This window comes from Cobetia sp. 3AK, from assembly GCF_029846335.1.
GTDB lineage: Bacteria > Pseudomonadota > Gammaproteobacteria > Pseudomonadales > Halomonadaceae > Cobetia > Cobetia marina.
This window is the reverse complement of sequence record NZ_JARWKR010000009.1, coordinates 115,344-165,805: the sequence shown is the minus strand read 5'-3', so window position 1 is coordinate 165,805 and position 50,462 is coordinate 115,344. Positions and strand designations below refer to the sequence as shown.

General features: G+C 56.9%; 31 protein-coding genes and 1 pseudogene (1 of these 32 only partly in view). 16 read left to right on the top strand and 16 right to left on the bottom strand.

The features are described from left to right. Window positions 1-56: 56 nt before the first annotated feature. The gene (locus QD228_RS13705) at window positions 57-1,220 is read right to left on the bottom strand and encodes an NADH:flavin oxidoreductase (RefSeq protein WP_279875888.1); all 1,164 of its coding nucleotides are present in this window, start codon (window positions 1,218-1,220) and stop codon (window positions 57-59) included. A gap of 431 nt (window positions 1,221-1,651) precedes the next feature. Continuing rightward, window positions 1,652-2,092 carry a hypothetical protein gene (locus QD228_RS13700; protein ID WP_084208978.1) on the bottom strand — a complete coding sequence of 147 codons (441 nt, stop codon included), beginning with the start codon at window positions 2,090-2,092 and terminating at the stop codon, window positions 1,652-1,654. A 318-nt stretch (window positions 2,093-2,410) separates the two neighbouring features. Here QD228_RS13700 and QD228_RS13695 point away from each other — a divergent pair, with 318 nt between their 5' ends. Beyond that, on the top strand, window positions 2,411-2,842 hold the full coding sequence (locus tag QD228_RS13695) for an OsmC family protein (RefSeq protein ID WP_077372838.1): 432 nt from the start codon (window positions 2,411-2,413) through the stop codon (window positions 2,840-2,842). 215 nt (window positions 2,843-3,057) lie between these two features. Here the strand turns inward: QD228_RS13695 and QD228_RS13690 are convergent, their stop codons facing one another. The 3 genes from QD228_RS13690 to QD228_RS13680 are packed head-to-tail and all read right to left on the bottom strand — an operon-like array spanning window position 3,058 to window position 5,448. After that, the gene (locus QD228_RS13690; RefSeq protein WP_279875887.1) at window positions 3,058-4,080 is read right to left on the bottom strand and encodes a YihY/virulence factor BrkB family protein; all 1,023 of its coding nucleotides are present in this window, start codon (window positions 4,078-4,080) and stop codon (window positions 3,058-3,060) included. A 37-nt stretch (window positions 4,081-4,117) separates the two neighbouring features. Next, a complete protein-coding gene (rarD, locus tag QD228_RS13685) occupies window positions 4,118-5,098 on the bottom strand; it encodes an EamA family transporter RarD (RefSeq protein WP_279875886.1) in 981 nt (326 codons plus the stop codon). Beyond that, window positions 5,095-5,448 carry a DUF1904 family protein gene (locus tag QD228_RS13680; protein ID WP_169477152.1) on the bottom strand — a complete coding sequence of 118 codons (354 nt, stop codon included), beginning with the start codon at window positions 5,446-5,448 and terminating at the stop codon, window positions 5,095-5,097. Before QD228_RS13680 ends, rarD begins: the two co-directional genes overlap by 4 nt. Before the next feature lie 404 nt (window positions 5,449-5,852). Between QD228_RS13680 and QD228_RS13675 the strand changes: the two genes are divergently transcribed. The 6 genes from QD228_RS13675 (at window position 5,853) to QD228_RS13650 (ending at window position 13,213) form a co-directional block, all read left to right on the top strand. Continuing rightward, window positions 5,853-6,746 (top strand): nitrilase family protein, encoded by an 894-nt coding sequence (locus QD228_RS13675; protein ID WP_279875885.1) that lies wholly within the window; start codon window positions 5,853-5,855, stop codon window positions 6,744-6,746. Further along, window positions 6,746-7,447, top strand: coding sequence for a pseudouridine synthase (locus tag QD228_RS13670; protein ID WP_077372850.1), 702 nt, complete (start codon window positions 6,746-6,748; stop codon window positions 7,445-7,447). The genes QD228_RS13675 and QD228_RS13670 overlap by 1 nt, the downstream gene beginning before the upstream one ends. A gap of 279 nt (window positions 7,448-7,726) precedes the next feature. Continuing rightward, on the top strand, window positions 7,727-8,716 hold the full coding sequence (locus QD228_RS13665; protein WP_279875884.1) for an ABC transporter substrate-binding protein: 990 nt from the start codon (window positions 7,727-7,729) through the stop codon (window positions 8,714-8,716). A 332-nt stretch (window positions 8,717-9,048) separates the two neighbouring features. Further along, window positions 9,049-10,371, top strand: coding sequence for a dicarboxylate/amino acid:cation symporter (locus QD228_RS13660; RefSeq protein WP_279875883.1), 1,323 nt, complete (start codon window positions 9,049-9,051; stop codon window positions 10,369-10,371). Window positions 10,372-10,507: 136 nt separating this feature from the next. Then, window positions 10,508-12,058, top strand: coding sequence for an amino acid racemase (locus tag QD228_RS13655; RefSeq protein ID WP_279875882.1), 1,551 nt, complete (start codon window positions 10,508-10,510; stop codon window positions 12,056-12,058). Window positions 12,059-12,289: 231 nt separating this feature from the next. Next, window positions 12,290-13,213: a LysR substrate-binding domain-containing protein gene (locus QD228_RS13650; protein WP_279875891.1), complete on the top strand. Its 924-nt coding sequence runs from the start codon at window positions 12,290-12,292 to the stop codon at window positions 13,211-13,213. Window positions 13,214-13,317: 104 nt separating this feature from the next. Here the strand turns inward: QD228_RS13650 and QD228_RS13645 are convergent, their stop codons facing one another. After that, window positions 13,318-13,671, bottom strand: a complete 354-nt coding sequence (locus tag QD228_RS13645; protein WP_240499551.1) for a hypothetical protein — start codon at window positions 13,669-13,671, stop codon at window positions 13,318-13,320. Between the two features lie 1,052 nt (window positions 13,672-14,723). On the opposite strand from QD228_RS13645, the gene QD228_RS13640 reads away from it, so the two are divergent. Beyond that, window positions 14,724-17,423, top strand: coding sequence for an ATP-binding domain-containing protein (locus tag QD228_RS13640; protein ID WP_279875881.1), 2,700 nt, complete (start codon window positions 14,724-14,726; stop codon window positions 17,421-17,423). 1,105 nt (window positions 17,424-18,528) lie between these two features. Here QD228_RS13640 and QD228_RS13635 read toward each other — a convergent pair. Continuing rightward, window positions 18,529-19,152, bottom strand: a pseudogene (locus QD228_RS13635) (DDE-type integrase/transposase/recombinase); the annotation flags it as partial. 134 nt (window positions 19,153-19,286) lie between these two features. On the opposite strand from QD228_RS13635, the gene QD228_RS13630 reads away from it, so the two are divergent. After that, window positions 19,287-20,159 (top strand): hypothetical protein, encoded by an 873-nt coding sequence (locus QD228_RS13630; protein ID WP_279875880.1) that lies wholly within the window; start codon window positions 19,287-19,289, stop codon window positions 20,157-20,159. Between the two features lie 287 nt (window positions 20,160-20,446). After that, window positions 20,447-20,842, top strand: coding sequence for a hypothetical protein (locus tag QD228_RS13625; RefSeq protein ID WP_279875879.1), 396 nt, complete (start codon window positions 20,447-20,449; stop codon window positions 20,840-20,842). Window positions 20,843-21,015: 173 nt separating this feature from the next. Here QD228_RS13625 and QD228_RS13620 read toward each other — a convergent pair whose 3' ends face one another. The 9 genes from QD228_RS13620 to QD228_RS13580 all read right to left on the bottom strand — a co-directional run bounded on the left by QD228_RS13620 (window position 21,016) and on the right by QD228_RS13580 (window position 44,417). Beyond that, on the bottom strand, window positions 21,016-22,125 hold the full coding sequence (locus QD228_RS13620; protein WP_279875878.1) for a hypothetical protein: 1,110 nt from the start codon (window positions 22,123-22,125) through the stop codon (window positions 21,016-21,018). 138 nt (window positions 22,126-22,263) lie between these two features. Continuing rightward, entirely contained in the window at window positions 22,264-23,235 is a 972-nt protein-coding gene (locus tag QD228_RS13615; RefSeq protein WP_279875877.1) for an Abi family protein, read from the bottom strand. Window positions 23,236-23,250: 15 nt separating this feature from the next. Next, a complete protein-coding gene (locus QD228_RS13610) occupies window positions 23,251-25,536 on the bottom strand; it encodes a UvrD-helicase domain-containing protein (RefSeq protein WP_279875876.1) in 2,286 nt (761 codons plus the stop codon). Beyond that, window positions 25,493-32,215: a DEAD/DEAH box helicase gene (locus QD228_RS13605; RefSeq protein ID WP_279875875.1), complete on the bottom strand. Its 6,723-nt coding sequence runs from the start codon at window positions 32,213-32,215 to the stop codon at window positions 25,493-25,495. The genes QD228_RS13610 and QD228_RS13605 overlap by 44 nt, the downstream gene beginning before the upstream one ends. Window positions 32,216-32,268: 53 nt before the next feature. Next, window positions 32,269-33,495, bottom strand: a complete 1,227-nt coding sequence (locus QD228_RS13600; protein ID WP_279875874.1) for an HNH endonuclease — start codon at window positions 33,493-33,495, stop codon at window positions 32,269-32,271. Continuing rightward, window positions 33,492-34,217: an OmpA family protein gene (locus tag QD228_RS13595; protein ID WP_279875873.1), complete on the bottom strand. Its 726-nt coding sequence runs from the start codon at window positions 34,215-34,217 to the stop codon at window positions 33,492-33,494. Before QD228_RS13595 ends, QD228_RS13600 begins: the two co-directional genes overlap by 4 nt. After that, window positions 34,217-36,076, bottom strand: a complete 1,860-nt coding sequence (locus tag QD228_RS13590; RefSeq protein WP_279875872.1) for a hypothetical protein — start codon at window positions 36,074-36,076, stop codon at window positions 34,217-34,219. Before QD228_RS13590 ends, QD228_RS13595 begins: the two co-directional genes overlap by 1 nt. 142 nt (window positions 36,077-36,218) lie before the next feature. Next, the gene (locus QD228_RS13585; RefSeq protein WP_279875871.1) at window positions 36,219-41,378 is read right to left on the bottom strand and encodes a hypothetical protein; all 5,160 of its coding nucleotides are present in this window, start codon (window positions 41,376-41,378) and stop codon (window positions 36,219-36,221) included. A gap of 135 nt (window positions 41,379-41,513) precedes the next feature. After that, window positions 41,514-44,417: a DEAD/DEAH box helicase gene (locus QD228_RS13580; protein WP_279875870.1), complete on the bottom strand. Its 2,904-nt coding sequence runs from the start codon at window positions 44,415-44,417 to the stop codon at window positions 41,514-41,516. A 485-nt stretch (window positions 44,418-44,902) separates the two neighbouring features. Here QD228_RS13580 and QD228_RS13575 point away from each other — a divergent pair, with 485 nt between their 5' ends. The 6 genes from QD228_RS13575 to QD228_RS13550 form a co-directional block, all read left to right on the top strand. Further along, window positions 44,903-45,508, top strand: coding sequence for a hypothetical protein (locus tag QD228_RS13575; RefSeq protein WP_279875869.1), 606 nt, complete (start codon window positions 44,903-44,905; stop codon window positions 45,506-45,508). Between the two features lie 30 nt (window positions 45,509-45,538). After that, entirely contained in the window at window positions 45,539-47,749 is a 2,211-nt protein-coding gene (locus tag QD228_RS13570) for an ankyrin repeat domain-containing protein (RefSeq protein ID WP_279875868.1), read from the top strand. Window positions 47,750-47,844: 95 nt separating this feature from the next. Then, window positions 47,845-48,084: a hypothetical protein gene (locus QD228_RS13565; RefSeq protein WP_279875867.1), complete on the top strand. Its 240-nt coding sequence runs from the start codon at window positions 47,845-47,847 to the stop codon at window positions 48,082-48,084. Further along, window positions 48,081-49,307 carry a radical SAM protein gene (locus QD228_RS13560; RefSeq protein ID WP_279875866.1) on the top strand — a complete coding sequence of 409 codons (1,227 nt, stop codon included), beginning with the start codon at window positions 48,081-48,083 and terminating at the stop codon, window positions 49,305-49,307. The genes QD228_RS13565 and QD228_RS13560 overlap by 4 nt, the downstream gene beginning before the upstream one ends. Window position 49,308: 1 nt before the next feature. Beyond that, window positions 49,309-49,899, top strand: a complete 591-nt coding sequence (locus tag QD228_RS13555) for an AAA family ATPase (protein WP_279875865.1) — start codon at window positions 49,309-49,311, stop codon at window positions 49,897-49,899. A 237-nt stretch (window positions 49,900-50,136) separates the two neighbouring features. Beyond that, window positions 50,137-50,462, top strand: partial view of a hypothetical protein gene (locus tag QD228_RS13550; protein WP_279875864.1) — the 5' portion only. The gene runs 772 nt beyond the window's last position; only the first 326 of its 1,098 coding nucleotides appear in the window; the start codon lies at window positions 50,137-50,139; its stop codon lies off the right edge, out of view.

Here is a 50,462-nt window from a genome sequence, read left to right as displayed (position 1 = left end):
GCGGCCCCCGCCACTGAGTGGCGGGGCCCGCTGCGTCCTGCTTCAGTCTGCCGACATCAGCAGCGACCTTCGCAGTTGGCCGGCTTGTCGTTGGCGATGCGCCAGTCTTCCTCGTTGGCCAGGGTGGCCAATGGAGACAGCATCGCGAAGTCGAAGGGCGTCAGGCAGGTGTCGCGTTTCACGCGCTTGGGCCAGTCGTGATTGGCCAGTGCCGAACGCCCGATCGCGACCAGGTCGGCGTGCTCAAGCGCCGCCACTGCCTTCTCAGAGCTGTCCACGCCGCCATTGGTGATCAGCGTGATATCTGACTCCAGTGCCTTGCGCGATTGGTCGGCCAGCGCCGTCAGGCTCAGCGAGCGCTCGTCAGCATTCGCTGCCTCGGGGAAGGCGGGCGCGGCGACATCGCCACCCGTCAGGTGCAGGAAGTCCAGGCCAGCCTCGATCAGGTGCGAGAAGCGCGCACGAGCCGCGTCAGGTCCACCGGCCCAGCTGAGGTCCGGCTCGGTCACGGTGCCCTGCGACAGCCGCATGCCGAGTGGGAAGTCGTCGCCGACGGCCTCACGCACACTGCGGATCACCGCGAGCGGGAAGGCCAGCCGGGCAGTGGCATCGCCGCCCCAGGCATCGTCGCGCTGATTGAAGCGCTCACTGATGAACTGGTGGATCAGGTAGCCGTTGGCACCGTGCAGCTCGACCCCGTCAAAGCCAGCTTCCTTGGCCAGGCGAGCACTGGTGGCAAAGCCGGCGATGACCTCGTGAATCTCCGATTCGCTGATCTCGCGAGCCAGCGGGAAGGGGCCGGAGCCGCCGTAGAAGCTGAGCATCTCGCCACTGGCCCGGCTCTCTGAGGGTGCGACCACCTCATCCTTGAAGCGGTTGTGCTGAGTCTGGGCACCGGCATGCATCAACTGGGCGATGAGTCGGCCGCCTTGTTGATGCACGGCCTCGACCACCGGGCGCCAGCTGTCCTGCTGGGCCTGAGTGGCCAGTCCCGGCTGATTGGCGTAGCCCTGGCTGAAGGCCTCATCGGTGTACAGGCCCTCGGTGACCAACAACGAGAAATCGCCGCGCGCGAAATCGCGGTAGTAATCGACCATGTCGAAGTGGACCAGGCCATCCTCCTGGGCGCTGGTACGGGTCATCGGCGCGAGCACCAGGCGATTGCGAAGCTCAAGCTCGCCAAGCGTGTGGGCGGTGAACAGTGTCTTGGTGTCTGTCATGCGTAACTCTCCTGCGGAGATGACTCCGCTGTCGTATCCGGTCGTGGGACCTGCACTGACTGCGTACTGAACAAGACGGAAATCGATGCAGTGCTGGCGTCATGCAGACGCCGTGCAGTGGCCTTGAGGGATGATCGACGGATCATCTGTATGCGATATATCGTGCCTGCCGAGGTGGGGTGTCACAAGCGGGATCACTGGAAGGAGAGTGTTGTCGTTTCGACAACTTGATTGCGTAATTTCCTGAATATCAAGGGATTTTCGTAATCACTTCACGGTTGCTGCATATTGTGGCAACGGTGTACTGCTTTCCATGCACATGCCCTGCACCCACGCATGTGCATGCAACGAAACAGGCCCCGCAACCCAGGGTTGCGGGGCCTGTTTCATCCGCGGGAATCGTGTCTAGCGCGAGGGCTCAGTCCGGGCGATCACTTGCCGTCACATTGGGCAGTCTGCTTGCCGCCGGAAGGTGGGCAGCCGAACCAGTTCTCGGTCGGCTTGGCCTGGCCAGTATTGGCATGTCGCCCCCCCTGGCTTCCGATATCTCCGCCGTCGAGGCTCTTCTGTACCTGACGCTTGGCCTCATCCTTGGATTGCTGGCTGGCCTCGGGCTGCTGGTGCTGCTGGTAGTTCGCCCCATTGTCGCGGGAATCCTCAGCGGTACGCGTGGAGTGGCTGGTGGTCGGCTCGCCGTTCGAGGAGTGCTGGGAGGCAGCGGCACCACTGACTCCCGTCTCGGTATTCATCTCGTCGAAGGCATAGGCCGGTGACAGGCTCAGGCAGCCCAGCATCACGGCGGCGATGCCGACACCGTAGCGCGTCTTGCGTGAAGCGCCTGCTCGGAAGGGGGAGGGGGTCGTGAATGACATGTCGAGTGCTCCTTTGGGGAAACGGCGTGGAGCATGGGCCAGGCCATTCCGTGAGCAAGTCAATGAGTGCTTGCTCGTTGTGCAAGAGACATCCAGACGTTGCGCTGTACTGGACGCTGATGGAAGAGAGATCGGGGCAGATGACGAGAAATCAACTCTCGCTGACGTTCCTGCATCGCTGGCAGGTGAGGTGGCTTGCGTATCCGGTGGTCAGGGCGGTTATCTGGTGTCGGGCCCTTGAAGTCGTCGCCTGGCATGACAATGTGATGGGGAGAGGGCAACGGCCCCCTGAGAGTTCACCCAGTCAAGGAGACATGCATGACGATCAAGAAAACCGGTTCCGCGCATTGGGAAGGTAGCGTCAAGCAGGGTAAAGGTACCGTCAGCAGTGAAAGCGGCGCCCTCAAGGATCAGCCCTATGGTTTCAATACGCGTTTCGAAGATGGCGCGGGTACCAATCCTGAAGAGCTGATCGGCGCAGCACATGCCAGCTGCTTCTCCATGGCGCTGTCGATGATGCTGGGAGAGGCAGGCCATGAGCCTAGCGCCATCGATACCCGCGCGACCGTGCATCTGGACAAGGATGACAGCGGTTTCAGCGTCACCAGGATCGCGCTGGTGACCAAGGCCAAGGTGCCGGGCATCAGTGACGCGGACTTCCAGGCGACCGCCGAGAAGGCCAAGGCCGGCTGCCCGATCTCCAAGCTGTTCACTGCCGAGATCACCCTTGAGGCGTCTCTCGACAGCTGAGACGCTCGCCAGCTGCCCTCGGCTCTTTCGGGTGAGGCAGCTGTCGCGTGAAGGTTCATCCCCTCAGCAGGGGGTTGCGCCAATGAAAAAACCGCCCTGAGGGGCGGTTTTTTGCGTGGTATCTCTCTTTTTTCTCTCTCTTTTTCCTAACACTCTATCTCTCTATCTCTCTTTCCATTTCTCTCTAGCCCTATCTCCATCCGCTTCCATTCCGGTCAGCGTTCGTCGGGCCTTTTCGCGTCATCTGGCTCATCGGTTGGCAGTTCCTCTTCGCTGATCGCCCCGGCATGTTGCATGGCGTTGCGACGGGATTGCAGACGCGTCAGAGGGGTACGGCTGGGCGTGCGGTACCAGCGGATGTTCTCGCGTGAGCATTGCTCGAGTTCCGCGATCACCTGAGCGCCAAGCAGCAGGATGATGGCGCCAACCTCCAGGCCCAGCAGCAACACGATCAAGGTGGCCAGCGAGCCATAGATGGCGCCCACGAAGGACAGGTGAGTGAAGTACCAGCTCAGCGCCAGACGAGTCAGCTCCCACAGGGTCGCCGCGACCAGCCCGCCGACCAGTGCACGGCGAGTGGAGACGCGTGTCTGGGGCAGGATCTTGTAGATGGCGCTGAACAGCCCGAACATGCCGACGATGCTGATCAGGTAGATCACTTCACTGCCCGCTTCGCCGAGGGTGACCTCGATACCCGTCAGCAGGGTCAGGGCATCATTCATCGCCGAGGCCAGTGCCACCAGCAGAGTCAGTGCCAGCAGGCCGGCCCCCAGTACCATCACGAAGGCATAGGGCAGCAGGGCCGAGATCCAGGCACTGCGTTTGCGAATCACCGGGTGCTGATGAAAGATCAGCGCGATGGCATCCTCCAGCATGCGAAAGGCCAGCCCGGCGAAGAACAGCAAGCCTCCCATCCCGATCCAGCTGATCACGTCACGGTTGTCCAGCAGCTTGCGCACGGCATCCAGCAGCACGTCCTCCTGCCCGGGTCCCAGATGCTGGACCTGGATGGCGATGATGCTCATCAGACGTGACTCATCGACCAGATGCGTCAGCAATACGCAGCTCAGGGCGAACAACGGCACGCTGGAGAGCAGGATGTTGTAGCCCACTCCCCCCGCCAGCAGTACGCCACGATTGGCGATGAACTGGCCCAGCACGCGCCAGGCGAAGGCGATCAGGCGGGGGAGAAAGCGCAGCAGTCGCGCGCGCCAGGTATCGTCAGCCGTGTCCGGCATCAATGGCCTCCTGGAGTGTCGGTGGGCTGGCAAGGCGTCACGAGGTGCCGCCCTTGAGTGCCCGTCGGCTGCGGCTTTCGGCGCGATGTGCCAGCAGGGTCGAGGTCGAATAGAGCGCCAGCCCTGACCATATCAACACGAAGGTGAGCAGCATCGAGGGCTGCAAGGTCTCGTGGAATACCAGCAACGCGATGGCGAACTGCATGCTCGGGTTGATGTACATCAGAAAGCCGACGGTGGCGAGGCGCAGGCGGCGTGCCGCGCCGGCAAAGGCCAGCAGCGGAAGCGCCGTCAGGATACCGCTGGACATCAGCAGCACGCTGGCGGGCAGCTCCAGCGGGCCGATGCCCGTGGCCAGAAAGCGTGACTCGCCTGCTTGCCACAGACCCGCGATCAACAGCAGGGCGAGGGGCGCCAGCATCAGCGTCTCGACGAACAGCCCCGACAGGCCATCCAGCGCGACACGCTTGCGCAGCAGCCCGTAGGTGCCGAAGGACAGCGCAAGCGAGAGTGTGATCCAGGGCAGCTCGGAGAGATTGAGAAACTGCAGGCTCAGGCCCAGCGCCGCCAGCCCCAGCGCCACGCCCTGCAGGCGAGTCAGGCGTTCCTTGAGCACCAGCATGCCCAGCGCCACGTTGACCAATGGCGTCAGGAAGTAGCCGAGACTTGCCTGCAGCACTTCATGCTGCTCCACCGCGAAGATGTAGATCCCCCAGTTGGCCGCGATCAACAAGGCACACGCCAGCCCCGGCCATAGTTGCCGTGGCCTGGACAATGCGCTGCGAATCGGTGACCAGCGCTTGAGCAGGCTGATCAGGAGGATGAGAAACACGCAGCTCCACAGGATGCGGTGCAGCAACACCTCCCAGGCGGGGATGCCGGAAAACAGCGCGAAGTACAGCGGAAAGCAGCCCCACATGGCATAGGCCGTCAGGCCGTAGCCGACCCCCTTGAGGCCTTCGCGACGGGCCAGGGCTGCCGCTTCATCACTTTCTAGCGTGCTCTGCGCCTGGCTCATCGCGAGTCACTCTCGCCATCCTGAGCCAGTGGCTTGCCCGCGATGTAGTAGCCCGAGGGGCTCAGCGCGAGGAAGAAGGTCTCGGCCTCGGGGTAGCCGGCTTCGCGCATTGCCTGGTGGATGGCCTCGCCACAGACGTCACGGACCTGCTGGCCGCGTTCGAACCACAGCACCTCGACGAAGGGAAAGGCATCCACCGTCTGGCCGTCGAAGACATATTGCGTGCTGATGCACTCCAGCGTGAACTCATCGCGCGGCGTCGCCGTGGCCTCACTGAGCTGGTCGACAAGCGTGCGCGAGACGGGGGCGAGACGGGCGGGGGTAACGCCATGGAAGCGAAGCTGAGGCATGCAGGGCTCCTGGAGCACGAATGAGTGGGGGTGACAGCGCGCGTGGGCGACAGGCGGACCGAGGTCCATGCGCCGGGCTTCATCAGCCGGCGCTGACGGAGCCGGCATCAAGCCCCGCGCAACATCAGCATAAGGGGAAGCGATGGCCTGCGTCGCGCCTTCAGGCCGCGGCAGCATGTCGATGGTCAATATATCATCGGCGACTCATGCACACATCCGCTGGCTGAGCCGCGCGGAGTTGTGGGCCAGTTCCCGCATTGCCTCTCACATCTGAGCGCCACAGACGGTAGAATGGGCGCATTCATGCTCGCGATGGCATGCAGGCCTCACGCCCTCCATTACCCGCAAGGCGTGTCCCGGGAGGGCGGCATGAGGGCAAGATGACCGAGGATCAGGGAGACGGCATGACAGTGACGAATCCATCAGCAACGTGGGAAGACGCAGGCAAGTTGCGTGTCAGCCTGGTGCAGGCCGATCTGCGCTGGGAAGACCCGGCAGAGAACTGTCGCCTGCTGGGCGCGCAGCTGGACGCCGCTGGCCTGACGGCCGGATCTGACGGCCACAATGCCCTGACCGACCTCATCGTGCTGCCCGAGATGTTCGCCACCGGCTTCACCATGAATTCCCGTGAGATGGCCGAGCCGATGGAGACCAGCGAGAGTGTCGCCTGGCTCAAGGCGCAGGCTGTCGCGCGCGGTTGCGTGATGACGGGCAGCATTGCGGTACTCGAGGGAGACGAGTGCTACAACCGCATGCTGTGGGCCACGCCGAGTGGTGAGCTGAGACATTACGACAAGCGCCATCTGTTTCGCATGGCAGGCGAGCATGAGCGTTATGGCATGGGCAATGAGCGGGTGATCGTCGAGCTCAACGGCTTCCGGATCCAGCTGTCCGTCTGCTATGACCTGCGCTTCCCGACCTGGCTGCGTCAACGCCCCGTGATTGGCGGCATGAGCGCGGCGGAGTGTGCCACCGGCAGCGCCTTCGAATATGACCTGCTGCTGTGCGTGGCCAATTGGCCGGGCGTGCGGCGTCACCCGTGGCGCACCCTGCTTCAAGCGCGCGCCATCGAGAATCTGGCCTATGTGGTGGGCGTCAACCGAGTGGGTGACGATGCCAACGGGCTGCACTATACCGGCGATTCCATGGTCTGCGATTTCAAGGGCGAGCCCATCCTCGACCCCGCGCCAGACCAGCCCTTCATCGAGACGGTGACGCTTGAACGCGGCGCCCTCGACGAGTTTCGAACCAAGTTTCCGGCGTGGATGGACGCCGATCATTTCACTCTGGAGGCCTGATGCGCCTGGACAAATTCCTTACCGAAACCACGGATCTCAGCCGCAGCGATGCCAAGAAGGTCGTGCATCGCGGCGATGTCACCGTGGATGGTGAGGTAGTCAAGAACACCGCGCGTGCCGTCAAGGATGGCATGCGCGTCGAATGGAACGGCGAGCACCTGGAACTGATGGGCCTGCGCTATCTGATGCTCCACAAGCCGGCCAATGTCGAATGCACCACCAAGCCGGGCCTGTACGAGCGCGCGCACGACCTGATCGAGCTGCCCAATGTCGAGCGCCTGAGCATCGTCGGGCGTCTCGATGTCGACACCACCGGTCTGGTGTTGATGACGGATGACGGCCAGTGGAACCACCGCGTCACCTCACCCAAGAAAGCCTGTGCCAAGCGTTATCGCGTGACCCTGGCGCGCCCGTTGGAAGGGGATGAGCTGGCGCGTGCGGTGGAAGATTTCGAACACGGCCTGATGCTGGATGGCGAAGAGAAGCCGACGCGTCCGGCACGCCTGGAGATGGAAACGGCCACCGTGGGGCTGCTGTGGATCACCGAAGGCCGCTATCACCAGGTCAAGCGCATGTTCGCGGCCATCGGTAATCATGTCGAAGCCCTGCACCGCGAAGCCATCGGCGACGTGGAGCTGGACCCGGAGCTGGAACCCGGCGAATGTCGCTTCCTGCGTCCGGAAGAGATCGCCAGCTTCTGATTGTCAGCGTCTGACCATCAGCGCCATATCGTCATGAAAAGCCCCCGTCATTTTTCCTCAATGGCGGGGGCTTTTTCATGCGCGTCGTTGGCCGCTGAACCTTGTATCGATCCAACGATCGCGCTTAAGGTAAGCGTTGTCTGCTCGTATTGTGATTTCTTTGCGGGAAGTGCGTTTTGCAGAAGTGAAATTTATACTGAGATCGTCTTCAATCAAACGCTTGTTTCCAGTATTTTCATGACAATGGCGTCTCCATAACAACAACGAGGAAAATCCACTATGTCGTCCCCCTTCACCAAGTCCCACCTGATGAAACCCCTGCCGCTGCGCATGGCGCTGGCGGGCAGTGGCCTGCTGCTGGCGACCCTCTCGGCACCGGCAAGCGCCGCGGAAGATGCCAGTGTGGTATTCGCGGCGCCGCCGTGGCCGGGCGTGACCATGAAGACCGAAATCGCCTCCGAGATCTTCGAGGCGCTGGGCTATTCCCCCACCACGCGTCAGCTGGGCGCGCAGATCACCTATGAAGGCATCTCGCTCGGGGAAGTGGATGTCTACCTGGCCGCCTGGCTGCCGGGGCAGAGCACCATGTACAACGCGGCGATGGAAAAAGGCGCCATGGTCGATCTGGGCAACAACGTGAACGGCGCGCGAGCCAATTTCGCCGTACCGCGTTATGTGGCCGAAGCCGGCGTCACCTCACTGAACGATGTCGACAAGCCGGAATTCGCCGACAAGTTCGACAAGACCATCTACTCCATCGAGATCGGCTCGGGCTCCAGCGAGATCGCCAACCGTGCCGTCGACGAAGACATCTATGGCCTGGGTGACTGGGACCTCAAGGAATCCTCCACCGCCGGCATGCTGGGGACGGTGGCCAATGCCATCAAGCGCGATGAGTGGGTCATGTTCGTCGGCTGGACCCCGCACTGGATGGGGGTCGAATACGACATGGTCTTCCTGGAGGACCCCAAGGACCTGTGGGGCCCGGGTGGCGGCGCCAGTGACGTGAAGACCCTGGCCAACAAGGCATGGTCCGAAGCGCATCCCAACGCCTCCGTCTTCCTGGACCAGATCGCCTTCACCTCCGAGGAGCAGAGCGAGCTGATCTATGGCTTTGGCAAGGAAGAGCGCCCGCAGGAAGAGGTGGCTGGCACCTGGATGAAGGCCAATCCCGCCAAGGTAAAGGGCTGGCTGGAAGGCGTGACCACTCGAGATGGCGAACCCGCCTGGCCTGCCGTGCAGAAAGCGCTTGGCCTGCCGGACGCCTGACGTGTCGATCCCGAACCTGTCACTTCCGTCTGCACGGCTGAACACTCGGTCTTGAAACTCGGTCTTGAAACTCGGCGACACTGGATGACACGGCCTGCGTGCCTGTTGTCGCCGGCAATGTCTGATCAGAACCCCGTTCCTGGAGCGGGGTTCTCGCGTTTCTGGCACCTTCTCACTGCCCGTCGAGCCCCATCGCGGCATCGTCATGCAAATCTTGCATGGAAAATCAAAATAAAGAATTGGTCGGACCTGTTCGCGCTGTATCACCATGACCCCGCATTCTGCGTCGCCTCAACGCGCAGCAAACAACAATGACAAGCAGGGTTTACCTCATGGCTGATACTGATTCGTTCGCCGAGCGCGATTCGCGTACCTCTGGTCCTATCGCGCGCTTGCTGTCCCCGTGGAGAGGCTTGCCGCTCTGGAAACAGATCTTCATTGCACTGGTGCTGGGCCTTGGGCTGGGCATCCTGCTCAACCAGACCGGCCGCGCCGATATCGCCGCCGACATCAAGCCGCTGGGGGATCTGTTCATCCGCGCGATCAAGATGCTGATCGTGCCGCTGGTCTTCGTCTCGCTGGTCACCGGTGTGGCATCACTCGACAACCTTTCCCGCCTGGGGCGATTGAGCCTCAAGACACTGGGGCTGTATCTGGGCATGACGGCGGTGGCGATCACCATCGGCCTGGGGCTGGCGGCTCTCTTCCAGCCGGGCGTGGGCATCGACCTGGGCAGCGCCACCGGTGTCGAGGTGCGGGAAGCGCCGACTGCCGTCGAGACATTGCTTGGCCTGGTGCCGACCAATGCCGTCGAGGCCTTCGCCGAGGGCAATGTGCTGCAGATCATCGTCTTCGCGATCCTGTTCGGCCTCTCCATCACGCTGGTCGGGGAGAAGGCGCGTCCGGTGCGCGTGTTCTTCGAGTCCGCGGCGGAAATCATCTATCGAATGACCAGCATCGTCATCGCCTTCACGCCCTACGGTGTCTTCGCGCTGATGGCCTGGGTCGCCGGGACCTACGGGCTGGCGATGCTCGCGCCGCTGGCCAAGGTGATCGCCATCGTCTATCTGGGCTGCATCGTGCACGCCGTGGTGGTGTATGGCGGCCTGCTGCGCTTCCTCGCGCACCTCAATCCCGTGCGGTATTTCCAGGGCAGTGTCGAGCCGATCATGCTCGCCTTCACCAGCACCTCAAGCTCCGGCACCCTGCCGGTGACCATGATGGCCGCCGAGCAGAACCTGGGCGTCAAGCGCAGCGTCTCGAGCTTCGTGCTGCCGCTGGGCGCGACCATCAACATGGATGGCACCGCGCTGTATCAGGGTGTCTGCGCGCTGTTCATCGCCCAGGCCTACGGTGTCGATCTGGGCATGACCGAGTACGTCACCATCATCATGACCGCCACTCTGGGCTCCATCGGCACGGCGGGCGTGCCGGGGGCGGGGCTGATCATGCTCTCGCTGGTGCTGACCTCCGTCGGCCTGCCGCTGGAAGGGGTTGCCATCATCGCCGGGATCGACCGTGTGCTCGACATGGCACGTACCGGGCTGAACGTGGCCGGCGACTGCGCCGTCAGCTGTCTGGTCGCCAAGAGCGAGAAAGCACTCGATGAAGAGGTCTTCAACACCCCGCACGTGATGCGTTCGACCTTGAGCTGAGCGTCGCGCTGATGGAGGGAAGTGGCCTTCACTTCCCACTGACCGGCAGCCAGGAGGCGCTGCCGGTCGTCCTTCTCCAGGAACCTGTCGCCCTCAGGCCGACAGGCATGTCAAAGATGGTCAGGAGAATCGCGCCATGGAAGCGTCTGCCACACGGCTTTCTGTCAATCGGCTTTCTGCGGCTGGGCTCGCTGCTGGCGGGCCCCGCAACGCGCCGGACACCGTCACCCGCTACGGTGTGGTCGGCGGGCTCGGGGCGCTGGGCAGCGCGGATGTATTGCTCAAGACCGTGCGTGCGGCCCAGTACTGCAAGCCCCCGCGCCGGGTGGACATCGCCTTCGAACAACGTCACTTCGAGGATGGCCCCGGCATCGCGGAAGAGGGCTATGACCCGCTGCGCCGCAAGTTCTACGTCTACAACGTGCTCAAGGACATGCAGGGCAAGGTCGAGAATGCGCTGGTGCCATGCTTTCTCTCGCATACCTTCCTGGCCGAGATCACCCCGGAAATCAGCGTGAACGTGGTGGATATCTTCGAGGCCCTGCAGGACCGCATACGCCGCGAGTACCCTGACGTTCGCAAGATCGGTGTGCTGACCTCAAGTTACGTGCGCGCCTCGGGCATCTTCACGCGCCGTCTGTCCGGGCCCGTATCTGAGCCCATGTCCCGATCGGAAGGTGCCGAGCCCGGCGCGGGTCTCGAGGTGCTCTATCCGGAGGCGCGCGTGCAGCGCGAGGTGTTGATGGAGGCCATCTATGGTCCGACCGGCATCAAGAGCGGCCATCATGGCGGTGAATGTCTGCAGCAGCTGATGGAAGCCTGCGATGATCTCATTCGTCAGGGTGCCGAGATCATCGTGCCGGGCCTGAGCGAGATCCCGGTGATGATGGCCTCGCTGCAGCCCCTGATTCCGGTGCCGTTGCTGGATTCCAATCGAATCTACGCCGAGTACGCGCTGGGACATGATCGCGAGCAGGAAGGGCGACAGTTCAAGCTGGGTGTGCTGGGCGGCGTCGGGCCCGCTGCGACGGTGGACTTCATGCGCAAGGTGGTGGGACTGACACGTGCCGAGCGCGATCAGGATCACCTCAAGATGGTGGTGGAGCAGAATCCGCAGATTCCCGATCGCACCGCCAATCTGATCGGCAACGGGGAAGACCCGAGCATCCCGATGCTCGCCACCTGTCAGCGACTGGAAGCGGACGGTGCCAATGCCATCGCGATTCCCTGCAATACCGCGCATGCCTTCGTGGCGCGTATCCAGCCCTATATCGGCATCCCGATCATCAACATGCTGACGGCGGTGGTTGATCATATCGCCGCGCGGGAGACGCCGGTGGCGCGGGTCGGGCTGCTCGCGACCAGTGGCACCGTGGCCAGTCGGGTCTACCACGACATCCTCGAAGCCTCGGGGCGTGAGACGCTGGTGCCGGACGCCTCCCATCAGGCTTGCGTGATGGACGCAATCTACGGGCAGCAGGGTGTCAAGGCGGGCCACACCTCAGGCGAATGCAGTCTGATGCTGGAAGCCGCCATCGAGCATCTGCTGGCACAGGGGGCAGAGGTGGTCATTCTGGGCTGTACGGAGCTGCCGCTGATCGAGTTGCCGAAAGCGCTGCGTGAGCGCGTGGCCTTGCTGGACCCCTCGGAGATACTGGCACGCCGCTGCATTGCCCTGGCGCAATAGCCCGATGACCTCGTGCCGATGACCTCGTGCCAAAGACGTCGAGGTGGAGAATGTAGCGCTGTGAAAACAGCGAGGGAAACAGACAGCACTGACTACGCGGAAGGAAGGAAGGAAGGAAGGAAGGAAGGAAGGAAGGAAGGAAGGAAGGAAGGAAGGCATGCAAGAGGACAGGAAGACCAGCCACGCTATACTGCGGCGCTACATGCCTCACTCCAGGAAATCGCCGTGGAAATGAACTGGCTGGAAGACTTCCTCACGCTGGCCGTCACGCGCAATTTCTCGCGCGCGGCTGAGTTGCGCAACGTGACTCAGCCGGCCTTCAGCCGCCGGATACGCAATCTGGAATACTGGGTGGGCGCCACCCTGATTGATCGCAGCCTGTTTCCGGTAGGGCTGACACCGGCCGGCGAGTCCTTCCAGCGGACGGCGCAGGATGCGCTCTCGGTATTGCGGGTCGGACGGGAAGAAGCACTGGGCTTCGTGCCCAAGATCGAAGAGGTGGTGTCGATTTCCGCCTCCCACACGCTGGCGGTCAGCTTCTTCGTCGACTGGCATGAACAACTCCAGACTCGACTGGGCAAGCTCAAGGCGCGTATCGTGCCGGACCACGTCGCCGGCTGTGTCGATGCGCTGATCAGCGGCAACTGTGATCTGATGCTCGCCTACAACAGCCCACTGCTGCCGACGCTCACCGACATGGTGCGCTATCCCTCCATCGTGCTGGAGTCCGAGCGTCTCGTGCCGGTGAGTGCAGTGGATGAGGCAGGGCAGGCGTTGTTCTCGCTGGAAAGCGACACTCCGCAACCGTACCTCTGCTACTCCAGTGACAGCTATCTCGGGCGACTCACCGCGCTGATCCTCAATCGGGAATCCCTCTCGGCACGCCTCAACTTCTGCTACGAATGCTCGATGTCAGACGTGCTCAAGCGCGGGGCCCTGGCCGGTAGCGGCATCGCCTGGGTACCGGAGCGCGCCGTACGGGATGAACTCAACGCCGGTCGCCTGCGCATCGTCGGGGATGACCGCCACACCGCTCCGCTGGATATCTGCCTGTTTCGGCATGCCGAGCACAAACAACAAGTCGCGGAGCGCATCTGGCAAGCCTGCCTGGACACGCAAGCCAGCCGCACAGCCATCTCCGCCACTCAAGGGTGACCTCTCGCCCATAACGCCAGTGGCGGTGAGCGTCATCCGCCCACCGCCACTGGTCTTCGCTCTCATCCATCATCTCGCCAGGCTCGCGCAAGGGTATCGCAGACTCACGACAGACGCCGTGAATTGGCCGTCGTGCGCTTGTGCAGCGGCTTGATGAACTGCGTGCCCGTCGTCCACCACGGCACGACCTTGCCACCCGACATCGCGTTCATCCACGCCTTCTGCATCACGAACCACATCTCCCAGCTGGCGGCGATCTTCTCCGACACCATCTTCTGGTTCTCCGCGATCATCTTCGGGTCCAGCGGCGACTGCGTCCCCCACAACTGCGTGCGCGACATGATGGTCGACATCGCCGTCGACCACATCTCCACCGACGTCGTCCCCAGCTTCCAGACATCGAACATCGCGGCAGGTGTCGTCGGGACCAACTCAGACCAGGCAGGTTGTTGAGTCATTGTGCTCTCCACGTAAAGGAACCTCATGACAGTCTTACGCCTGTTGATGCTGCAGTGCAACATTAGTTTTTTATATCCCTGAATGTGAGCGTGAAGCAGAGCCTCCCTTATCACCAGTTTATATATAAATCAGTGAGTTAGCGATGGAGTGGGTCAGTAAAACCGGAATTTTCCGGGCTTGGGAGGAAATTTCCCGTGGGGCTGGGGAAAGTGGATTTTGGGGTTTGTTGGCAATGTCTTACGTAGGCGTATGAATTTTATGAAGCTCGGTATCAGTTCAGTCAAACAGGGCGCGTAAGAGTTAGCGAATGGCGCGGAAATTTCCGACATAAAGGTGGGCTCGATAGAGGAGAGGGCACGGCGAGACGCGCTCGATATCGAGCTTATTGTCTCGTTAATGCGACGCAGGGTGTCGCGTTGAACTAACGATTCCTTCTCGCGCGTGTCTCGACTCGGCTATCATTAGGTTTCTTGAAATTTCCTATATTCAGATATGCATTTCTCGCCAAGGCAGGACGCCATGGCGCAATACTATGAGACGGAGCTCGCCCCAGCGGTAAGCGCCGTGCGGTAGCCGTGGTCAGTGTTGCCGATTTGATGAAAGGGCAGGTTAATGGAAATCATCAACAACGTCAGCCGGCTGCTAGGCGACGACCTGAAAGACACCCTGAGGAATGGTGCCCGGCTCAAGATCCCGGCCTCCTGTCGCTCGATCTACGCCTACGCAACACTAAACAGTTCAACTGCAAGGTTGAGGTCAACTCCGAGCTGCGCTCGATCCTCGATAAAGTTGTCGACCACGATACCTAATCACGACTGTAGAAGCCCGGAGGCTCGCGAACCCTTGGAAAAGCTGAAGATGCATAGCCCTTATCTGCGTCAGGATAAGGTCGCCAGGGTTTTCTCCTTCCATATTGTGTTAGCAGTACAGGGCGAAGCCGCAGTAAGCGTTTCATGAAAAAGAAATCCAACCGGGCAATAGAGAATAATGTGTTCTTGCGGCAGCTAAAAAATAATTATAGGTCGACAGGGGTGAGTGATAAGGAGGGATGATGAAAAACCTGAATGACGAGTCGAGAGGATATGTTGAGCGAGTCGCGGTTGAAACACTAAGTCAGTTCGACAGCATCGCTAAGGCTGCCAAGAAAAAGCTTCACGCTGGGCGAGTGCAGGGTTCCGACACCTTGGCAAGTATCAACACAATGACGTCCTGTTCGGCCATCCAGAGACTAGATCGGATCAGTCAGTCCAACCGAGAGAGCTATCAGGTGCTGGCAGTCGAACCGGCAATAGCTCGTATTGTTGTGATGGACGAGGAAGGCGAAGAGTGCACCTACTACATCTGCCGAACCGCACCGGTTTCGGGTTTCCCCAATCTTGCCAGTTATCGAGCCCCAGTCGGGCGCTTGGCTTCCTTGGCGATAGGGACAGAGTTCACGTTGCCTAACGACACCGTTGTTGAAGTTTTAGAACGCGTCCAACTTCGACCTGACCTACAGGCCGATGGCTGGGATTCGCGCGATACCGTGCTGGAAGCCGAGCGATTTGGCCCACTTACCATCGAGTCACTACGTGCGCTTTCGAGCGAAGTTGCCGCCGAAGAAGTTACTGAAGATATTCTAGGTCAACTGCTGGCCGAAGAAACGGTCAGGGCCAACATCATCGAGGGTGTGCGTCGCAGCGTAATTATCAAGATGGGGTTGCGGGATCAGCCGATTCTCGATCAGTATCAGGACGAAATCTTCCGGCTCCCCCTCGACAAACGCCTGCTGATTCTTGGTCCACCAGGTACAGGTAAAACCACGACATTAATCCGTCGCCTAGGACAAAAGCTCGATACCGCCTTCTTGGAAGAGAGCGAAGAGCGGCTGGTCGAGTTAATCAGTACTAAGCAAGGCGTCCCTCATGCCAACAGTTGGCTGATGTTCACTCCTACCGAGCTACTCAAGCAGTACCTCAAGGAAGCATTTGCGCGCGAGGGTGTTCCTGCCTCCGATATGCGAATCAGAACATGGAAGGATTATCGGTATGAATTGGCTAGGAACACTTTCGGTATACTTAGAACCGCCACTGGCAGTGGTAACTTTGTCCTCAAGTACGACTTGCAAAGCTTGAGTGCAGAGGCGATAGGTCGCCCAATTCAATGGTTCGATGACTTCAACACTTGGCAGTACAATGTTTATGTTCAAGAGCTTCAGAAAGCCGCTAACATGCTTTGTGAAGCTAAGGCGGCAGAAGTTCGGAGCCTAGGAGAACGACTGCATAACATCTTGGCTCAGGCGGGTGAGGGAGCGCTGGCATCTACGTTCGCATCGCTGGCAGCCGAGCTTCCCAAGGTGCAGGATCTCGTCGTCAGCTTGAAGGAGGGCTCTGACGGTAAGATCAAGGCTTCGCTCAATCTCCAGCTCAACCGGGATCGAGCTTTTCTGGATGAATTGGCCCATTTTATCGGTAGTCTACAGCAGGTACAGGCGATTGAGACCGAAGAGTATGACGATCTCGATGCCGACGATGAAGAAGACGGTGCGGCCCCGCGTACGACTCGTTCCGCCGCCCTCAGCGCGTACATGCAAGCCGTTCGTGCACAAGCTCGTGCAGCGGTATCCAAGCGTATCGTCAGTAAATCGTCTCGCACCGGCAAGATCATCGAGTGGCTAGCCGATCGAGGCCTGACAGAACGGGATCGCGCAGAGGTGGGTGAAAGCCTGCTAGTGCAGACCAACGTCCGCAGATTTGTGCATCCCGTCAAGCGTTACCTTGATGAGATCCCCAAGCGCTATCGGTTATTCCGGCGCGAACACCAGCACTCAAGCAGCTGGTATCGAAGCGAGGACCTCGGGGCCCGCGACATTGATCCGTTAGAACTGGACATTGTGCTGCTTGCTATTTTGCGTGCGGCGGGTGATCTGATCATCAGTCCCAACGTTCTGCGCAACATCGATAGTCCTGCTTGGTCATCGCTCCAGCCCATCCTAGGGCTTTATCGCAACCAAATTGTGGTGGATGAGGCGACAGACTTCTCGCCTATCCAGCTCGCATGCATGGCCGCACTGACCCATCCGCGCCTGCGATCGTTTTTTGCCTGTGGTGACTTCAATCAGCGCTTAACCACCTGGGGGGCTCGCTCCGCAGACGACTTGAAATGGGTCTTTGTCGACTTCGACATAAAGGAAATTACCGTATCCTATCGTCAAAGCAAGCAACTCAACGAGCTGGCTCGCGCGATGATCCGTGCGGTAGACAGTAACGAACAGCATGCTAACTTGCCTGAGCATACGAACAGCGAAGGGGTTGTGCCAGCCTTGCTCGAGCACGCCACCGATGCAACTGTCGTGGTTAGTTGGCTCGCTGATCGTATCTGCGAAATCGAACGCTTCGTCGGGCAACTGCCATCCATCGCCATCTTTGTATATACCGAAAACGACGTGGCACCTATGGCCGAAGGACTCAATGCCACGCTGGCTGAGCACAACATTCAGGTCATCGCCTGCCACGAGGGCCAGGCCGTTGGTCAAGAAAGCAATGTGCGCGTGTTCGATATCCAGCACATCAAAGGCTTGGAGTTTGAGGCAGTGTTCTTCGTAGGCATTGACCATCTTGCTGAACTACACCCAGCTTTGTTCGACAAGTATCTGTATGTGGGCATCACACGGGCGGCCACATACTTGGGCGTGACCTGTGAGGGTGTATTGCCGAACGCCATAGAGAGCCTACGCTCTCATTTTGGCCAAGACTGGCAGCAAATCGACTGAACGTTTAAGTACGAGTTCGAGAAAGCCAATCGTCAAGACTTTTCGCTGGGTATCGGCATCCATAGAACCAGGAAATGGAAAAACTGAAAATGCATAGCTCTGATATGGGTCAGTACAGTATTGCCAACCGGCTGAGCTGTTTTCCCAGTTGTGTCACTGAAGCGCGGGATGAGTAGGGGCGAGTAAAACTATCGACTTTGATCAGCTGCGGCAGGAGCTCTCTACCCATATCGTCGCTAGTCTCCAGGAAAGTTACCACCTTAACTGGCCCGGCAAGCGGGAAGCACTGCTGGCGGCTAACGGGTCGATTGTCAAGGCGCAGGGCCTCTGCCGTGAAGAGAGTGTGGACTCCGATACTACTAAGAACCGGCGGATGCAGACTAAGAGTGCAACTCCTCTATTGAATTGAGGGTGGTGCTTCATTGTACTTTGCCATCAGTTCATTCATCACCTCGGTAGAGCGTTTGAAGTCGAAGTGTTTTGAGACCGCATATTCAGCTTGAAGGCAATGACATCCAACTCTTCCTAACGTGGCAGTGATAGGTCGGTACTCTTAGGGAGGTACTGGCAAATCAGGCCATTGATCTTGCGTCAGCTCGGCCGAGATCTTGGGCAGTCGTGCCGCTAGTAGATAGCCGCCCCTACGCTCGACCAGTGTAACTAGGCCTGATTACTTGTGGCCCTGAATCACAGTGTCGGCCTCCCAGTGGCCGACAAAGCGCCGATCATCGACCTTACCCAGGCGGTACTCGATTCCGACTCGGTTGGGAATCTTTCCCTACTCGGCACTCTTGGCGCGCGTGCGGTGTTTATTGCGGCATTTGGGCTGACGGAGATGCTGCCAAAGATTACCACCCCGTACCTTATCGCCCCAGATCAAGGAGTCGATCCAATGATGACTGACACTAACGCCACCTAAGGGTGCCATGAAGTAACTGATTTGCTGTGGGCTCCACGCCTAACACAGTCGGCTGGCAACGGCGGCCATCATGCGCTGCTTCACTTTGGTCAGTGAGCCGAGAGGGGGACCGGGGCTGGACCTCCTACCTCATCGTACGGTCTAAAGTGCTGCGGTTATTCTATGAATCTAGGTGTCGGGTCTCGCCTAATTGATTACCCGCCTGTGGAAAAGCTCGGGCCGCTTTTTTTGCCAATCTTTCATGGCTGATATCGGCGCCTGATGATGTAATGCTTTCTGCTGGATGCAGTGATTGTAGAGCCAACAGTAACGCTTGAGTGTCTGTTCCAGATCCTCCCTCGATTCGTAGCGTCGAGTCGTCAGCACATCGCTGATACGGCCATTGAAGCGCTCGACCATCCCGTTGGTTTGGGGGTGACCCGGACGGATGAGCCGGTGTTCGACATGATGCTGTGCACAGGCCTTGTCGAAAAGATGGCTTCCTGTCGGCTTACGTTCACCGCCCGACGTGAAACGATCGGTGAAGCACTTTCCATTGTCTGTCAGCACCTTCTGAACCTTGAACGGTGCCTTGTCGATAACGCGATGGAAGAACCCCTCTGCGTCTTTCGCTGACTGCCTGGAGCGCACCTCAAGATAGACCCAGCGCGTGGCGCGGTCGATGGCCACGAACAGGTACCGCCGCTGGGTCTCATCGGGCATCTGTGGCAGGTACTTGATGTTGATATGCAGGTAGCCTGGCTCGTAGTCCCGAAATGCCTTGGGAGCCTGCTTGTTGTCCTCTTGGTCCTGGCGTGCCAGCTCGGCAAGTGTCGGCACCTGCCTCGATGCTCCTGAACGAACTGACGAAGAAGCCCTCTGGCAGCAAGCAAAGGATAGCTTATTCTAGTCAATTGAACATCCGAGACCCTACAGATAACCTTTGTTGAAGGACTGGTTTTAATATGAAAGCAATGCTGGCTTTGTTTTTATTTTTGATCATTTTCCCTTTGAGTGTGTACGCCTCTCCTCCTAACTCTCATACCATGGGCGATATGTGGTTTTGTAATGAGGGGTTTAAAAGGGTGGGTGACTCATGTGAACGCCTCTCGGTTCCAAGAAATGCCCATGTGATGGGGAATATGTGGTTTTGCAATGAGGGGTTTAAAAGAGTGGGTAACTCATGTGCGCGCTTCTCGGTTCCAAGGAATGCCCATGTGATGGGGAATATGTGGTTTTGTGATGAGGGGTTTAAAAGAGTGGGTAACTCATGTGACCACCTCTCGATTCCTGAAAATGCCCATGTGATGGGGAGTATGTGGTTTTGTAATGAAGGGTATAAAAAAGTAGGTAGCCGTTGCCAGGAAATGTCTGCACGGGAGGTGGAGGAAAGAGAAAGGCTGCTTGAGCTTGTTGCACAACGTCAAGCTGAACTACGTGCCAACGGTGCCTCAGGCCAAAGTTGTCAAACTGAGTACGATAGTGGGGCAGCAGTTTGCATATCAGTAAATATGGCAAATCTTGCCTGTGACGAGAGTTATGCTAGCGGGTTTTATGATAGCTGTGAAGTGGATATGGATTACAGTTTGGAGACTGATTATAGGGGAGGTTCTAGTATAAATGTAGATGTTTATTGCGAGGCAGAGATAAGCTACAAGTCAAAATCTGGGCGCAATCGCTACGATAGTGATGGTTATCATGATTTTCAACACCTCGGCTCGTACGGGACAGGGTCTGGTTACATCAGCATGGACTTTTCTTTCTCATCCTATGAGGAAGTTTTTAAGGTGAGCTTAAAAGATGCGTGGTGTGAAATGCAAAGTGTTTATCTTCACTGAAGGGACTACCTAGATATATACAAGGCAGAGGATCCTGAATTCAAGCAATAAGCGCAGCACCTGCGGTATCCAGGTTACGGTGAATGAGTTTGATAATTCGTAACTGTTGGTTAAGTGAATTTTGAATTTAATCATCGGTTATGCACGTAGTGAGGCACGAGAGGTTGTTTGGTAAATTATCTCTTCATGGAAGCCAACTGTGCTTTAACGATAAGCTGATATTTGGTGTTGATAATATAGTGTATCTCGTCTAACCTCAAATTTTAGTTTTTTAGCTAGGAGGGGTAATGGTCAAGATATTAAGCGCTTTAAGTATTAGTATGCTTTTAGGTGGATGTGTTACATCAGGGCACTCCACACCAGCTCAGCTTGCAGAATATAAAAAATCTATTCCAGTTTGCTACGAGAAAACCGAATGTCAGAAAATGTGGAGTGCGGCTAGAAGATGGATATTGAATAATTCTGGATATAAGCTTCAGCATGTCACATCGGATTATATGGAGACTTATAATCCACTCAATGGAGATACTGATATAGCCTTTAGAGCTTCATTGGAGCCTAGTGGTGACGGGTATCGTATCGTGGGAGAGGCGTGGTGCGGGAATATGTTTGGATGCGTGCCTGTTCAACATGAAGCTATGATTAACTTCAACCAATATGTGTCTGATTCTGTATATAGATGATGAATACATAATCTGATGATTGCTTGAAGGCGCAATAACTATATTGGCTTTAGTTATTGCGCTTAAACCTTGATTTGATTTGGAAAGTTTGGGTAAATTGTCGTCGGCCAAACTATCACGTTAGCGCTTGCGTACTTGTAGCTGACACATTGATTCCAGCGACGATATAATACTCAGTCTATATCCCATGTTTGTTTCAATCTCGTCACGGTATGCTCCCATTTTGGTGTTGTGGGCTTGCAGATAGTGTTTTGATTACCGAACAGACCGACTTCGCTAAATGCTTGCGAGGCACTGAGCGAAGCGATCCAGCGGACTGGCACGAGATACTCCGCTGTCTCCTCATCCTCTTCATCGAAGGTCCGATGGAGCTGTGGGTACGCGGCAGCTGTAGCAATGTCTTGAAGTCTCTGAATCCCTTGATCGGTCTGGACCATGAAATGCTCGCCTCGGCAACGCTCTCCGCTCACCTCAGCCACGCCTAGGTAGCCGGTCTTGGGGATGTTGACCCAGACTCGGTCTCCCTCTGAGAGCATAGCGAGGGTCTTCGAGTACCAGGCAGCGCCACCACCGGCAATGAAGCCATAGCGTCGTGCCAACTCCCATGGACGGTTATCACCGAAGGAGGCGTAAAACTCGTCATTCCAAGGCTCCTTGCGTGCTTTGCGTGTGACAGGCAGGGGTGGTTCGTCCGGGTCGATCATCCAGGCACGACTCAAATAATGATTTCCCTGGTCCTCGAAGGCGCTGAAGAACATGGCGTTGATCGAGAGCTGGGCATGTTCGTTGAGATAGTTGATGATTCTCTCGCTGCTGGCGTCGAGCTGGGTGGCCACGACGACTAGTTGATGATTCTCGTTGAGGGTGACACTGTTCAATGTAATGCCGAACTTGGCTTCGAAGGCGTCCTCGAGAGATATATGAGGGCGATGATAACGTTCGGCAAAGGCTTGGTAGATTTCTACCAGCTGGTAGTCGGCCAAGGTGACGACCCAGGAGGCATAGTCGATGGCCTGAGCCACCACGTCGCGGGGTGTCTTGTCGCGTTTGAGTTCGATGACGATAACTGTGCCGTCGGCAGCAATTGCCAGCAGATCGATCAGCTTGTTGAAGTCCGTGCGTACCTGTCGCCCAATCAACAACCAGTCCCGATTGAGGATCGAGACATCCTGCATGATCTGCTCCTCTAGCTGCCCCTCGTCAGCTAGCCCAGTGGGCCGCAGCTTTTGCGGCATCTCGCCTGCAGTACCTGCCAGCTTCCAGATTCCTTGCTCAATGGCCATCAGGCGCCTCCTTGCGTTTGTTGGAGAAGAGCGTTGCCTCACCCAAGGCGATGCTCTACCATGGATACCAACACGGCCCCCGCCTCTTGGCTCTCACGAGCTTACGCGGGGGTTCTTGTTTGTGTGCTCCCGCCTTCATCATGCCCACCAGCGCTCCCAGCCCGGTGGAGCTCCCATGTCCTCCAGCGTTAGCCCTCGCCTGGAATGAGGCACCGGGAAAACCTCCAGATGTGCCTGTAGGCGTCGATGCCATTCGGTTTCGGGGCAGACCATCAACGCCATGTGCCGCACGATACTCAATAGCAGGAAGGGGCGGGCAAGGCGCTTTGCGTCCCTGAATTCATCGCACCACGGTACCTCACCTTGCTTGGGCAGCCTTGGCTGGTCAATGACATTGCGGTTCCAGAGCCGGCTGTGGTGTGCGCAGACGTTACGCAGGTAATTCAGCGAGCGAAGCCAACTCTGGAAAACCTTCCAGTCCTGAATGCCGTATTTCAGAGCGATCCGTATCTGGTCTGGCACCTTCATCATGGCGAAGAGCTGGGAGAGGGTGCCGAAGTCCCAAGTCTCGACGGCGACCCAGATCGGCAGCCGCGACCCGTGCTTTTTCCGATAGTGCTTGACGAAGTCCTCCTTTGAGCGTCGCTCCATCCCCTCGCAGCGCTCCTGCCACTTCTCGAAGCTGTCGCGCGGGTCACGACCGGATTTTCGGCGGGCGAAGGAGGGATGGAAGGTGGCGCGATGCAGGTGTGCGAAGGCATCGCTCTCGCCCAATAGGTAGGCGATATCCACTCGCAGCGCGATCTCGATACGTTCCAGGGCATCGGTCAGGCGCAGCCGAAGCTCCTTATCGAAGAGATATAGCCGCACCGCATCGATGAACTGGGTGTCGGGAACGAACTGATCCGTTGCCTGGGTGATTGGCCGGTCATGTTGGTCATTACCGGCCGTCTCGAAGACCCGGAAGGGATACCAATAAGCGCTTAGTCGGTAATAACCGACGTGCTCCAGGTATTCCAAAGCGGCGCTTTCATCGCCGACCTGCATCCCGCGCTCAATGAGCAGGCTCAACTGCTCTTGAAACGACTTCCAGGGACGGTCGTAGGCCATCGACTCACCATCCTTTTATTGGTTTGCCGACGTCAGATAAGGACTCGGTTCCCCAAAGCTTGAGACGTGCAGACTCTCGATGGCACGTGTGGCTGCTACGTGTACCAATGCACGCTCATTGAGCTCCCGGTAACGCTTCTCGACCGGGTCTTCACTGTCCATGGAACGTGGGGCAGGGACGACGCCTGCATTGATCCCTGCGAGACACACCTTGCGGAATTCCAATCCCTTCACCCGGTGCATGGTGGCGAGCCGGACTGCGTTATCGGTTGCCTCATCGCCGGACTCTTTCTCCATGATGGCCACCGGAATTCCACGCGCCTTGAGTGCCTGAGCATATTGATCACGCAAGCGCTGGGTTCGGGCAACGATGCAGCAGTCACGACGCAGGGTAGGGCGTTGCCCGTCACCGGCTTCCGTATCGGGCTCTTTATCCAACCCTTCGAGAAGCTGCACAAGCGCATCCACTTCTTCATCGAAGCTATCGAAGTGCTGCACGGAAGGTGCTTCGCCCTGCAGGAGCGAGCGATAGTCACTGCTGGAGTCTTGGCCATCATCAAGGTCATCGACCTCCACGCCTTCCAGCAATGCTACGGCATAGCGGCGGGTCTGCTCAGTCGTGCGGTAGTTGATTCTCAGCTTGCGTCCACGACGGCCGCGCACATTGATACCACAGCTTGAGAGAGTCGCACGGCGGCCATAAATGCGCTGATGTCCGTCACCTACCAGGAAGAGGTCGTTGGCGCCTTCAGGCACAAGAGCGCGCAGTAGTTTGAGAGACTCCGCACCGAAATCCTGGATTTCATCTGCAATGACATGACGGTACTGGCGTGTCAGCTGCCCCTGCTCTGCAAGCTGTACGGCCTCGAACGTACAGTCTTCGATCGTACGCAGTCCGGCATTGTTCAGCTGATTACGCATTTCCTCGAATACCGGCCAGATAGCGGCGCGTTGCCGGCGGTTCAGCGGCTTGCCACGGCCTACACGTCTGGCCCGGAAATATTCCTGGCGTGTGCGAGCATGCTGGGGGAGGACGACCTGTTGCCATTCCTCGTCGTAAAAGCTCTCTGGCAGGTCCAGTTCATCGGGAATCAGCTGCAGTGCTGCGCGCCACGCCTTGCGGTATCCCGCTTGATTGGAATAGGCAAGCCTGGCCTTGCCTTGGCCACTGGTCAGACGATGGATGAGTCGGTCGATATTGATGACTTCGATACAGGCCATTTCCTGGCGTGTGCATAACTGATGGAGCTGTTGCTCGATATCCTGCGCGAGGTTACGCGTGAAGGTCGTGAACAGAATGCTGCGTTCGTTACTCTCGCCGCGTCTCACGGCATGGCGCGCCAGGTAGCGCGCTCGGTGCATCGCAACGACCGTCTTGCCAGTCCCTGCGCCCCCTAGTACGCGCACGGCACCATTCCAGTCGCGCTCGACCAGTTCACGCTGCGAGGGGTGGAGGAAGACCCGCCAATGCTCCAGTGGCGCATTGAGCATTCGCGTCAGCTCATCGTCGTCTTCCACCACGTGGAAACGGCGCTGACTGTCAGCTTGCAGCAAGGCTTGCACGAAATCTTCGGTATCGATGCTGGGGGCTTCATCTGGCGCACCATACATCTCCAGTATTTCCTGCTTGTCTTCACCTTGCGCTAGGAAGAGCAGTGCCTCGTAGGCCTCATCCGGCAACACGAATTGCATTGCATCCAATGCGCTGGAGCTCTTGAGCTCACGCACTCTTTCCAGCAAGGCTTCTGGTACGCCCAATCGCAGAAGCTCCCTATCCCGCACATCGTCAAACAACGGGCTTGAAGACTCATTGACTGGTGACGTCAGCGGGCTCGACTCAGGAGCATCTTCGTAAACTTCACGAGTGACGGTGGCCAGTACCTGGAGGCTGCCTGTCTGGGGATTGATGCTGGCTTCATGGCGGCGTGCCCAGTCATAGGCATCATCATGCTTGTCGACCCACATGAAGACGTAGACATTGCCCTTCTCAGGCTTGAGCACGATCGCGCGATATTCCTGGTCCACGCGGACCGAGCGCATGTTCTTGTCACGGGCATCCCGGATGATCTCGTAATTGATACCCGAGGAGCGGGGGTTGCTGCGAAACTTGCCGATCAGGTCCTGCACCTTGTTCTGCTTGGCACGCGGAATGTTGCTCAGCGCGCCGAGAAATTCCTGCGCGAGAGCGATGGTCGGCTGATGCTGCGTGGCTGAGGGTACTGTCATGTTGCTGCGTCCTTGTCCGGTACTTCTACAGTCAGGCTGTCGCGGCGAGCCAATGGCCCAGCTGAGTGAGTGCATCCTTGTCGATGGGCAGACCCGTAGTGTCATCAAACAGGATCACCTGCCAGTCAGCAAACGCCTCGGGCAGTGGTGTCGAGCTGATGGCAATCTTGTCTTCCGGCCAGCTCAGCTCGAGCATGATACTGGCCTCACCAGCGGCATCCAGAAGGTCCACACCGCTTTCAGGTACTGCTACCCCTTGAGCGATCAAGGCCTCCAGCCATTCCGGGTTCAGCAGGCTGTTGGCACGGATCTCTTCCCAGGCATTGTCGGCCTGCGTGTCGTTGGTGCGGGTATCGTCATGCCTAGTATTGCTCGTGGCGTCTTCATCTGCTGGCCACCAGTAGGAGGGCTCGAGCAACCCTTCACCAGCCGCCACGCCACGCGTGCTGCTGAGAGTCAGGCGTGGAGCGAATTGCAGGAGATTGGCTTGTTGCCAGAAGCGGCGCCAATGGTCCTCGTCCTTGAGTGTGGCTTCCAGATCCCGGTCATCCAGCGAAAGATGCAGGTGCAGGTGATTGCGGATGCCACTGTCGGATTGCACCTGTGTTTGAGGAATACTTACCAATATCTCACAACGCCCCTTGCTGTTATCGAAGCTGTTCAGGACGCCCCCAAAGAGACGTGGCCCCATTGAAGTGTCCAGCAAGTTGATGGCCAGCGGCTCCAGCAGATTTTCCTGCAATTCATTGCTCAAGCGAGTGAGCAATGAGGGATTGTTGTGCGTCTGCATGGTCAGCCAGGCAAGTGACTGAGTCAGGCAAGCCTGATGCCACTCCTTGCTCTGCAGGTCGGGTTGCGCGGCATACTTGAGCAGATCGTCAAAGGCAGAGCCATTCATCAGCTGGCGAGCATGATTCACGGCGAGTGGTGCGAGCGTCTTGAGCCACTCTTGCTTTTCGGGAGTACTCGCCTTGGCCTGGAGCACCTTGAGCAATGATTGAGGTATCTCGATATCCGCGAGGCTGGCGCATTGATGCTTTTCTCCCATCAGGTCGCGCCACGTCAGTGTCCAGACCCGATAACGTCCACTGGCCAGCACTGCCTGACGTTTCTCGGCATCATCGCCGACTCGCTCACGATGATATTGATAACCATCGAGATAGATGGCGATCGGTTGCGTACCTTTGGGTGCGCTGAGCGGGGTCATCAAGAAGTCCGGGCGTGTCGTGCGCGAGACTCCCTGGCCTGGTCCAAGTACGGCCTGCGGACGAATCTGCCAGCTGACCAGCGGGCCATTGCCTTGGCCCTGGCCCTTGAAGGTCAGTCGCCAGCCCGGTGTGCCATCGACCAGTTCCTGGCCGAGACTGTGTTCGGTCGAGGGCTGGTTGAGCAGGTCGATGAAGCGTTGCTCCAGTTCGCTCTCCACCAGCACATTGAGGTCGATCTTCTCCAGCCCCGCGACTTCCGTCAGCAGATGACGACGCGAGATGATGCGCTCAAGCAGATTCAGTGCCGTATCACGCGATGTGTCCTTGAGATGACGACTCTGGCGATAAGCCAACAGGCAGCGATAACAACCATCCCGCCCTGGCTCATCTTCGCATGCACAGTCACGCATGGTGTCGCGGGCCAAGGCCAGCATGTCCACCAGTTTTTCCGGGGCCAGCATCAGTTCCTTCAAGTAGCCGGTACCACCGGGGACAGTATCGTAGAGCACCAGGTAATGGCGGGCGGGTTGCTGTTGGGTGGCGGGGACTTCCTGCTCGGTCAGGCGCAGATGGTCCACGCTGCCACGGAAGTAGCGCTTCAGCCCCAGATGGAGGCTTGCGATCAGTGACTGACGCGCACGTTCCGACATCGCGACATCGGAGAGTGGCAACAGCAGGCGCAGGGCTTCCGAGTGCAGTTCGCGATACAGGAAGAGTCCGTTATGCAAATTCTCTGGAGTGTCGGGCAGCTTGTTGCGCACCACCTTGCACCATGGCGTGTGTTGCTCTTTCTCCTTCTGGCCCTTGTAGCGGACCTTTCCGCAATGCGCACAGACCGCAAAGCCCGGGCGCGAGGCCTCCTTACCCGCGACACTCAACGTATCGCCAGCATCGCCTCCGCGACCGAAGTTGATCTCCACGAAGCGTGCATCCGCGATGAATTCAAAGCCGAACGGGCAGGCGGGGTCATCAATGCGCATGGCATGGCTGGCGCTGTTCGGTTTGATATCCACCAGCATCTGGCGGTTGTAGAACGCTGGTTGACGCTGGTCGCTGTCATCTCCGATGCGGCTGTCCCGGTCGCGTACCGTGGCCGTGACTTCCTTGAGGCGCAGCAAGCTGCGCTTCTGAGCCGAATCTCCCCATTGAGGGCTGCCGCAACGTGGGCAGCTGCCATGAATATCTCCCTCAGCCAGCGACTCGCTGTAGTGACATACGCTGCATAGTCGCCAATGTTCGATGTCCTGACCACGCAGGTTGATCTGATCGATCGTCAGCGTGCGTCCCAGGGCATAGAAAGTATTGAGAGGGGCCAGCTCCACCAAAGCACTCTGCGCCGGGCGCTGGAACTCATGATGTACCACTTCGTAGCTCTTGCCGCTGGCAGCCTGTGCCTTGCTGACGTGGCGGATCACCATGCCATTGAGCGTCACGCCTTCCTCCGGGAAGGCATAGTTGGGCAGTAACCCTTCATCCGTGAAGAAGTTGAGCGTCTGTTGCTGGCCCAGTTGTTTCAACAGGCTCATGCGGCCATGACGCTCGACCTCGATGGCCTCGATCTCGTTGCGCACATGTTCGTCTTCTGGCTGCGCCCTCAGATGCTCCAGTGCGCGGTCGTACTCCTTGATCTCCAGCTTCCAGGCACGGCGTTGCTCGGCACGGCGCGTCAATGTGTTGATGACACGGGCCTTCAGGCCTGAGCGAAGCGTCGCCGAGGCGGCAGTGGCGTCCGGCATCAACTGCTGGCTCAGGTAATCACGGTCTTCCTCATCCAGATGCGGGAAGCGCGCGAGAAAGCGTGCCAGCAAGTCGGCATGATGCTGTTCGATGTATCCGAGCAGGGTATAGGGGAAGCGCCCGGTATTCGGGCCATCATCGGCCTTGTGATTCACCGCATCCAGCACCTGAGTCAGGCGAGAGGGCAGCAGCGAGGGGGTCAGGCTGCCATTCTGTGCATGGCTGGCCATCCACGCATCAAGGCAGAAGGCCAGTAGCTGGCGCTCCAGTACTGCGCGGGCTTTCAGGAAGACTCCGGGCGTCGCGACTTCGCCGCTCATCATTTCCTGTGGTCGAGAGAAGAAGTACAGATCATGCGGTGCGCCATTGGCGATAGTCAGGTTAAGCGCATTGCCATCGCGGCGCCCGGCACGACCGATGCGCTGCAGATAGTTGGCCTGTGCCGGAGGGGTAGAGCACAGCAGTACGGTGGAAAGATCCCCGATGTCGATGCCCATTTCCAGCGTCGGGGTAGCGGATAGCAGGTTGATGTCCCACGGGCGCTTGCCCTTGATGAAGGAGTGCTCCACTTGTGCACGGGTGTCGGCGTCCAGAAGCCCGGTGTGTTCATGGCTGACCAGGCGCGCCCCGGATTGATGCGCCGGGGTCAGGCTCCAAAGCGCCGGACGGGCTGCCTGCAAGTGGCCCTGGCAATGTGGCTGCAGGCAGTGCATGTTCAGCCAGTTGGGTAGTGCCGTCGAAGGTACCTGTACGCGCTGGCTGCACTGGCTACACCGTAACGGCAGGAGCTGGGTACTGGCATGCCAGTGGGCCGGGACAAGGCCCCAGATGCTACGACCTTGACTCTGGCCTTGCTCTTCCACCAGGCCCGCGCGCGATAGCGCTTCAAACGCCAACCGATATGCTTGGGCCACGTCGCCAGCGCTGCTGAGGCTATCGATAGGCAGGTGGTGAGTCAGCCAATGGCGATACCAAAGGCTGGCACTGCGTGTGCTGCCTTGACTGCCACCAGTGACACAATCGACGAACTTGCCGATGGGTTCCAGACTGACAAAGGCTGGCGGCTGACGCCGTGGACCGTAGTTGGGAAGAAACAGCGATGGCTGAGTACGGTTGAGCATGAAGGAATTGTCACCGCCCTGAGCGATGAACTCGCGCATGGCAGGGTGAATGAAGGCACCGCGGACGCGCATGCGATGCAGCACACCCAGCAGCCACTGTTCCAGCGCCTGAGAATGTAGCTCAGCTATCGCAGCCAGATGGGGCAGCTGTTCACGCCATTGATGACGCAATTGGGTCAGTGCTCGATCGAGACGCGAGACATCGACACCCAAGCCCAGCAAGCCTTGTCGCTCGAGTGTCCTGCCGATACGGCTGCCCAGTCCCAGTTCGCTGCGTACTTCCCAATCGAGGCGCTTGGCGATCAATTCCGGCAGTTCGCTGCCGGCCGGTAGAATGCCGGTTTCCTGTAATTCGCGAGCGTCCTGTAGCCAATCCAGATTGGGTGGAAGCCAACGGCCCACGAAATCGGCATCACTCCCCGCGCGCTGGCGTTCATTGTCAGCAAAGCCCTGGGCCAAGGCATCGAGATCCATTGGCAAACGTTGTTGCCTGGCCCAGCCTATCAAGGCTTGGCGCAGAGATTGGCTCCAGGTACGTGCCTCGAAGAAACCGGCCCGGTGTGCGGCATCCTGTACGGAGTCCGAGAAGGCAATCACCTTGCGATCATCATTGAAGTCGGATTGATACAGTCGAGACAGCATCACGCTGGAAAGCGAGGCAGCACGGGAGCCCACGATGGCCAGGCCGTTATGCGCCTGACAGCAGGGGCACTGATCGACGGCGCTGATCGTCTTGTCATTGCGTGTTTCGATCAGCGCAGGCATCCAGACACGAATCCTGCCGGGCTGCTGGCAATGCGGGCACTCATCACTGCTATCGCGATTGGCGCTACCCATACGCTTGCAGGACGGGCACAGGTGGCGAACTTCCCCCTTGCTGGCCACAGGAGGTGTCTCGCCTTCCTTCAGGGGGTAAAGCAACACCATGTCCGGGTCTTTGGCGAAGTACGCCGTATAGATACGGCTCAAGTCATCGCTGACCTGAGGAGAGTCGATGGACTTGAGTGTGCCCCACGCCGCGGAATGACACTCACGACAATGCACCAATGGCAGTGCGAGTCCGGACATTTGGCTCTCCGCGCCGTCGTTGCTGGCGGGCAGAGAAGCATCGCGCTCGTCATCATCTGCGGCGGGGGCATCTGGTAGTTCATTGCCGCCGCTCAGTGCATCCCCGCTCAGGTCATCACTGAACAGCAGTGAAGGCTGAGCATCGACACTGACGACCATACGAGACATCTCACGTAGCCACAGCTGTACGCGCACGTTCAGAAGCGGCGTCGTGCATAGCTTGCCACTGGCATCACTGACCTGATCACGTGCCGTACATACGAGGGCGACCAACCCTTGCAGCAGCAAGGCCGCATCTCGTCGAGATGTGCCCAGGCGACGTTGCCAATCACTGGCAAGCGCCTGCATGTCGGTGACACTCGCCAGGCGTCCCAGCAGATCATGGAAGGCCGAGTGACGACGCAAATCATTACCCAGCAGAATCCGGTGCCGTTCGTGTTCCGGATGATTCGGGTCGCCGAGAATGGCGGGGCTGCAGGAGGGTGCTTCGCCTTCCGTATCACTGTCCTGTAGCGGGAACCAACTGGCTGCCAGCATGGCCAGATAATCCGCTGCGTTCTCGTGATCACGAGTGGTCAGAGAATCCAGTTCAGCAGGGCTGCGGGGAACATGCCGGAAAGCGATCTCGCCCAGTTTCTCTTGAGCGCCATTCAGGTACTCCTTCGCCGAAAGACGGTCCTCGCGCACCAGTGACGAGGCATCGAAGGGCGTTGCAAAGACATCACTGGCATAGGCCAGCATGTCGTCGCTGCCACCTTCGCCGCCGATGGTGGCAGAGGTGCCTACGCACGCCATCTCGTCACCGATGGCGAGTCGCTCACGCAGACGGCGGATCAGGCAGGCGAGGTCTGTCCCTTGTGCGCCATCGAAGGTATGCAGCTCATCCACCACCAGATAGCGCAGCATGCCCGGGGTATTGTGCTTCCACAGTGGCTGGTCCTGCGGGCGCATCAGCAGGTAGTCCAGCATCTTGTAGTTGGTGAGCAGAATGTCCGGGGGCGAGCGACGCAGTGTGTCCTTGCAGGTGATGACACTGTCTTCACGCATGACCGTGCAGGGTTCGCTCTCGGTGTCGCCGGTAAACAGGCCTACGGTCAATTTGGGTGACAGCCGCGCGCATTCCTTGGCAAAGCGGCGCGCCTGATCGGTCGCCAGGGCATTCATCGGATAGATGATCAGCGCCTTGATACCATTCTTGCCTTGGCTGCCCGGCGCGCTACGGACTCGTGCGCAATGCTCCAGCAGGGGGTAGAGAAAGCATTCCGTCTTGCCGGAGCCCGTGCCCGTGGCCACCAGGGTAGACCCCAGTGGCGCATCCAGCGTCTGACCGCACAGGCGATCAAAGGCCTGCTGCTGATGTTTCCAGGGCGGGAAGGCCGGCTTGACGTGAGTGAAGGGCACGGCGCCTTCACCGCGCCGGAAGGGCAGTGCCAATGACAGATAAGGGCCCTTGAACAAGGTGTCCGGGCTATCGGTCAGCTGCTCGATCAGCCAGGTGTTCTCTCCGTCACCATTGGCGCGTTTCGGGCCACGGAAATACGGCGTGCTGACCGGGAAAGTCGCGCGCAGAAAGTCTCTGAGCGAGTGGGTCAATTCATCTGCCACGACACTGGGTAACATGGGCGTCCTTGTCCTTCGTTATCAGGTTAAGCTGTACTATTAGCTCTCGGATTTCACGTAAAGCGTGATTGGCGGAGCGCACCCAACACGTGCTCCGGCGTGGCCAGCGCTTGTTCGACAGAGAAAATGTTCCAACCCTGCTGACGGGCGGCTACAGCATCCTCAACCGTAATGGCAATCGCGAGCTGAGCAGAAGGCCATGCCAACTCCAGGGTAGCGACGACAGCTTCACTCTCATCCTGAATGTCCTGTCCGACCACCGGTATCGGGGCATGATTGTGCTGCAGGAAGTGCATCACACCGTTCATACCTGGGTCCGCTAGGTCAAACACATGACTCCAATTTGCAGGCGCAGGCATTTTCTGGCGTTGGCGCAGCTGTGCAATCAAGTGTCGAGCTTTGATACTCACGAGCATATGGTCGTGGAAAGGCTGCTTGCTATGACAATCAATGCAAAGCGCACGCAGGTTCTCGTCACGATTATCCTGCTTATTGGCATTGACGTGATGAGAATGAAGCAAGTACTGGTAGTCATTGAGGTCTACCGTGCACTCTTCACAGCAGTAATTGCGTGACGCACGATATCGACGTGAAACCTCCGCCCAATCTTTCGTGTAGCCTTTCTCTTGTGGGGTTCTAGGGGCTTCACGTAGTGGATGAGAAGAGAAGAATGATGCATAGCGTTCGAAGAAAGTCTCAAAAGAGAAGTCCTTGAAAATCGCTCCCTTGCCTCGCCCTGGTACGGCGTAGCCATCGTAGTTGAGTTTGTTCAAGCAATATTTACAGACTTTTAGAGCAGCATGGCCCTTACGATCGCTTTTGTTGTCATGAATAGAGAATTGATCATCAATCCGCTGGGTCGCAAAGTACTTGGTATCGTACGCCCCATTCTGTTTCATCTTTTCAAGGTGTATACAGAAGGCAACATGCATACGATTGCCGTCGTTACCATCCTGTAGAGCTTTCTCGAAACGCTCCGGGTAATGGCCCGGCATATACATCATGATCTGCTGGCCATCTTTCTGAAGAAGGCCGCCAGGGCCTTCCACAATTTTGAAAGACTCTTCAGATAATGCTCCGCCCTCAATAGGCACGGCTGGCTCAGTGGGCTGTGCAATACCTGGTTCACCCGTGGTGCCAGTGGGTGGGTCAGTATCCACAGTGTTCCAGGGGGGAGCGTCGACTTTTCTTGGAGGAAAGCGAATTGTTTCTTGAGGACCCTCAGCTCCCATTTTTCTGACATTTTCCCATAACCCGCGGAGATCAATTTCCAGCTTCATTGGCCGACCTCATCGAGAATGGCACGGATCTGACTTTCGGCATTGGTCAGAATGCGGAAGCTGACACGCCGAGAGCGTTCTGCATCTTCCTGCTGATTTTCATTCAGTCTCGGGTGGGCCGAAGAGTAACCGACCGCTGCGGTTGTCTTCTTGATCCAGGATTTTTCAGTCTGTGTCTCAGGTAATTGGTATAGATATCCCAGCACTGAACGCGTGCGGTCCTGCGAGAGCTGCATGTTCAGAAAGTAAGCCTCGTCATCGCTGACACGATGGTTCCAGCGGCTGGAGGTATGGCCCTCTATACGTACTTCCTGGATTCTATCCTTGAAAGGCGCGAGCACCTTGAGATAACGCGGATAGAAATCGCTCAGAATCTGTTCGAAGCGAGGGCGAAGGCTGGCCGAGCCGGTGGCAAACAGTACCTCCGGTGACTGGAAGGTGAAAGCCAGCGTTTCAGGGTCTATCTCCGCTTCCCAGTCAGAGAGGTCATCCGAGAACTCATCCTGTAAGGCCCTCAGGATGGCAACCTGAGTATCCTGATAGGCCTTGGCGACATCGGTGACTCCCTGGCGTACCTGATTGGCATGCATCATCAGGGCGACTGCAATTAGCAAGAACACCATCATCAGCCCGGCCATCAAGTCAGAGACGCTGAGCCAATGGTGCTCCTCTTCGCTACCGGTCGCGCTGCCACGACCGAAGATGGCATCAAGACGACTCATCAGAAGGCTCCTTCCTTGTCAGCCTGCTGCACAATACGATGCATCTCATTGGTCAATCGCCCGTAATCCTGTGTGAAGCGCTCCGTAATCGTGACGAGGGCGTTACCCATTTCGCCTATGACGTTCTGCAGCTGATTCTGGGTTTCTTTATTCAATGTCTCAAACTGGCCATTGAGTGATTTCTGAGTATCTTCAGATACCTTATTAAGTGCGCTCTGCAGTTGCTCTTGGGCCGCTGTCAGCTGGCCTTGATATTGCTTCAGACCATTTTCCAGCGTCTCGTGTAGTTGCTTCTGATTGGCTTCTCCAGCCTCGCCTAGCTGGCGGGTCAGCTGAGTGGAGTGTTCGCCCAGCTTGTCGCTGAGGGAGGTCACTTGCTGTTCCGCGATCTCGATACCCTTGCGATGCGTCTCGCTCAAGCGCGCGGAGCTTTCAGACAATTGCCCAGCAATACGCTCATTGCCCTCGGTGAGGTGCTTGCCCATGGCTTCGTGCTGTTGCTGAAGATGCTCGACCATCTCACGCACTTGGGCATTGACGGTTTCATGAGCGTCACGGAACTGACCGGCGATCTGCTCGGACTGGGTGGCAAGGTGATCTGACGTGCCTTGCAGTGACTGGTGAACGCTGTTGTAGCGTTCGTTGAGGCCTGAGGCGCCTTCAATCATCTCGGCGTTGATCTTGGCGGTGCCGTCGACCAGTTCTTTCTTGAGTTCTTCACCCCCGCTGACCAGCTGGGTTGCGGCATTGAGAGCGGCCTGGGAGATATCGGCCACTGTCTTCTCGACCTGCGCATTGATCTGCGGCACTGCCTCGACGGCCTTGTCGCGCATGTCGGCGAAGGCGGCGAGGTGGGCTTCTAGGTCTGCCAGCTGACGCTGAGTCGCTGTCAGCAGTGTTTCCAGGCCTGACATCGTCTCCGGGATGGCGCTGGCGCTGGTGCTGATGTTGGCGACGCTCTTCTCGGTGTCGGTGATGGCAGTGACGCCCTGAGCATACTGATCACGCATCTCGCCCAGCTGCTGGCGGTAGTTTTCCTGCCACTCCACCAATGACTTCACCGAGGCATCCAGTGCCTTGAAGTTCTCGCCGAACTGTTCCGTCAACTGGTTGTTGAAGTCTTGGATGACTTCCTTCAGGGCATTGATGACCTGCTCAGTGGCGGATTTCGACATCATCTCGGCGAACTCGTGCATCTGCTCACTCAGCTCGCGCGCGAAGGCGTCAAAGCGCTGACGTTGGGCTTCGGCGTGGGTGCCCAAGGCTTCAGCGGCGGTGGACTGGCGGTCTACCTCGCGCACCAGCGCCTTGTGGTTGTCATCCTGATTCTGGCGCAGCAGACGAATCTGACCCGTGAGAGTGTCGCTGTCGTCACCGGCAATCGCCAGATGCAGCTTCTCCAGATTGGCAGCCTGCTTGGTGAGTTGCTCATTCTGCTGCAGCATCACCTGGTGAATGTGCTCCGGGCCGACTTCATCCGGGCCAGAGGCGACATCCGTCTTGGGCTGCATGAACTTCAGGCCAGTGGTGATCTTGTAGAGCATGGCCAACGCCATACCGAACAGACTGGTCATGAAGGCGGTCTTCAAGCCATCCAGCAACAGGGCGATGCTGTCCTGGATGTTGGTGGTATCGAAGTGCAACAGACCAATGACGATACCGATAAAGGTGCCCAGCATGCCCAGCGAGGTGAGCAGGTTAGGGGTGTAATGGGTAAAGCTGCGCGCCTTGTCCTGCCTATAACACATCAGGGCGACTATTCCGATCACGAGTATTGCCCAGCAGAAGATACCGGTGATGGTATCGGCATTGCTGCCGTACAGCTGGCCTTCCAGATGGCTGGATATCAGTTCAATCATGTTGGTTGCTCCCTGCGGGCCTCTCTGGGCCTTGTCCAAGTGGTGCCAACCGCTGACGGGGGGGCCGACAGCGGCTGTTATTACGTGAAATACGGTGTGTGGCATGCATTCAGTACGGGGCGATCAAGGTGTTACCGTCACGCTAGCCCGATTCACTCACTGCGATGTCGTTTGTGTCTTTATCGCCCATCTCTGACGCAAAGAAGGCCCATGCCTCGCGGTAATCCGCTTCTCTGTCTGGGCGAGTGAAGGGCGCGTGGTATTCCACCGTGGTTTCATAGGGCCCGCCGGGCAGGGTGTCATCCTGATAGGTCTTGCGGACGACGCCTTGCTCCAGGTGCTGGATGTCTTCCCAGCCCAAGGCAATACCGTATTCGGTCAGCTCCGGTGATTCGATGGAGTAGTGAATGCCGTCGTTCAAGTCCGCCTTGCGTGCCTTGCGCGGCAGGCCCACACCCACCAACCCCTTGCTTGGGGTAAAGACTATCCGGCCTTTGGCGTCGTACCAGGTATCGGCCTCGTTCTGGCGCATCACCGAGAACTGTACGCGGTAGATGGTGATCAACTGCTCCAGGGTCATGCCCAGCGCCTGTGCCACCAGCACATCAATTTCTACCAAAGCCTGTCGGCGGGCATAGTCGTATCGCAAGGCGCAGTTTCTCTGCCATTCCGGGGTCAGGTTGGCGAAGAAGTCGTGATCCAGCATCGGACTGGTACTGGCCCAGCGTTGATGTATGAAATCATTACACCAAAGGTGTTCCCATAGTTCAGAAAAATGGTTAGTTAAGCTGGAGAGTACAAGTGCTCTAGAAAAAACTTGGTTTTCAAGATCCCCACTGAATTCAATTAAAGGGAATTTAGAAATCACACTCTTGTTAGCATGACCTGCACCTGTAGTTTTGACCTGAAAATCGACAGGAAGAGATATAGAGCTAACATAAAATTTAATAAGGTCATATGTGTTTCTGAAAACTTGTTGGATACATGTATGTATGTTTGCTGGTCCCTTGGGAATAATGGTTCCAATTAAGGTTCTTTCTCCTGACTGACTTAGCATTTCTCGGCTAATAAAACGATAATACTCCGTCACCTTCCTCGGCTCACTTTCACCTTCTTCCACCCAGCTGACGCGCGGCGTGCGGGCAGCATAGGTTTCCGCATCGCAGGCAGGCACGTAGTTGGTGCGCGGCAGATAGTCCGCGGGTAGGGTGGTGAGGTCGAGGCTATCGTAAGCCTTGTTACTCGAGCAGATGGCGCGTGGCGTGTTATAGAACGGATTACCCACAAAGAAATGTGGGCCGCTCAGCACCCATTGTTTACTGGTAGCAGGGAATTGAGTCTTCCGTTCGATGGTGCCATCGCGCTGGGCATAAGTTTCATCGAACATTACTGTCGAACTATATTCGCCCTTCAGGTCGCCCAATCGTTTAGGCTGACGTGCAAAGCACTTGAGGACTTCGGTGAGCTGGCGAGCATGAAGAGCCGGTAGGCGCGCCTGAAGTGAAGGTGTACCCTCGCTGTCGTAAAGCTTGGCGAACAGCTGCAATGCTTCATCATCGATACGAATCACACGATCAGCATGACCTGTAAAATTCCAGCGCGCTTTGGTGCGGCCGTTCTCTTCGATTTCTTCCTTGATGCCAGAGACGATCCCGTGGCCATCATGCGAGAAACACTGATCGATGGTCGTGGGGATAAAGAGGTTGGCTAACTGCAAGAAGCTTGGCGCTGACTTTTCAGCACCATGAATATTGATGCTGAATTGTGTCTGGTTATGGACTTCAGAGAACAATTTGGTTTCATTGATAAACTGAAAGTGCGCGCGTAAACGTGGGTATACCGCCTTACGCAGCAGGCCACCTTTAGGGTCGTCATAGATGCCTTCCGGGTGCAGGAAACCAGAGATAGCCTTGTCATTACCGAGCCGCCACGCGGTCGGCAGGAAACATTTGTACAAGTTGGTCTGTACACCCTTGAGCAGCGGATAGTTACTGACGTTGTTGAGGAAGGCCTGGGTGGCATCCGACTGTTGGTAATCGGCCAGCCAGGCATCCTGCAGGCCGGGGTTTTCGTGCATGGCCTGTTCGCGCAGTGTATTCAATTGGCTTGCCGAGAACTTCTGCAGCACGAAGCGCGGCTGGTGATCACCGAGCACGCCGCTTTCTTCCCATTCCACCTTGAGCCAGGGCGGGTTCCCCAGTATCAGGTCAAAGCCCTGGCGGCCGTTGTGCAGGCCGGCGAAGAGATCGGCAAATTCCAGCTCCCAGTGGAAGAAGCGTTCACGCTCGGCAATATTGGCCGCCATGGCAAAACGCGGGCACGCCTTGAGGAGCAGATCGCGGTTGACGACGCCGAAGCGGTCGACGAAGGAGCGGCCTTCCTGCTCGACATCATAGGTGCCGTCGGGCTGACTGATGGCGAGACTTGATGAGAACAGATCCGGCGTGGCGGTGGTCGGGCCCTGGCCGAGGGTGTCTCCGGCCAGCAGTGTCTCGAGGTCGAACAGCCATTCGGCGCGTGAGGGCAGTGCTTCGTGCTCCTCCAGCGGCCAGAACCATAGTGCACACCAGTAATCCATCGCCAGTTTCAGGCGCTGATAGGCGGGGGCATTGTTCTGCTCCGGACGGCTGATGGCGTCATGCGCGGCGTCCTTGTCGGCCATGCTGCTACGCCGACCCTTGGCCGGTTGGCCGTAGATGGCATAGGGGTCTGAGGTGCTGTTGCGCAGGCGATGCAGCTCACGGGCGTGCTCATCCCACAGCGCACTGACCTTGCGGCTGAGTGCCTCCAGACGTTCGATTTCAGTGCGGTCGAAGGGCGCGACGAAGTCCTTGCGCCACGCTTTCAGCGCCTTGATCTGCTCCGGGAAGAGCGTCTTGGCGACCTTGTCGTCATAAGCCGCCATGCCATCGAAGGGCAGCAGGAAGTGCCAGATACCGACTGACTCTTGCGTAGGTACGGGCGCCGTCTGTGGCTCGAGCGCTCTCTGTGATTCGAGTGCTGTCTGTGATTCGAGCGAAAAGGGCACGGCCTTGGGCGCTGTCTTCAGCCAGCTGGCGGCGTTGTTGCCCTTGAGGGGCAGGCTGCTGGCGGGATAACACTCGCGGCGTGCACCAATCAGTGAGTTACCGGTATGCAGCTGGAAGCCGAACCAGGGCACGAAGCGGTCATCCGAGAGGGCGGCCAGCCACAGCGAGACTTCGGCCAGCTCCACGGCGACCGGGTTCAGGTCAACCCCGAACACGCAGTGGTCCGCCAGGTACATCTTGACGCGCTGCTTGTGGGCGGCGTACTCGGACTGGGGGATGCGGTGTTCCTGGGCTGTGCTTGTGCCTTTGTCTGTGTCAGTGCTGCTGGCGGCAACCTTGGTAACGCTGCGGCCCACAGCGGTTTGCTCGCCTGACAATGATGGCTCACCTAGTGCCAGGCCGGCACTCTGGGCGAGGGCAAGATACTTGTCGGCCAGCTGGTCAATCGCTTCATTCAAGAAGGCGGCGCTGCCCATGGCGGGCTCGCACAGGGTCAGGCTGAGAATATGCCGGGCGCGGGCAGCGTCATCGGCGAGGGGCTCCAGCTGCTCGCGGTACAGCTCCTTGAGGGCGTATTTGACCAATGAACGAGTGAGCACTTCCGGCGTGTAATAGGAGGCACTCTTCTGGCGGTCACGCCCGGCCAGGCGATAGAGGAAGCTTCCGCGCTCATGGCGCTTGTGGACTTGCTCGCCATGCTCGTTGCGCAGCATGACGCGTTCGTTCTCGGCGTAATGGTGCAGCTCGTGCTCCGGCACGAAGTAGCCGGTCTCCAGTGCATCGGGGTTGGCTTCGCCGGCCTTCTTGACCTCGAAGAGTGTTTCGGTGGCGAAGAAACCTCGATAGGAGAGCAGTGCCTCGTAGACAGCACCCAGCTGGTTGATGCCCAGGCGTGCATAGCTGATGCGGCCACGGCGCTTGCCGAGCCCATTGGCACGAGAGAGTGACATCAGCTCGATGATGCGCTGCCACAGGTAGTTAGGGAACACGACCTGATTGAGCAGCGGGGTGCGGCCCGGTTCGAACAGGTGCGAGCGCAGCGGACTCATCTCGAAGGCGGAGGCGCCATCGCGCGCGCTCATCGCCTGGGTCATGTCCATCTGCTGGCCAGTGTTCACGCCTTCATAGACAAGAGTGAACAGCTGAGTGATGGAATGATGCAGATAGCTGCCCTGACGCTCACGTTCGCTGGTCAGCGGGGTGAGTTCCAGCTCGCGCAGGCGTTCAAGCGAATAGCCGTTCAGGTAGATGCTGTTGGCGACCGGAGCGTAGTTGAGCTCCGGGCGGGCCTCGATGTAGAACAGGAACAGCAGGCGATACATCACACGCAGGCATTCGCGGGAGAGCACGTCCGGGTCCAGTTCGTTGGCACCGGAGTAGATGCCTTTCTTCTGGCTGCGGGCTTTCTCGACCAGTTGCCGTGCGGCCTCGTTGCCGAGCAGCTCGATGCATTCGCGCAGCGCGTACTTGAGGTCTTCGCTGACGCCATAGGCGTGCTTGTGGGCGTTCTCGTCCAGGGTATCCAGCAGGCTCTGGCCGCTTTCTTCGCTGATGGCTTCGCGGGAGAGCAGCACGCTCGCGGCCTTGAGGGCCGGGTCTTCACGGCGGCCGAGCAGCTCTACCCAGTCAAAGCGCAGCAGTTGGGCACGTGCAAAGCGTGCGCGGTCGATCAGAATCCATTGGCGGGGCGAGACAAGGAGTACCCAGCGCGGCGGACGAGCCAGCGTGAAGATGTCCCGTGAGATCAACGCCTGCCAGTTGGCCTTGCCGTAAGCGAGACGCTTGCTCATGGCCTCCGGCAGCGGTGTTTCATCGCGACCTTCGCTGGTGGTGCGGTACTGCGCCGGGTGCGGCTGTGCCTCCAGCGGGTCGCCTTCGGCAGCCTCTGTCGAGAAGGCTTCGACGACCCACAGATGCGGATGGCCATCGGCGTTGGTCAGCTCGGCCAGCAACGGGATTTCGCAGTCATCCGACAGCAGCTGGCGCCTGGGCGCGGCGTGGTAGCCGAGAATCGACAGCAGCGGGGCATTCAGTGCTCGCGCGGCGGCAACACGTGCATTGGCGTCTGCACCACGCAGGCCTTCCAGCTGCTCGATGTCACGCAGGTGCTGGTGGCCGCGACGGCTCAGGGCACTCCACGGCGTGCGGGTGTCGTCCTGGCTGGCCTGCTGCTTCCAGCGCTCCAGCACGTCGGAGATGTTGGATTCGAAGATGTCCGCGAGGTAGTGCTCGCTGTAGAACTCGTTCTCGTTGCTGATCCCGGCGTAGGCCATGATGCTTTCCTTGCCTTGTGCCCGGCGCGAGTGGCCGGGCGCAATATTGAATAGACGAATCTCGTGATGGTCTGTCTCACGCGGCTGGCCGGTTTGCCAGAGAGGCGACTGGCCAGACGTCTTGCATGCTGAGAGCTAGTTGGCCCTTGTCGCGGGCTCGCCCGTCAGAACGGCAGCCACCTGAATGAAGGGCAGCGACTCCAGCATCTGGGTGTCTTCCAGCCAGGCTTCGTAATCATCGAAGGTACGTTCGATGTTGGCTGTGGCCTCGTCGCGGCGCTGTTGCTTGCGGCCGGCGGCTTCTCGGCTGCCTTCAAGGGTCAGTTCCAGCTGGCGGTGATGGCGCTTCTTGAGGTCATCCATGGCGCTCATCTGCACGTTGAGACGTTCATTCAGCTCGTTCTCGCGTACCTTGCGCAGTGCGGAGAGTTGCACGCGGGCACGATCCACCACCGCGGGCAGCGCGGCGGCGAGGGCACGGGTATCGCCTTCTATTCCCGGGTTGGGGAGGGCTTCGGGATTCAGTTCAAGGCGTTCCAGTGCCTCTTCGAGAGCCTCCGGCGTACCTGCTTGCCATTTGGCCTCAACCATTCCCTCCACCAGGGTGGCGGGCACGGCGATCCAGGCCTCCATCAGGCTCTGACCGCGTTTGTTGGGATAGCCGCCATGCAGGATATAGAGCGCTTCGTTCTTGGCCATTACCGATGGCACACGAATGACGGGCGCACTATGACGCCCGAAGGCATTCAGGACACGCTGGCGCAGCCACTGCATCACCGGATGCAATGGCCACAGGTATTGCACGCTTGGCCACGGGCTATCTTCCTGACGTGCCAGTGCAAAGTGCCGCTTGAGCGTGTCGATGTCATCACTGAGGATGAAACGATCGTGTGCCGGGCGAATCTCACGTGGCAGCCATTTGAGCTGCTGACGGAGATCGGACGGGGCGGTCAGTTCGATACGTCGCGCCTTGCGGTCAACCTGCATCTGCAGCGATTGATGGTTGTCGCGCATCTCGGCATCCAGCCAACGCAATGCGTGGTCCGCCCAGTGCAGAGTGTCCTCATAGAGGCCTCGTGGGCGTTTGGCCGGAGCAGCCGGGACCACTTCCGGCGTGAACTGAGCCAGGGTGTCTTCCATGGGACTTTCGGTGTCGAACAGTCCCTCGAAGAGGCTCTGGCCGGCATCGCTGGTGGAGTCGGCCGCCATGACCTCGGCGACCTTGTCCTCCTGCTCCTGTTGGGTCAGGCCGGTGGCAAATTCGGAGGGGTCTCCGATGTTGCGGCTGGCCTGGTCATCCTTGTCGATCAGCACCTCCAGCACGCGTTGGTCTCCGCGCACGCGAGCGTTGTCACTCTCGGTGAGCAGGTAGCGAATCTGGGGCGTATGGCGCTGGCCGTAACGATCGATACGGCCATTGCGTTGCTGGAAGACCATCAACGACCAGGGGATGTCGAAGTGCACCATGCGATGAGCGAGGTGGTGCAGGTTGATCCCCTCGGAGGCGACATCGGAGCACAGCAACAGACGCAGCGGACTGTCGCCGCGATTGAAGCTCTCGACGGTCGCCATCAGATCGCGATCACTGTCAGTCCCCTTTAGCACCCCGATCTGCTTGGCTTTGAGGCCGCAGTCACGCTCGATATGCTCGCGCAGGAAGTCGAGCGTCTTGAGGCTTTCGGTAAAGATGACGAGACGGTCGTCTTCTGCACGACTCCACCCCAGCCCCCCTTGGCCGGCTTTCTTGCCGATCAGCTCACACAGCGCCTGATATTTGCCGAACTTGTCGGGAGTGATTTCCGAGATGACATCGCGCAGGGTTTCGAGGTTCTCGATGTCGGCATCACGCTCAGGGGATTGCTCGCGCTTGCCAAGCGACTTGAGTCGATTGGCCAGGATGCTGGTACAGGCAGCCGGGCTTGAGAACAGGGCCTTTTCCAGTGTGGTACGGAAGAGCCCTTGGCGGCCACGTCCATCCAGACTTTGGAAGGGCGTCTCCATCAATAGATCATAGGCTCGCTCTTCCAGTGGGCTGGCGGTCGCGAAATGCTTGTCGATCTCGCGGTCGGGGAATTCACCCAGCTGATCTCGCACGTCCTTCTTGAAGCGGCGGATGACCAGCCCCTTGTCACGGAAGTCCTCGTGGGCGTAATTCGAGGTATCGGCGATGGCGGTGGGGTCCAGCATGTTGACCAGACTGGCGAAGCTTTCCGCCTTGCCGTCATGCGGCGTGGCCGAGAGCATGATGAGGGTGTCCGAGCGTGTCGCCAGCAATTTGGCCAGACGCGCACGCTGGGAGTGACTGCCGCGCTCGGCAACGTTATGTGCCTCATCGATGATGATGATGTCCCAGTAGGCTTGCTCGAGATAATGACGGTACTCGAGGTCCTGTTTGAGGGTATCGATGGAAACGATGGCCCGATCATAGTAGTGGAAGGGGTTGTGATTGCTGGGAATGTGGCGACGCACACGTGCCAGCCCCACGGAGTCCAGTCGTGTCAGCGGGATGGTGAAGCGATTCCAGAATTCCTGCTGGAACTGGGACAGCATGGATTTCACGGCAAGCACGAGAATGCGCTTGCCGCGGCCACGGTGAATCAGCTCGCTGGTGAGGACGCCGGCTTCCAATGTCTTCCCCAGGCCGACTGAATCCGCGATCAGGATGCGCTGGCGCGGCTGGCGCAGTGCCTGACGAGTCGGCTCGAGCTGGAAGTCCAGCGTATCCATGGCACCCATATGACCGAGCTGAACGGCATCATCAGCGGGGGCCGTAGCGCGCAGCTGGGTATCCAGGTTCAACAAGCCAGCACGGAAGCCTGGTGAAAGGTCGTCTACCAGGGCTGTCTTCTCAGGAGCGAGCACGCGGATGCTGGGCTCAAGCCGGGTAAGAAAACTCGCTTCTTTTCCACGCACCAGCTCGGAAAGCCCTGCGCAGTGCAGTACATACTCGCCATCACTGCTGTGATCCATTCGGGTCAGACGCCACTCGGCATCACGAATCTCCAGGCGCATGCCCGGAGCGTACTGTGGCTGACTCATGCCTTCTTCCTTGTGTGACGTGTTGCTTAGCGATATCTGATTAACAGAGTAGCAGTGCGCTGGCAGGGCACGTCAGGCTGTAGATTCATTCAGTGTGACTGAAAATGCGGATCACATTTTCTCTTGCTGGATGTCTCTCGAGCGCCGCAGTCACTGGGCTTATGACCATGATGTCAAGCAGGAAGGCAGTACTGCAGTATGTTGACAGCGCTTACCCTTTCGTCTCGATTGTGCGACGCTTGTGTCGTTTCTTTGCACATTATCATATATTGGTTACGTGCTGTAGTTAACACTGATGTGCTTCTCGTAAGCACTGCGGTAGCCGTGGATGCGATGGAGTTGTGGTACCTGGGTGGGGAGGAATGCTGATAACTGATGATTGCCTTTTTAGATGGATTTTATAAATTTTCGTCGCCATTGAGCAGGTTATAAGTGTCTTCGATAGACTGTATTTTCAGAATTTCACGATTTATTATGGTAAGTAGATGTTGAAGAGTATTTTACGATGGTGGCGTCGCCCTGAAAATTCTTCAGGCTATGTGGGTTATCTGAAGACGATTGAAAATAATAAGGTTCGTTATGAATTGAGGTTCTTTCCCGATGACGAGGAAGATCTGCCTGAATTGAAGGCATATTCTGCCAAGCCTTTGTTAATTACTTATCAAGAAGATGGTTGGGATGTGGAACAAACGCTTCTGGATCATTTCATGTGGCAGGCAATCCGTGTAGATAGAGGTAAGCGGGCAGGCCGTAATATAAGGCGTGATCGATGCGGAGCTATATTTGATAAGGATGTGCTCGGTTTGGATGACCAGCTATATGCTGAAGCGGAGAAAGCTAAAAAAGAAGCCAGATTGAAAGAGGAAGGTGATGCCGAAGAAGGTTGTCTATCTTTGATAATTGCGATTGTACTGGCACCCTTTACTCTTGGGCTTTCATTGCTTTTCGTGTTGTATGGCGGGTTTTGTTTAAGAGAGTCGGCGAAAAGTACGGGGAAAAGAGAACAATATGAGAAAACTATACGTCCAGTGCACCCAGAAAAAATTCAAGCTTTGTTGAGGATTTTAATTGACAACAAGGCTTTACTATAACAATTTTTATATTACTCCAAGGAGGGAGTTGTGAAGGATTTACCTAGAGTCATTCCTGAGTCAGGTGAAGTATTGCGGATATTAGTCAGGCTCACAGGCTATCGACCATACTTCGAAAATATAGGGGTGGATAAAGATCTTGACGATATGTCAAATGGCAGTCGTCCAGGGAGTAATTTTACTCTATTTCAATATTCCCAGAATACATGGCTTCGTGCCTTGCAAGAAGACTGCGGGATTGAGTGGCATAATTTAGTCAACTCTTACCTTCAACAGCACATAAAGAAATTACAAATACTTTCACGTGGAATTGATACTACTGGATTGATATCATCCAAAGCCAAGGTTGTGCTACAACGATCAGTGGTAACGCCGGAGATTTCTGGGTTCATTCGCCGTGCAAGTAACGAAACACAGTTCAATATTCCCGTATCTTGGTGGGATCAACCATTTTCAACATGGTTGAGTATAGTGTCAGATTATAGTGATCTATCAGGAGCACAACTAGTAGAGTGCTTGGAGAATCATCTGGATGTAGATGCACGAACGTTGGAGCGTTGGAGGCGAGGAGGTACTATAGGTGCATCGCTCTGGCCCTATCGTCATGCGGTACAAGCTATGCTTACCGACACTCACTTGGATAAGAAAAGGATTGAGCAACTTACCGGATGGTTAGTTATATCGGTCGCGCTGCAGTCGACATCTGAGAAACTACGTGCTGATGTTGGTAAATACTTTCAGGCTATAGATATCAATCAGCTGAAAAGCGTAAATGAAGTCATAATGAGCCTGACGCAGGAGGCGGCTGACAGACGTTGCCTTGGTTTGCGCCATCAAGTAATAGAGTTATTAAACGAGATTGAAAAACTTTTCAGTAGTCCTTGCAAGAATGAGAGGGACATCCGTCTCCGGCTAGATTGGTTGCGTGCGGCCTATGAGAAATATGGCACAGATCAGGTTATAGTGTATAAATATTTATGGCTTTGGTTATCTGCTCGTTTGGAAGCTCATCTTGGGCACGAAATTTTAGCATCAAGACAATATGATGAAGCCTGTGAGCAGGCGTGGGGACGAGCAGGGCCCAATCTATGTATCCTCATACATGAGGCGCTATGCTATTCTGTTGGGATCGGAAAGAAAGTCAAAGCTGAACACTACTGGGATAAAGCATATCTTCTTGGCCTGAATAAATTACCTAAGAAACCGTTGGATGAACAAGAGATGCGACGTCTATCATTTGAGTTTGAACGGCGTTTTTCACCGCAAAAATCCAAGTCGCGGATTCCACCTGCAGTACGGACGATAGTGAATGACAGTCCCTTCTTAATCACATCCAAAGATCTGTCGAATCCTAATCGAAAACGGGCCATGGCCAACGGTAGAATACGTTATACACCTCTGATGGATGCCGTCATGCAAGGCTCACTTGCAGATGTAAAAAAAATGATAGCAGCTGGCGGTTGCCCTAATGTTTTTATACCTGAGTCAGGTGATAATGCTTTGATAATAAGCCTCCGGCGAGCCTATAGTTCTGGTAATTTAGATGTTTTGAAATATATCTTAAGCTTGGACCTCACACCAGATACAGTCAATAGGCCCGCCTCTACCAAGCGCGAGACACCACTCAAGATAGCATTGGAAATGGCAGACCCGACTATTGTTGAAAAGTTGATTGTCTTGGGGGCTAATATAGAGAACCCATGTTTCACTTCTCCTAGTGCACTCGCCTATGCAATGTCATTGCTTCATCAAAGTTTACCCTCAGGGAAAGCAGTTCATTCCCAAGACTATTACTCGGGACGTGTACCTGGTGATGCCTTTGATGCCAAGGGTGGCGCTATCTTCGATAATGAACTGATGGGGTTGCGTCAAGCAAGGCGATCCATGATTGATGAGGTTTGGAAAAGTAACGTTTTTGAAGTGATTCGTAAGCACTACGATCGACCTGCTGCCGCACGTAAAGAAGTGATCATGACTCTGCTCAAGAATGGCGCCAACCCGAATCAGCGATACAAGGCTGCCAACGATGGAAAGCCGCGTTGGACGCCAATGCTTTTTGCCGCTCAGCTCGGTGATCTCGAGATACTGAAAGTGATGATCGATAGCGGTGGAGACCCTTGGGCTTCGCTGGAGGAAGCTTCCCCAGGCAACGAAAAAAATGCTCTATGGATTGCTATCAAAAATCAGCAACACGTGGTTGCTAAGCATCTTGAGGGGTTGCGTCATCAGCCCAAATCTTGACTGAACACTTTTCGATTTTTTTTTCGGCTGTCTGACGGGCGTGGAAATTACCCTCTGTTGCATAGTGAAAGCACACTATGTGATGAGGGCTTCTCATGTATTTCAGTAAAGACAAGGACATCAACCAATTGACGCGAAAGCTGGACCAGCTTGGCTGGACATACGCCAAAGGACGGCATTACAAACTCTATCCCCCCAAGGGCACCGGCATGGTTATCGTGCCTACTACGCCAGGTGATCGACGAGCCTTTCAAAATTTCCGACACGATGTGCGTCGCTGTGAGCACGCAAACGCAACTGGTTATCAAAAGCAGTATCAGGAGGTGTCACAATGACTCCTGTGATTCTTGTATCCTTGGACTGGAGGCGCCCTCAGGACGGTAAGACCGGTTTGGGGATTGGCTCAATTGCTGCCGCACTTCAAGATAACCAGGTGCCGTGTCAAATCATTGAAACACAGATCAACTCTCCCAGCTTCTCCCTTGACTCAGTGCTGGACGAACTTAAGTCAGCAATCGCTGCGGCGGGAATAGATTGCCTGGTAGGTTTCGGGACCTATGTTTGGAATGACTCTGAAGTGCAGCAGTTGATTCAGCAGATTGCTGATACTGAAGCGAAGATAGTGTTGGGAGGACCGCAAGTTTCGTATATGCCTGCAGGGCAATTGGAAGAGAAATATCCTGGTGCTCATTACTTCGTTCGTGGTCAAGGCGAGATGGCCATGGTGTCATTGGCCCATGATGAGTTTCCAGACGACTGTGGTATTCATGTTGCCGGGACGATAGATTTTGGTCGCAGGGCGGATCATGATTTATTGTCTTTGCCTTCACCTTACTTATTAGGAACCGTAGAGCCTAAAGCTAACATCCGCTGGGAGACTCAAAGAGGATGCCCGTTCAAGTGCTCATTTTGTCAACATCGTGAACCTGGCAAGAGACTGCATCATCAGCGCTTTGACGTAGAGCGTCTTGATAAAGAGCTGGCACTTTTTGCAGCTTATGGAGTCAAGCGAATTTCGATATTGGATCCGATATTTCATACCAATCCAGCGCGAGCTATCGAAGTTCTGAATAGCGTCAAAGCTGCTGGTGTTACAGCACAGCTTGCGTTGCAATGCCGCTTTGAAACTTGTACTGCAGAGTTTCTGGCTGCACTTGAAGGGCTTGATGTGACTTTGGAGTTTGGGCTTCAGACCACTATTGAAGCCGAGTATCGTGCTATCTCGAGACCTAATAATATGGTCATCGTTAAAGAGAAAGTCCGTGAGCTACACGCGCGAAATATTGATTTTGAGATTTCACTTATCTATGGGCTCCCTCACCAGACATTGGATAGCTTTCGGGCTAGTGTCGACTGGTGTTTACAACAAGAGGTTCCTAGAGTTCGCGCATGGCCCTTGATGCTATTGCGTGGCACACCCCTCTATGATCAAAAGGATCAATATGGCTATGTTGAGAGTGTTGATCAGGCGATACCGATAGTGATCGCTAGCAATAGCTTTACTGAAGAAGAATATAAAGAGATGGCCAGAATTGCAGACTTCTTGGAGGAGTCGTGAGATGGGAAAATTTATCGCTATCGAGGGAATGGATGGTGTGGGTAAAACCACAATAGTACGAGAATTAGCCAATCGATTTTCTGGGCATGCCATGTCAACACCTGGAGAAGGTTTGGCCAAGAGTCGTCAGGCAGTGCTGGAGGCTTTAGCAGATGACGAGCTTGCGAAAGCACTATTTTATATGGCGAGTGTCTCCAGCCAAGGTAGAAAAGCGGCGTATTTGGTAGAGCAGGGGAAGTGGGTTTTCATGGATCGTTATTGTGCCTCTACCCAAGCATATGCCAAGGCCAGAGGGGTCAAATCTGATCTGTCAATATTGTCTAAAGATATGGTCAAGCCAGATATGACTGTTCTTCTTCTCTTGGATGAAGCGGAGCGTCAGAAGAGACTTGATCATCGAGGCAGTACACCTGAAGACCAGGTAACTCTCGACCCAGATTTTCGTCATTGTGTGTCAAAAGAGCTTGAAAGTCGTGCCGATATAGCGATTAATATAGATGGGATGACAATAGATGATGTTTGTACAAAGCTAGTGGGGTTGATAATTGATTCGAATATAAACGAGCTCAAATGCTCTTTGTTTGATCTCTAGTTGGAGTAACCGTAGTTTGATGTGGGGCGTGATATTTATAATGACCTTCTGGCTAGGCCAGTAAAGTCAGGTGATCAAACTTGTTGCATTGCATGATAATTGGCTGCATGATTTTTGGTTAACCTTTAGTAGGTTATGTGTGAAGTTTGGCTAATTAGTCATAGTCTTTTAGTTTGTATTATTCCGTCCTGTAAATTAACTATTTAAAGAAAGGCATAAAATTGAAGGAGATATAAGGTGTTTCTATTTTCTTGGCGGAAGTTTCTCACCTATATTTGGGTTTTGCCAGTCATAATTGGTATCGTGCAGTTATCTCCCAGAGCATTCGATGCTGCTGAAATCTTGTTGCTGAATGATACTTACAAGCTGGCAAAGTATCGGCTTTCATCCTTGCCTTCTGAACAGTATGAAAAACAAATACAACTCGCTATTGAGGGCAAGGATATAGAACTTGCTGACTCTATAGTTTTGTTGGCTCAACAACAAAACGTGATGCTCGATTCAAAAATCCTGGAGGACCTTGAGCAGGAAAAAGGCTTTTGGAAAACATCTACAAGGGTTAG

Coding starts and splice junctions, on each gene's coding strand:
- QD228_RS13705 (WP_279875888.1), bottom strand. CDS start 1,220: ATGACAGACACCAAGACACTGTTCACCGCCCACACGCTTGGCGAGCTT.
- QD228_RS13700 (WP_084208978.1), bottom strand. CDS start 2,092: ATGTCATTCACGACCCCCTCCCCCTTCCGAGCAGGCGCTTCACGCAAG.
- QD228_RS13695 (WP_077372838.1), top strand. CDS start 2,411: ATGACGATCAAGAAAACCGGTTCCGCGCATTGGGAAGGTAGCGTCAAG.
- QD228_RS13690 (WP_279875887.1), bottom strand. CDS start 4,080: ATGCCGGACACGGCTGACGATACCTGGCGCGCGCGACTGCTGCGCTTT.
- rarD (WP_279875886.1), bottom strand. CDS start 5,098: ATGAGCCAGGCGCAGAGCACGCTAGAAAGTGATGAAGCGGCAGCCCTG.
- QD228_RS13680 (WP_169477152.1), bottom strand. CDS start 5,448: ATGCCTCAGCTTCGCTTCCATGGCGTTACCCCCGCCCGTCTCGCCCCC.
- QD228_RS13675 (WP_279875885.1), top strand. CDS start 5,853: ATGACAGTGACGAATCCATCAGCAACGTGGGAAGACGCAGGCAAGTTG.
- QD228_RS13670 (WP_077372850.1), top strand. CDS start 6,746: ATGCGCCTGGACAAATTCCTTACCGAAACCACGGATCTCAGCCGCAGC.
- QD228_RS13665 (WP_279875884.1), top strand. CDS start 7,727: ATGTCGTCCCCCTTCACCAAGTCCCACCTGATGAAACCCCTGCCGCTG.
- QD228_RS13660 (WP_279875883.1), top strand. CDS start 9,049: ATGGCTGATACTGATTCGTTCGCCGAGCGCGATTCGCGTACCTCTGGT.
- QD228_RS13655 (WP_279875882.1), top strand. CDS start 10,508: ATGGAAGCGTCTGCCACACGGCTTTCTGTCAATCGGCTTTCTGCGGCT.
- QD228_RS13650 (WP_279875891.1), top strand. CDS start 12,290: ATGAACTGGCTGGAAGACTTCCTCACGCTGGCCGTCACGCGCAATTTC.
- QD228_RS13645 (WP_240499551.1), bottom strand. CDS start 13,671: ATGACTCAACAACCTGCCTGGTCTGAGTTGGTCCCGACGACACCTGCC.
- QD228_RS13640 (WP_279875881.1), top strand. CDS start 14,724: ATGAAAAACCTGAATGACGAGTCGAGAGGATATGTTGAGCGAGTCGCG.
- QD228_RS13630 (WP_279875880.1), top strand. CDS start 19,287: ATGAAAGCAATGCTGGCTTTGTTTTTATTTTTGATCATTTTCCCTTTG.
- QD228_RS13625 (WP_279875879.1), top strand. CDS start 20,447: ATGGTCAAGATATTAAGCGCTTTAAGTATTAGTATGCTTTTAGGTGGA.
- QD228_RS13620 (WP_279875878.1), bottom strand. CDS start 22,125: ATGGCCATTGAGCAAGGAATCTGGAAGCTGGCAGGTACTGCAGGCGAG.
- QD228_RS13615 (WP_279875877.1), bottom strand. CDS start 23,235: ATGGCCTACGACCGTCCCTGGAAGTCGTTTCAAGAGCAGTTGAGCCTG.
- QD228_RS13610 (WP_279875876.1), bottom strand. CDS start 25,536: ATGCACTCACTCAGCTGGGCCATTGGCTCGCCGCGACAGCCTGACTGT.
- QD228_RS13605 (WP_279875875.1), bottom strand. CDS start 32,215: ATGTTACCCAGTGTCGTGGCAGATGAATTGACCCACTCGCTCAGAGAC.
- QD228_RS13600 (WP_279875874.1), bottom strand. CDS start 33,495: ATGAAGCTGGAAATTGATCTCCGCGGGTTATGGGAAAATGTCAGAAAA.
- QD228_RS13595 (WP_279875873.1), bottom strand. CDS start 34,217: ATGAGTCGTCTTGATGCCATCTTCGGTCGTGGCAGCGCGACCGGTAGC.
- QD228_RS13590 (WP_279875872.1), bottom strand. CDS start 36,076: ATGATTGAACTGATATCCAGCCATCTGGAAGGCCAGCTGTACGGCAGC.
- QD228_RS13585 (WP_279875871.1), bottom strand. CDS start 41,378: ATGGCCTACGCCGGGATCAGCAACGAGAACGAGTTCTACAGCGAGCAC.
- QD228_RS13580 (WP_279875870.1), bottom strand. CDS start 44,417: ATGAGTCAGCCACAGTACGCTCCGGGCATGCGCCTGGAGATTCGTGAT.
- QD228_RS13575 (WP_279875869.1), top strand. CDS start 44,903: ATGTTGAAGAGTATTTTACGATGGTGGCGTCGCCCTGAAAATTCTTCA.
- QD228_RS13565 (WP_279875867.1), top strand. CDS start 47,845: ATGTATTTCAGTAAAGACAAGGACATCAACCAATTGACGCGAAAGCTG.
- QD228_RS13560 (WP_279875866.1), top strand. CDS start 48,081: ATGACTCCTGTGATTCTTGTATCCTTGGACTGGAGGCGCCCTCAGGAC.
- QD228_RS13555 (WP_279875865.1), top strand. CDS start 49,309: ATGGGAAAATTTATCGCTATCGAGGGAATGGATGGTGTGGGTAAAACC.